The sequence below is a fragment of the Methanomassiliicoccus sp. genome, assembly GCA_033485155.1.
Taxonomy (GTDB): Archaea; Thermoplasmatota; Thermoplasmata; order Methanomassiliicoccales; family Methanomassiliicoccaceae; genus UBA6.
This window is the reverse complement of record JAWQJJ010000001.1, coordinates 113,962-171,632: the sequence shown is the minus strand read 5'-3', so window position 1 is coordinate 171,632 and position 57,671 is coordinate 113,962. Positions and strand designations below refer to the sequence as shown.

Annotated in this window: 53 protein-coding genes and 1 tRNA gene (2 of these 54 only partly in view); 22 read left to right on the top strand and 32 right to left on the bottom strand. The window is 60.9% G+C overall.

Translation table 11 applies throughout. From position 1 onward, the window contains the following. The 3 genes from SA339_00835 to SA339_00825 form a co-directional block, all read right to left on the bottom strand. Positions 1–299 carry the 5' portion of a mechanosensitive ion channel gene (locus tag SA339_00835; protein MDW5561743.1) on the bottom strand. Its footprint begins 580 nt before the window's first position, so 299 of the gene's 879 nt are visible here — the first part of the coding sequence; it begins with the start codon at positions 297–299; the stop codon falls past the left edge of the window. After that, positions 296–793, bottom strand: a complete 498-nt coding sequence (locus SA339_00830) for a CBS domain-containing protein (protein MDW5561742.1) — start codon at positions 791–793, stop codon at positions 296–298. The genes SA339_00835 and SA339_00830 overlap by 4 nt, the downstream gene beginning before the upstream one ends. Positions 794–858: 65 nt before the next feature. Then, positions 859–1,518: a DUF116 domain-containing protein gene (locus SA339_00825; protein MDW5561741.1), complete on the bottom strand. Its 660-nt coding sequence runs from the start codon at positions 1,516–1,518 to the stop codon at positions 859–861. 243 nt (positions 1,519–1,761) lie between these two features. Between SA339_00825 and SA339_00820 the strand changes: the two genes are divergently transcribed. The 7 genes from SA339_00820 (at position 1,762) to SA339_00790 (ending at position 8,154) form a co-directional block, all read left to right on the top strand. Further along, positions 1,762–2,718, top strand: a complete 957-nt coding sequence (locus SA339_00820; GenBank protein ID MDW5561740.1) for a hypothetical protein — start codon at positions 1,762–1,764, stop codon at positions 2,716–2,718. Between the two features lie 216 nt (positions 2,719–2,934). Continuing rightward, the gene (locus SA339_00815) at positions 2,935–3,975 is read left to right on the top strand and encodes a hypothetical protein (protein MDW5561739.1); all 1,041 of its coding nucleotides are present in this window, start codon (positions 2,935–2,937) and stop codon (positions 3,973–3,975) included. A gap of 66 nt (positions 3,976–4,041) precedes the next feature. Beyond that, on the top strand, positions 4,042–4,866 hold the full coding sequence (locus SA339_00810) for an aldo/keto reductase (GenBank protein MDW5561738.1): 825 nt from the start codon (positions 4,042–4,044) through the stop codon (positions 4,864–4,866). Between the two features lie 98 nt (positions 4,867–4,964). Then, positions 4,965–5,363 (top strand): hypothetical protein, encoded by a 399-nt coding sequence (locus SA339_00805; GenBank protein ID MDW5561737.1) that lies wholly within the window; start codon positions 4,965–4,967, stop codon positions 5,361–5,363. A 13-nt stretch (positions 5,364–5,376) separates the two neighbouring features. Further along, positions 5,377–6,363, top strand: coding sequence for a tetratricopeptide repeat protein (locus SA339_00800; GenBank protein MDW5561736.1), 987 nt, complete (start codon positions 5,377–5,379; stop codon positions 6,361–6,363). A 57-nt stretch (positions 6,364–6,420) separates the two neighbouring features. Continuing rightward, positions 6,421–7,659, top strand: a complete 1,239-nt coding sequence (locus SA339_00795; protein ID MDW5561735.1) for an MFS transporter — start codon at positions 6,421–6,423, stop codon at positions 7,657–7,659. A gap of 51 nt (positions 7,660–7,710) precedes the next feature. Beyond that, positions 7,711–8,154 (top strand): hypothetical protein, encoded by a 444-nt coding sequence (locus tag SA339_00790; protein ID MDW5561734.1) that lies wholly within the window; start codon positions 7,711–7,713, stop codon positions 8,152–8,154. A 117-nt stretch (positions 8,155–8,271) separates the two neighbouring features. Here the strand turns inward: SA339_00790 and SA339_00785 are convergent, their stop codons facing one another. Next, the gene (locus SA339_00785) at positions 8,272–9,699 is read right to left on the bottom strand and encodes an NYN domain-containing protein (GenBank protein ID MDW5561733.1); all 1,428 of its coding nucleotides are present in this window, start codon (positions 9,697–9,699) and stop codon (positions 8,272–8,274) included. Positions 9,700–10,025: 326 nt separating this feature from the next. On the opposite strand from SA339_00785, the gene SA339_00780 reads away from it, so the two are divergent. From SA339_00780 to SA339_00770, 3 genes are all read left to right on the top strand, one after another. Next, positions 10,026–10,919: an AAA family ATPase gene (locus SA339_00780; protein ID MDW5561732.1), complete on the top strand. Its 894-nt coding sequence runs from the start codon at positions 10,026–10,028 to the stop codon at positions 10,917–10,919. Between the two features lie 40 nt (positions 10,920–10,959). Next, positions 10,960–11,295: a rhodanese-like domain-containing protein gene (locus SA339_00775; GenBank protein ID MDW5561731.1), complete on the top strand. Its 336-nt coding sequence runs from the start codon at positions 10,960–10,962 to the stop codon at positions 11,293–11,295. Positions 11,296–11,382: 87 nt separating this feature from the next. Then, positions 11,383–11,640 (top strand): hypothetical protein, encoded by a 258-nt coding sequence (locus tag SA339_00770; protein MDW5561730.1) that lies wholly within the window; start codon positions 11,383–11,385, stop codon positions 11,638–11,640. Here SA339_00770 and SA339_00765 read toward each other — a convergent pair. The 9 genes from SA339_00765 to SA339_00725 all read right to left on the bottom strand — a co-directional run bounded on the left by SA339_00765 (position 11,612) and on the right by SA339_00725 (position 19,691). After that, entirely contained in the window at positions 11,612–12,952 is a 1,341-nt protein-coding gene (locus SA339_00765; GenBank protein MDW5561729.1) for an FAD-binding oxidoreductase, read from the bottom strand. The two genes, SA339_00770 and SA339_00765, sit on opposite strands and share 29 nt — an antisense overlap. 2 nt (positions 12,953–12,954) lie before the next feature. Next, on the bottom strand, positions 12,955–14,040 hold the full coding sequence (locus SA339_00760) for a site-specific DNA-methyltransferase (protein ID MDW5561728.1): 1,086 nt from the start codon (positions 14,038–14,040) through the stop codon (positions 12,955–12,957). A 150-nt stretch (positions 14,041–14,190) separates the two neighbouring features. Then, positions 14,191–14,586 carry a thioredoxin domain-containing protein gene (locus SA339_00755; GenBank protein MDW5561727.1) on the bottom strand — a complete coding sequence of 132 codons (396 nt, stop codon included), beginning with the start codon at positions 14,584–14,586 and terminating at the stop codon, positions 14,191–14,193. A gap of 69 nt (positions 14,587–14,655) precedes the next feature. Next, complete coding sequence (locus tag SA339_00750; GenBank protein ID MDW5561726.1) at positions 14,656–15,045, bottom strand: 4Fe-4S binding protein; 390 nt, start codon at positions 15,043–15,045, stop codon at positions 14,656–14,658. A 4-nt stretch (positions 15,046–15,049) separates the two neighbouring features. Continuing rightward, positions 15,050–16,126, bottom strand: coding sequence for a nickel-dependent hydrogenase large subunit (locus SA339_00745; GenBank protein ID MDW5561725.1), 1,077 nt, complete (start codon positions 16,124–16,126; stop codon positions 15,050–15,052). Continuing rightward, positions 16,119–16,502: an NADH-quinone oxidoreductase subunit C gene (locus SA339_00740; protein ID MDW5561724.1), complete on the bottom strand. Its 384-nt coding sequence runs from the start codon at positions 16,500–16,502 to the stop codon at positions 16,119–16,121. The genes SA339_00745 and SA339_00740 overlap by 8 nt, the downstream gene beginning before the upstream one ends. Beyond that, positions 16,499–16,951 carry an NADH-quinone oxidoreductase subunit B family protein gene (locus tag SA339_00735; protein MDW5561723.1) on the bottom strand — a complete coding sequence of 151 codons (453 nt, stop codon included), beginning with the start codon at positions 16,949–16,951 and terminating at the stop codon, positions 16,499–16,501. Before SA339_00735 ends, SA339_00740 begins: the two co-directional genes overlap by 4 nt. Next, positions 16,951–17,814 (bottom strand): NADH-quinone oxidoreductase subunit H, encoded by an 864-nt coding sequence (locus SA339_00730; GenBank protein MDW5561722.1) that lies wholly within the window; start codon positions 17,812–17,814, stop codon positions 16,951–16,953. Before SA339_00730 ends, SA339_00735 begins: the two co-directional genes overlap by 1 nt. Further along, the gene (locus SA339_00725) at positions 17,814–19,691 is read right to left on the bottom strand and encodes a proton-conducting transporter membrane subunit (GenBank protein ID MDW5561721.1); all 1,878 of its coding nucleotides are present in this window, start codon (positions 19,689–19,691) and stop codon (positions 17,814–17,816) included. Before SA339_00725 ends, SA339_00730 begins: the two co-directional genes overlap by 1 nt. Before the next feature lie 122 nt (positions 19,692–19,813). On the opposite strand from SA339_00725, the gene SA339_00720 reads away from it, so the two are divergent. Continuing rightward, positions 19,814–20,242, top strand: coding sequence for a universal stress protein (locus SA339_00720; protein ID MDW5561720.1), 429 nt, complete (start codon positions 19,814–19,816; stop codon positions 20,240–20,242). Here the strand turns inward: SA339_00720 and SA339_00715 are convergent, their stop codons facing one another. The 7 genes from SA339_00715 to hyfB all read right to left on the bottom strand — a co-directional run bounded on the left by SA339_00715 (position 20,243) and on the right by hyfB (position 27,740). After that, positions 20,243–20,704 carry an NADH-quinone oxidoreductase subunit B family protein gene (locus SA339_00715; protein MDW5561719.1) on the bottom strand — a complete coding sequence of 154 codons (462 nt, stop codon included), beginning with the start codon at positions 20,702–20,704 and terminating at the stop codon, positions 20,243–20,245. Then, a complete protein-coding gene (locus tag SA339_00710; protein ID MDW5561718.1) occupies positions 20,697–21,017 on the bottom strand; it encodes a 4Fe-4S binding protein in 321 nt (106 codons plus the stop codon). The genes SA339_00715 and SA339_00710 overlap by 8 nt, the downstream gene beginning before the upstream one ends. A 9-nt stretch (positions 21,018–21,026) precedes the next feature. Continuing rightward, on the bottom strand, positions 21,027–22,613 hold the full coding sequence (locus tag SA339_00705) for an NADH-quinone oxidoreductase subunit C (GenBank protein MDW5561717.1): 1,587 nt from the start codon (positions 22,611–22,613) through the stop codon (positions 21,027–21,029). Further along, positions 22,610–24,079: a hydrogenase 4 subunit F gene (locus tag SA339_00700; GenBank protein ID MDW5561716.1), complete on the bottom strand. Its 1,470-nt coding sequence runs from the start codon at positions 24,077–24,079 to the stop codon at positions 22,610–22,612. The genes SA339_00705 and SA339_00700 overlap by 4 nt, the downstream gene beginning before the upstream one ends. Next, positions 24,076–24,657 (bottom strand): hydrogenase, encoded by a 582-nt coding sequence (locus SA339_00695; protein MDW5561715.1) that lies wholly within the window; start codon positions 24,655–24,657, stop codon positions 24,076–24,078. The genes SA339_00700 and SA339_00695 overlap by 4 nt, the downstream gene beginning before the upstream one ends. Positions 24,658–24,741: 84 nt before the next feature. Beyond that, positions 24,742–25,677, bottom strand: a complete 936-nt coding sequence (locus SA339_00690) for an NADH-quinone oxidoreductase subunit H (GenBank protein ID MDW5561714.1) — start codon at positions 25,675–25,677, stop codon at positions 24,742–24,744. After that, a complete protein-coding gene (gene hyfB, locus SA339_00685) occupies positions 25,674–27,740 on the bottom strand; it encodes a hydrogenase 4 subunit B (protein ID MDW5561713.1) in 2,067 nt (688 codons plus the stop codon). The genes SA339_00690 and hyfB overlap by 4 nt, the downstream gene beginning before the upstream one ends. A gap of 220 nt (positions 27,741–27,960) precedes the next feature. Here hyfB and SA339_00680 point away from each other — a divergent pair, with 220 nt between their 5' ends. The 4 genes from SA339_00680 to SA339_00665 all read left to right on the top strand — a co-directional run bounded on the left by SA339_00680 (position 27,961) and on the right by SA339_00665 (position 34,599). Next, complete coding sequence (locus tag SA339_00680; protein ID MDW5561712.1) at positions 27,961–28,506, top strand: ferritin family protein; 546 nt, start codon at positions 27,961–27,963, stop codon at positions 28,504–28,506. A 149-nt stretch (positions 28,507–28,655) separates the two neighbouring features. Further along, a complete protein-coding gene (locus SA339_00675; GenBank protein ID MDW5561711.1) occupies positions 28,656–29,939 on the top strand; it encodes a (Fe-S)-binding protein in 1,284 nt (427 codons plus the stop codon). Positions 29,940–30,071: 132 nt separating this feature from the next. Further along, complete coding sequence (locus SA339_00670) at positions 30,072–31,829, top strand: chloride channel protein (GenBank protein MDW5561710.1); 1,758 nt, start codon at positions 30,072–30,074, stop codon at positions 31,827–31,829. 31 nt (positions 31,830–31,860) lie between these two features. Beyond that, a complete protein-coding gene (locus SA339_00665; GenBank protein MDW5561709.1) occupies positions 31,861–34,599 on the top strand; it encodes a DEAD/DEAH box helicase in 2,739 nt (912 codons plus the stop codon). Here the strand turns inward: SA339_00665 and SA339_00660 are convergent. The 3 genes from SA339_00660 to SA339_00650 form a co-directional block, all read right to left on the bottom strand. Then, positions 34,596–35,219 carry a fumarylacetoacetate hydrolase family protein gene (locus tag SA339_00660; protein ID MDW5561708.1) on the bottom strand — a complete coding sequence of 208 codons (624 nt, stop codon included), beginning with the start codon at positions 35,217–35,219 and terminating at the stop codon, positions 34,596–34,598. The genes SA339_00665 and SA339_00660 overlap by 4 nt on opposite strands. 9 nt (positions 35,220–35,228) lie before the next feature. After that, positions 35,229–35,462, bottom strand: a complete 234-nt coding sequence (locus tag SA339_00655) for a hypothetical protein (GenBank protein MDW5561707.1) — start codon at positions 35,460–35,462, stop codon at positions 35,229–35,231. A 227-nt stretch (positions 35,463–35,689) separates the two neighbouring features. After that, positions 35,690–36,328, bottom strand: coding sequence for an RlmE family RNA methyltransferase (locus SA339_00650; protein ID MDW5561706.1), 639 nt, complete (start codon positions 36,326–36,328; stop codon positions 35,690–35,692). A gap of 93 nt (positions 36,329–36,421) precedes the next feature. Here SA339_00650 and purM point away from each other — a divergent pair, with 93 nt between their 5' ends. Further along, positions 36,422–37,453, top strand: coding sequence for a phosphoribosylformylglycinamidine cyclo-ligase (gene purM, locus SA339_00645; GenBank protein ID MDW5561705.1), 1,032 nt, complete (start codon positions 36,422–36,424; stop codon positions 37,451–37,453). Positions 37,454–37,591: 138 nt separating this feature from the next. Here purM and SA339_00640 read toward each other — a convergent pair whose 3' ends face one another. The 3 genes from SA339_00640 to SA339_00630 all read right to left on the bottom strand — a co-directional run bounded on the left by SA339_00640 (position 37,592) and on the right by SA339_00630 (position 39,656). Continuing rightward, positions 37,592–38,143, bottom strand: coding sequence for a DUF531 domain-containing protein (locus SA339_00640; GenBank protein MDW5561704.1), 552 nt, complete (start codon positions 38,141–38,143; stop codon positions 37,592–37,594). A 122-nt stretch (positions 38,144–38,265) separates the two neighbouring features. Then, on the bottom strand, positions 38,266–39,288 hold the full coding sequence (locus SA339_00635) for a deoxyhypusine synthase (GenBank protein ID MDW5561703.1): 1,023 nt from the start codon (positions 39,286–39,288) through the stop codon (positions 38,266–38,268). 197 nt (positions 39,289–39,485) lie between these two features. After that, entirely contained in the window at positions 39,486–39,656 is a 171-nt protein-coding gene (locus SA339_00630; protein MDW5561702.1) for a hypothetical protein, read from the bottom strand. Positions 39,657–39,883: 227 nt separating this feature from the next. Here SA339_00630 and SA339_00625 point away from each other — a divergent pair, with 227 nt between their 5' ends. Then, complete coding sequence (locus tag SA339_00625; GenBank protein MDW5561701.1) at positions 39,884–41,716, top strand: ATPase domain-containing protein; 1,833 nt, start codon at positions 39,884–39,886, stop codon at positions 41,714–41,716. 98 nt (positions 41,717–41,814) lie between these two features. On the opposite strand, the gene SA339_00620 is transcribed toward SA339_00625, so the two are convergent. After that, positions 41,815–42,249, bottom strand: coding sequence for a hypothetical protein (locus SA339_00620; GenBank protein MDW5561700.1), 435 nt, complete (start codon positions 42,247–42,249; stop codon positions 41,815–41,817). An 88-nt stretch (positions 42,250–42,337) separates the two neighbouring features. After that, positions 42,338–42,410: transfer RNA gene (locus SA339_00615), tRNA-Phe, on the bottom strand. A 167-nt stretch (positions 42,411–42,577) separates the two neighbouring features. Here SA339_00615 and SA339_00610 point away from each other — a divergent pair. From SA339_00610 to SA339_00590, 5 genes are read left to right on the top strand one after another with little or no spacing between them, the layout of a single operon-like run. Then, positions 42,578–43,534, top strand: a complete 957-nt coding sequence (locus SA339_00610; protein ID MDW5561699.1) for a hypothetical protein — start codon at positions 42,578–42,580, stop codon at positions 43,532–43,534. Positions 43,535–43,543: 9 nt separating this feature from the next. Continuing rightward, entirely contained in the window at positions 43,544–45,292 is a 1,749-nt protein-coding gene (locus tag SA339_00605) for a type II/IV secretion system ATPase subunit (protein MDW5561698.1), read from the top strand. Then, positions 45,285–46,325, top strand: a complete 1,041-nt coding sequence (locus tag SA339_00600) for a type II secretion system F family protein (GenBank protein ID MDW5561697.1) — start codon at positions 45,285–45,287, stop codon at positions 46,323–46,325. The genes SA339_00605 and SA339_00600 overlap by 8 nt, the downstream gene beginning before the upstream one ends. A 9-nt stretch (positions 46,326–46,334) precedes the next feature. Then, positions 46,335–47,237: a type II secretion system F family protein gene (locus tag SA339_00595; GenBank protein ID MDW5561696.1), complete on the top strand. Its 903-nt coding sequence runs from the start codon at positions 46,335–46,337 to the stop codon at positions 47,235–47,237. 1 nt (position 47,238) lies between these two features. After that, positions 47,239–48,921, top strand: coding sequence for a type II/IV secretion system ATPase subunit (locus SA339_00590; GenBank protein MDW5561695.1), 1,683 nt, complete (start codon positions 47,239–47,241; stop codon positions 48,919–48,921). Between the two features lie 22 nt (positions 48,922–48,943). Here the strand turns inward: SA339_00590 and SA339_00585 are convergent, their stop codons facing one another. The 4 genes from SA339_00585 to SA339_00570 all read right to left on the bottom strand — a co-directional run. Continuing rightward, a complete protein-coding gene (locus tag SA339_00585; protein MDW5561694.1) occupies positions 48,944–49,528 on the bottom strand; it encodes a zinc ribbon domain-containing protein in 585 nt (194 codons plus the stop codon). A 92-nt stretch (positions 49,529–49,620) separates the two neighbouring features. Further along, entirely contained in the window at positions 49,621–55,824 is a 6,204-nt protein-coding gene (locus tag SA339_00580) for a CARDB domain-containing protein (protein MDW5561693.1), read from the bottom strand. Positions 55,825–56,005: 181 nt separating this feature from the next. Then, positions 56,006–57,052 carry a hypothetical protein gene (locus SA339_00575; GenBank protein MDW5561692.1) on the bottom strand — a complete coding sequence of 349 codons (1,047 nt, stop codon included), beginning with the start codon at positions 57,050–57,052 and terminating at the stop codon, positions 56,006–56,008. 52 nt (positions 57,053–57,104) lie between these two features. Beyond that, positions 57,105–57,671, bottom strand: partial view of an ATPase domain-containing protein gene (locus SA339_00570; GenBank protein ID MDW5561691.1) — the 3' portion only. 162 nt of this gene lie beyond the right edge of the window; 567 of the gene's 729 nt are visible here — the last part of the coding sequence; its start codon lies beyond the right edge, outside the window; it ends in the stop codon at positions 57,105–57,107.

Genomic DNA, 57,671 nt, shown 5'->3' with positions numbered 1-57,671 from the left:
ATCTGCTGGGAGGCGAAGGCGATAGCCACCCCCACCAGCCCCAGGGATATTATCAGCCCGCTGAAATCCATCCTCAGCACTTGGCTGAAGCCGATGAGCACGGCGGCGCCCATGATGACATAGAAGGAGAATCGGGCCACCTTTTTGGAGGTCCTGCGGCCCATCCGCCCGTCTAGCCTGTTACGGATAAGATTGCTGATCAGTTTCCCGATCACAGTAGCTGCCACCAGCAATATGGTGAAGGCCAGCAACTTACCTAACGTGATGCCGTCCCAGATCGGGTAATCCAGCCAGCTCATGAAACGACGTCCTGGGCCTTGCCGTCATTGACGAACAGTTCCCTTCCCTTGAGGAACAGTTCGAGGCTGATCAGCTCGCCGATGATGCGACCCTCTGCGTCGATCACCGGGAGGTCGTTGACGTGCTCCTTGAGCATGAGGTCCAGCGCCTTTTTCAGGTTGTCCTCCTTGGTCACCGAGAGGGTCGGCGCCATGAACGAGGATACCTTCTCCTTGAACATGTCCCGCAGGAAGCGATAGAACGACATGGCTCCCAGCTCTCGCACCCCCGTGCGATAGCCGATAAGCCTGAGCACGGTGTCGGTGGTGACCATACCCAGGAGCTTTTCCTGCTCGTCCACGACATAGACCTTTCTGGAGACGGGATTGCCAAGCATACCCTCGATCACATCGCTGATCGTGCTATCCCCGATCACCGTGGTCGGTCTCTTGACGATCAGATCGAACACATCGCCGACGAGGGTCTCGCTGAACCGCTTATCGGTATCGCCCATGTGTTCCCCATGCGCGGCTGGCTACTTCAATTGAACGATGCCGGCGGCCAACGGACTTCGGTCGGTCACTGTCCCGGGCGGATGGTGGCCACCTCCAGGAGGGTGGGCCAGTCCACCGCGGTCTCGACACACCCATCCCTCAAGGTGACCACTCCCATCGCCGGGAGGTCCATCTGGTCGGTCATCTCCAGCCCCTCCTTGACTTCCATAAGGCAACCGACCCCCACTATGCCTTTGGGTCGGTACTTCTTGACTAGGCGCTTCACGAAGGTGGAACCAGGCACGATGGACACCCGGCAACCGGCGCTCTCCAGCTCGTCGATCCCCTTGCCGATCTCGCAACGCATGCAGCGCTTACAGACCAAGCCTTCGATGGAAAGGCTGGAAGGACAATCGATGGACCTCAGGCACTGAGGGAGAAAGATCATGCGGTCCTCCATCGGCAACTTGCTGAACCTCTCCCGGTTGAGCTGATTGTGCAGCCGTATGGAGAATGAAAGAATCTCCCGGTCATCGACCTTGCTGACACTCCAGAGGATTTTAGCCAGCCCCTCCATGATGATGAGCCCTGGCCTCAGGAGCGTGGGCAGATAGAACCGTCCCCGGCGCATAGATATGACCGTCACGACCAGCATGATCAGGGCCAGGGTCGCCAATGCCAATACGACGATGAGGACCGCATACCCCAGAATGGCCATAACCTGGTCGAAAGAGACGGATAACATGCATCTCAGATGTTATCTTAGGTATATTTTTAGTTACTGACATAGCTATCGTGCCCCCTGCAACCCCGCGCCCTGGCACCTCTGGCCGGGCATTCTATGGCTGTCCAGAGGTCGGTCCGCCCTCGGGCTTCCGTTCGTTAAGACGGCTCCCCCTTCTGGTTCCAGATGTCGATGTTGGAGCCCTAACTCTTAATATGTCCGCCTCCAAATACACACTGTCGAATCACATAGGGGATCGGGAAAATGAACAAAATGACAATCGCGGCGGTTGCGGTGGCAGCCGTACTATTGGTAGCTGGAGCATATGTTGTTGTGAGCATGGGTAATGGGTCCGACAACCAGAGCGGCAAGGGAGGTGACAATAACACTCAGACCGATGCCGTGGACTCTGCGAACAAGACCCTGGCGGTGTCCTTCCCCGTTGAGATCTCAGCGGATAACAGGAAGATGGCGTTGTCCATGGACTATCCCGGCAAGGGTGAAAGCGGGTACTCCTACAACTGGAGCAAGAACTATCAGTTCAACATCACCGCCTCACCCGCCAGTGGATACACGGGGAACGTCCTGATCAAGATGTTCGCCGAGAAATCCGGGGAGATCGGGACCAGCAACCTCGTGGTCAAAGATTTCAAGGGCAACCAGGTCCAGTGGAGCTTCGCCACCAAGAACGGTGCGCACACACTGTACAATGAGATAAGCGGCGACATCGTCTCCTGGAAGACCAACGGAACTACCTCGTATCGTACCATCGACGTGATGTTCAACGGCACCGGTAACTTCACCCTGTTCATCCAGGCTTTTGACCTGAACACTGGGAAGGCCATCTCGGACGCCGTATCGGCAACGCCGCTGTATGTGCCGGTGACCGGTCACCTGGTCGTCAAGGCTCTCAATGTCGGCGAGTGGAAAACGACCGTGAACGGGACCTACTATGTCATTCTAATGAACATCACCAACAACTGGAACATCCGTTATGATGTGGATGCCACCTACTTGGTCCTGAGCAATTCCACCACGGAGAACGCGGCTAACACCACCGCCATGGTCTTCAGGTCCCAGAGCCTGGCGCCATCGCAGTCCACCCAATTCCAGGCGTTCTTCGACTTCACCAACCAGGACCGCACGAGTTTCGTCCTCCAGTATCGGGACGGTAACACCGGAGAGGTGATGTCGGTCCCCCTGGGGAACAACACCACATAAGGCAGTGAAACTCCCTTTCAAACCTTTCTTTATTTTATATTATCTATTGCGATATTGAGAATCTCCTGCTGAGCCTTGGTTCGGCGGTCAATTCGGAAATTCCAGCATTCAATTTCCATAATAGTTACCATATATATTTTTCATTTTCCGATGTTTGATTCCCAGCTACTACATCTTTATATTCCAGCTCAAAATTAATCATTCTAAATCTAAACAATGGCGAGTGATGTCATGAAGAAGACTGTGATCGCTGCGATCGCCGTAGTCATTGTACTTTTGGTCGCTGGAGCCTTCGTGGTTCTCAGCATGAACACCCCCAGCTCGAGCGGGAAGGACGACGGCAAAGATGATGACAATAACAATAACAATAATAACAACAATAATAACACAAATAACAACACCAATCCTACCAACAACACGACCCCGAACACCATCGACCTCGGGGCTAGGACCCTGAATATCACCTTCCCAGCGAGCCTAGGCTCTGCCGAGCCCAAGGTATCCCTGGCTGTGACCTACCCCGGCAAGGGCGTGGCAGACTACACCTACAACCGTAGCCAGAGCTATCACTTCCAGATAGCCAGCACCCCCGCCAACGGGTATAGTGGGGACGTGCTCATCCGGATGTTTGCCGAGCTCACTGACCCCGTTGACGAGATCGACCCCCAGAACCTGATGGTGACCAATGAGACTGGGAGAGTGCTCGACTGGACCACCGCCACCAGGGTCGGACAGTACACGAACTACATCGTCATCAGCGGTGATCTTGGAGCCTTCAGGACCAACGGCAACGCCACCGACGTCAGGACCTTCGATGTTACTCTCAACTATATCGGTAACTTCACCCTGACCTTCCAGGCGTTCGACCTTAACAACAACGCGACTCTCTCCGAGCCCACTGTAGCCGGTCCGATGTACGTGCCGATCAAGGGTTCGCTGTCGATCCATGCTAACAGCATCGAGCAGTACAGCAACGGGACCGGCGAATGGTACCGTGTCCTGATCAACGTCACCAACAACTGGAACATCCGTTATACGGTCTATGCCAGCGGCTTCGTGATCAACAACACGGTCGATGAGTTTGCCGTGAACGATACCGCCACCGCCTTCAACAGCCAGCAACTGACCCCGCTGGGCGGAACCACCCAGTTCCTGGCATACTTCGATGCGACCGGCGATCGGGCGAACTTCACCATGACGTATACGGATCCGGTCTCCGGCGAGGTAATCAACGTACCATTACCAGTGCCTGCCTAAACCCCTTAACCCCTTCCTTTTTTCTTGCCGATGTTCTTTTATGCCGTGGTGCGCCATCTCCCATTCATGGCGGAGCTGTCGTTCTCCAGCACGATACCCTTGAATAATGGCGTCGAGATGCCGGCCCTTGGCCTCGGAGTCTTCAAAGTTACCAATAAGGAAGCGTACAATGTCGTGTCCCAGGCCCTGGAAGTCGGCTACCGGCACATAGACACGGCAGCTTACTATCAAAATGAGGCGGGGGTGGGTCGAGCCATACGTGACAGCAAGTTGCCCCGGGAAGAGGTCTTCGTCACCACCAAACTGTGGCACACCGACAACGGGTACAAGGAGGCACTGGCCGCCTGCGACCGGAGCCTGAAGGCCCTTGGCATGGATTACGTGGACCTGTACCTCGTGCACTGGCCAAAGGGCGATCGGGAGGAGGCCTGGAGGGCGATGGAAAGGCTGCTGGACGAGGGAAAGGCCCGAGCTATAGGGGTCAGCAACTATCTTTCCCGGCACCTGGACGGAACGATCGCCCGCTCGTCAACCGTGCCTGCGGTCGATCAGGTGGAGTTCTCCCCCTTCCTGTATCAGGAGGAGCTGCTGTCCTACTGTCGCTCCAAGGGCATCGTGCTGGAAGCCTACAGTCCGCTGACCAGGGGGAAGAGGCTCGACGACCCCCGGCTAGTGGCGTTGGCCCGCGAATATGGAAGAACGCCGGCCCAGATGCTCATACGCTGGGTCCTCCAGAAGGACATGGTGGTCATCCCGAAAAGCGCCAAAGTGGAACGCATGAGGGAGAATGCCGCGGTCTTCGACTTCGAGATATCGGCCGAAGACGAGGCCCGGATGGATTCCTTCAACGAGGACTATCACACCACCTGGAACCCCGCGGACATACCGTGACAGCTGTCTGTCCTGCACGAAGTCCCCCGGTCCGCGTTCAATGGACCTGACGCCTGGGAGACAGGAAACCCTTTTGACCGGTGCACCGATAAGGTTTCATGAAGCAGGAGGTCAAGGCGTTCCTGGACACCGTGGCCGGCCGGAGAGCCCAACAGGTCCAGAGGCAGGATTCCGCGGTCAAGGCTAACTACGCGCTCGATGATCAGTCCCCTCGGGCGGTGGTCAAGGCGGAGAGGGATGGTAAGGTCACCGCCTTCGAGTTCATCGAGACCTCCCAGACCGCCGCGGTGCATGCCAACATGGAGGACTACGTGTTCGCGGCCAACGAGTTCGGCACGGTCAGCATCGCGCTGCCGGAGAGCGACTACACCCCAGCTATCGCTGTCACCATCCTCGGCGACCTGAGGGGAAGGATCGTAAAAGGCGGGGCGACCCGGGAATTCACCTTCGCCGGTTACCTGTACGATGGCATGGGTAACTTCCGAAAGCTATTATGAGGGAAGCGGGGCTGTGGGGACCGTGGACCAGGGAACGGCATGGTGGCGGTGCGCGTACTTCGCCTATCTTGACAGCGAACAGGCCCTTGACCGAATGGACGAAGATGAGGCCAGAAGGACCGCCGTGCGCTCCCTCCAGGATACCGTGGAAGGCTTCCTGGGGGGCAGGTGGAACTTCGGGACCTTGAAGTATCGGATGGACGGGGCGTCGGCGGAGAGCGGCCTGGTCTTCCCGCCCCGCTCGGTCACCTCAACGCTCAGCGATCTGGCGCTCGGTGTTCCCCTCGACGACCTGGAGCCGGCCCTGCGTCGGGCTGCCGCCCTGCCCGACGACCCGGGAGCGGCCAAAGGGTCGCTTATGGACCTGGAGGAGGCGATGGAGAGAGCGGTGTCAGGCGGGAGCCTGGAGAGATCAAAGGCCCGGCCGGAGCGGTGGCCCGAGCTGGCGGCTTGTCTCTGGCACATCCAGGACCCCCTTTCCTGGCCGCTGGCCAATCGCCAGGCGATGGTTTTCCTGCGTTCCCGGGGGGAGGTCTCGGACCTCGACCCTTCCCATGACTACGCCGAGTACGCCGCGGCCATGCTCCGCCTGTCTGAGACCACCGGGGGAAGCATGACCGAACTGGAGCATCTGCTGGAAGTGCTGGACGAGGGCGCCCTCCCCGTCCCCGACCCCGCCTCCTGCCTGGAGGCCAACCTCCGCCGGGCGGAGGAATGCGCCTCCCAGGGCAGGACGGACGAGGCGTTAACACGGTATGAGCGGGCCCTCGCCCTTGACCCTCGCCTCCCCCACGCCCTGCGGCGGAAGGCTGAACTGTACGAGTCGAAGGGGCTCATCATGGCGGCAATCGGGGAGCTGGAGATCTTGGTCGAGCAGACGCCCGAGGACCGGGACGCCCACCGCCGGCTCGTGACCTTATACCGTGCCCAGAACTTGGTGCATGAGCACAACCTTGAGGTCCGCCGGTGGAAGGCCCTACGGGAAGCGAGGGAACCGTAGGCTGTGGCCGCAGAGGTGTTATCGGCGGCGGGAGGAAGACACCACACCTTTTAATCGATGGTGGCCGATGCGCCGCCGGGTCGTGCCATGTTCGGTCGGGATGCGTCCAGCGTCTTCGGTTCGGTGCCGAGGAGGGTGGGATGGCTCATCCTGCTGATGTCCTTCTCCTCCCTGGCCACGGGCTATTTCTGGGTGGCAACCTCTGCGTACCTGCCCCAGATCGGGGTGTCCTCCGGATCAGTCGGGCTTCTCCTCGCCATCAACGGGGTGGTTTTCATACTGGTAGCCATTCCGCTGGGGGTGCTGGCCGACCGGGTGGGCCGCAAGCAGATCCTGATACTGGGGGTCATGGGGATGCCTCCAGCCCTCCTCATATATGCCATGACCTCCGAGGTCGCCTTCCTCATGCTAGCCTCGGTCATTGCCGGCGCCGCGGAGGGAGCTTTCATGACCACCTGGAACGCCCTCATCGCCGACATGGCGTCGGGGGAGGGCAGAAAGGAGGCGTTCACCCTCTCGTTCATCGTTACCGCGGCCGGCGCCGGCGCCGGTTACGCCCTGCCCTATACATTCCCCTTCATCGCTGGACTGGGGGGCTGGACCGTCACGAGAGTGCACGAAGTTTTCTTCGTCATCATCGCCCTGGTCGCGCTCATCACCCCGCTCAGCCTCGCCCGTCTCCTGAGGGAGTACCGGGAGTCCCCGGGAGAGCGGATGGCCCTGAGGAAGGGGCGGAACCTGGGGCCCATGCTGAAGTTCTCCGCCCTGAATTCGATCATCGGCCTGGGGGCGGGTTTCATCATCCCCCTAATCCCCACCTGGCTGTTCCTGAGGTACGGAGTGGCCGACAACCTCAGCGGCCCCCTCTTGGCTCTGGCCAGCCTGACCATGGGCTTCGCCTCCATCGCCAGCACCGGCCTCGCTCGGCGTTTCGGGACGGTGAAGGCGATAGCCCTCTGTCAAGGATCGTCCACCGTCTTCATGCTGGCCCTGGCCTTCGCCCCCGACCCGGCCACCGCCGGCGGATTGTATGTCGTCCGAGCCATGCTAATGAACATGTCGAACCCGCTCTCCGACTCCTTCCTCATGGGCATCGTCACCAAGGAGGAGAGGGGGCTGGCCAGCGCCATCAATTCGATCGTGTGGAGGCTTCCCAACAGCGTGACTACGGTGGTCGGGGGCTTCCTGCTGGGCATGGGGCTGTATGCCGAGCCCTTCTACCTCGCCACCCTGTTCTACGCGATCTCCGTCGCATTGTTTTTTCTGATCTTCCGGGGAATGGAGCCCGGCGATTGACCATCCAAAGTCTAATAAGCTCAAATTCGGTCATATTGTCAAGGCGATCAGATGACGAACCATTGGGAGACCAGGGAAGGAGGGCTGATGTGGAGGGCCGTTCTGTCCATAGTGACGATCTTCGGGTGGCTGGTGTTCCTGGTCCTGTGGCTGTTCTTCCTCACCTCCCAGCTGGGATTCGCTCAGAACGTGGCGGTGTTCCTCACGTCTCTCCTGGTCCTGATGGCCATTCTACTGGTCACCTGGGTCACCTGGGCCCTGAAATTCCCCCACCCCATGCCCCAGCAAGGTCCCGGATACATACCGTATCCCCGGTACGCCCGCCTGAAGTCGGGTGTCGGGGGCCTCTCAGTCATCATCTGGCTCACCTTCCTGGTAATCTGGCTATTCTTCTACGCCGGCGACTTCAGCTTCTACGAGAACATGGGGATCTTCCTGGCCTCCGTGCTGGTGGTAGCGGGGGTCAATTGGGCAGTGAATCTATTCATACGGTGAGCGGGTCGACCCGCTCCCCGGTCGATACTGCGGCCCGAGCGTGGTGCAAAACAGAGCGGCCGGGTGGGACCCCGGCCGATGGCAAGGTCCTCCCCGGGAGGGAGGTTGCAGTCCTCGCTACTTCACCAGCTCGCTGATGTGCTGTGACGGCCGCTTTCCCTTCCTCTTGCTTACATAGACATTGCGGCCCTTTTTGTGGAGGGTGAAGACGTCATCGAACTCCTCCAGGTACTCCCTGAGGCCGGCCTTTCCGTAAGTCTTGAAGTCCAGATCGGGGTCTTCGCGCTTAACCTCCTTGCTTAGCTGGGGAAGGTAGGCCAGACCGTCATCCTTAACCACCCTGTCGAACGCCGCGGTGACCACCTTGAGCAGGTCAATGGAACTGCGGGGCGGCAACAGGTCCGCCGCTTCCGGTACCTCGGGCTCGGCCGGGGCCTTATCCTCGGTCTTCTCCTCCACGGGAGCCTCGGCCTCGATCTCTTCCTCCGCCCGCTCCACCCGGCGGACCAGCATGCTCTTACCACGGCGCACCAGGGCGAAGTGGTCCGGGAGGGCCTCCAATAGGTGGGAGATTTTCTCCTTACCATAGTTGGCGCTGTCGAAGGTGGGGTCCACCTTCTTGGCCGCCTTGAACATCCTGAAGGTGTCTGCCGTCCCATCGCTGTTCTTGTCTACGATGCGGTATGCCTCCATCAGGAGAGGCAGGGCGTCGTTCACCGTGCGGCTGCAGGGGGCCTCCTTCTTCTCCTGCTCAGGTGCCCTCTGCTCTTCCGCCGGGGGAATTGTGCGATTCTCGCTCTTGCGGCGCACATAGATCGCTCCATGGTTCGCCCGCTCCACCTCGAAAACGTCATCCAGCTCGTCGATGAGGTTCAGCAGCGAGGCTTTTCCGTAGGTCCTGGTATCGAACGCCGGGTCCAGCCGACGCAGGGCCGCCCCGATATCCCCGTTGAGGGCGCGACCGTCATCATTGACCGCGTAGTCGAACGCCCGGTTCAGTATGTCCATGGCATCGCGCGGTGTCTTCCGCGGCCGGGTCTGTCCCTTGGGAGCCTTGGGGGCCTCCTTCTCCTCTTCATCCTCCTTCCCGAGGTTCTCGGTGGAGACGAACACGTCGCACGCTCGCCGGAAGGAATCGTGGGTCTCCTTCTTCCCGATACCGATTACGAAGAGACCATGCTCACGTATCTTGATCGCCAACGAGGTGTAGTCCGAATCGCTGGAAACGATGACGAACCCCTTGACGATGCCATCGTGGAGTATGTCCATAGCATCGATGATCAGGGCGATGTCGGTGGCATTCTTGGTTACGTACCGATTTGATATGTTGGGGAACTGCTGGTAAGGGGAGAGAGCGTACTCCTTCAGCTTGGTCTTCCAAGAGTTGACCTGCCCTCCGGCGGTCCAGTTGCCGTAGACCCTTCTTATGATGACCGAGCCGTACTTGGAGGCTTCCGCCAACATCTCCTCGATCATGGTTGCCTGGGCATTGTCTCCATCGACCAGGAAGGCGAGTTGCCTATCCTCGATGCGCTTCTCGTCCATGTCAAAATCTCCGCTATCCTGATATCGCCAGAACCTTCTGATTATTTAAATCAGAGTGTTTGGACTACGTCCGCCCTCGCAATAGCTATGAATGACCCGCCATCCAGTAGCGGAGAGGATCTCCGCCCCTGCCATTTCGAGACCGTGGACGAAGCGTTTGGATTATCCTGTGCAGCCCGGGGCGGCGGTAACTCACCCCTACCGTTTCGGTGCGGATAGAATACCGCCCGATCAGCGACAGCGGAGGATGCTCTCAGGAAGATCGTGGAGAATGCATTGCTCTTCCGAACTGAACCTATTAATCACAGTCGAGCATAGTACGGGCAATGGCCAAGCTCCGCTCCCTTGCCCTCACCAACTACCGACGTTACGCCGGCGAGATCGAATTGCCTCTAGACCCCGGGGTCAACCTGGTCCACATGCCTCCGGGGATGGGCAAGACCACCATCCTCGAGGCCATCTCCTGGTGCCTCCTAGGTACCGAGCTGGTGGCTGAACCGGGGCAGGTTCCCAACGCCGAAGCCCTGGGCATGGGGATGGCCGAGGTCAGGGTGGCAATGACCTTCATCAACGGGGAGCGACTGGAGCGCTTCGCCCTCTATTCCATGGTTGAGGATGAGGTGAAGCGGCAGGGATGGGGATGGAGACTGACCGGCGCCGGCGGAAAGGTGGCCGGGGAAGGCGATGACGCCGAGGAGTTCGCAGATGAGGCAGAGCGGCTGTTTCCCGAGGCTTGCGTCCATTCCAACCTAATCAGCGGGGCTTCCCTGGCCCGCGTGGTGGCAGGAGGCGCCAGCGGGCCGGAGAGAGCCATCCAATGCAGCGACACGTGGTGCACCAGCGACCTCAGCATAAGATGCTCCATGGAGGCCACCGGTCTATTCTTGGAGCTGTGCCCGGACGCGCCGGTGAGAGCCCTTGGCTACGATGCAGGGGGGCGACCGGAAGTCTCAGTAGAGGGGGGCTTGTCCCCTGATGAAGTTCGGCTGGCCGTGCTCAGCCATGCCTTGGCCTTCGCCAGGGAGAGCGCTGGGATCTGCCCCATCTTCCTCGACGACCCCCTTCAGGGAGTCAGCGGCGGGGACCGGGGACGTATTTTCGCCAATCTCCTGGATTCCCTACCGAAGAAGCAGGTGGTCCTCCTACTATCCGACCCTCAGGACATCGAGGCGCTCCGAGCTACGGGCAGGGTGGACAAAGAGCTGGAGATCAGAGGTTGAGGCCGTGAGATAGGGAGAAAGTACATGTGCTTCGCCGCTCGTGAGCATCCTTATGAGCACGGTGACCTTTCTTTCCCAGGGCCAGCTTAAGGGCCTCGAGGCGGCTATCCGGGACGGCTGCTGCTCCCTCCTGGACGTGAGGGAGAAGCATGAGTTCGAGGCTGGGCACATTCCTCTGGCCACCAACCGCCCGTTGTCCGAGGTGACCCGATGGCAGGCTGGGTTGGACAAGGTCCGCCCGGTGGTCCTGTACTGTCGGACGACGAACCGCAGCCGGCGCTGTGCTGAGGTCCTGTGCGCCCAGGGGTTCCGCGAGATCTATGTCCTGGACGGAGGGTATGCCGCATGGGCATCGCACGACCCCTCCAGGTCCTGAGGCCTTGCCATCGGGAGAGGCCGGGTACATTCCATCGATGAGAACCAGGTGGCCACGTTCTTATATCATGGAATGATGGAGGGGGCGTTGAACCCCCGAATTTTCAACACTGTCTGCATTCTCGCCATCATCGCTGTGGGAGCCGCAGCCATGTTCATGATGAGCTCAAACCCCGACCACGCGGTCATGAAGGAGCAAGCAGGGACCAATGCCATGTCTCCTACCGGTACGGTCGTGCTCCAGCCCCTCAGCCTAGGCCTGTCACTAGCAGTCGTGGCGGATCTCGGCATAATGACGGTAGGGCTTGTGATCCTCTTCAAGGACGATGCCCCTGGACGGGACTGATCTCCCTGAACCTGGGATCCAGTGAGGACAGTATCTCGGGATCGAACAGGCTGGGCTCCACATCCTCGCCTTCCATCAGATCAGCGAGCCGGCGGGCCCCGGCCACCGCCGAAAGTATGCCTATTCCGTTGCACCCTAGATTATAGTATAAGGGGGACAGTCGCGGGTCCTGCCCTACCACCCTGGCTCCGGTGGGGGTATAGCCCATAAGCCCCTGCCACCGCCTGCTCGAAGGACCGGCGTAGCCGTCCATCGTCAACGAGAGGAATTCTTCCAACCGTTCGTATGCTCCCCTATGATACACGATGCCCGGGTCGTACGTCCCGGTGATGGGGCCCTCCGGCCCTCCCGCCGCTGTCAGCCACCCCTCCCGGAACCGCCGACGGGCCAGATAGTAATACTCATTTCCGCCGGGAAAATAAGCCCTGGCCCCCTCGGGACCGGACCCGCCCTCGCTACCTACCATGTACCCAACTACCCCCCGGACCCGGCCACCCAGGATGCTGGGCGAGCAAGCCTCGATCTGCGGCATAGCATATCCGTTGGTGCACATGACCACCGCGTCGGCAAGGATTATGTGCCCGTTGCACCTGAGGGTGGCATCCTCCTCGCTCAGGCGGACCAGGTCGACGGGGGAGGCCTCGAAGATCCTGAACCGATCGGGCTGGGACAGGAGGTGGGAGGTCAGGACCTCTACCAAGGCGCAGGTATTGACCAGGCCGACCTTCACCTCCACCGATGCGAGGTACCGACGATCCCTGGACCACATCTGCCGGGCCAACATGGCTCGGGGCGTCCGAGGGGCGTCTCCCAGGAGGCCTACCGGGGCATCCTCGGCCACGTGCACCTTGCCCACATCCAGTCCCGTCCGCCTACGTTCCTCGAGTTCCGATGCCCACCATTCGACATCATCCGTCTCCGCGAGGCCCAAGCGGCCCACCACCTCGGTGAGCAGAGAGTTGGCGCCGATCGTACTCAGCACGGAGTCTAGGGCCCCCCGTGCGGCGGTCATTTCCCGGAAACCCCGGACCGCCCGTTCCTCGCCCACTCTCAAGGCGCTCTCCCGCAGCCCCGTCTCCGAGCCCTCCACCGCCTGACCGCCGTTATTGCCGGACGCCCCATGGCCCACAAGTCCGGACTCTAGCACAACCACTCGCAGGTCGGTGCGCGCCACCAGGTAGAACGCGGTGGCCAGGCCTGATATTCCCCCGCCCACGATGGCCACGTCAGCCTCCAGGCCCTCAGACAGGGCTACCGGAAGCCGGGACCGGGGATATTCCTCCGGCCAGGGCGAGCCCTTATGTCCAGGCATGCTTAGGCTCCTCCCGGGGGGACGGCCCCATTAGGCGGTCCTTGTTCCGTGGCCAGGGAGCGCAGGGATGCCAGAGCCTCGGCGGCGATTGAGGGGTTAATCTCGAAGCCGATCCCATGGCGGGAGGCCAGCGCCGCGGCCCGCAGAGTGGTCCCTGATCCCAGGAAGGGGTCGAGGACCCTTTCCCCGTAATAACTATAGGCTTTGATGAGCCGGGTCGGGAGCTCCACCGGGAAGGGAGCCACATGCGCCCTTCGGTCCCCGCTACCCTGCGGTGCGATCAGCCACACGTCGCTGTTCTTGATCGACAGCCAGAATTCCTTGTCCAGCCGGGACCGCTCGCGGTCCTCTGGGGAAACGTGGGCATACTTGCGCGCCCGCTCCACCCGCGAACTGGGCTTCTCCAGTTCCAGGATGAACTCGTGCATATTGTTGATGAGTATCCCTCCGGGGAAGGGGTATGTGCCGAAGGGGGCCCTCACTCCGTTGGTCTTCTGCCAGACTATGTCCCGTTTGAAGATGAACCCGAGGTCTTCGCACACCTGCACGGTGCGCCCGACAAGATTGAGGGTCCGGAAACTCCCATCCTCCAGGCGGACCGGGAGGTTCATGATGTTGATGAATAGCTTCCGCCCCGGCTGCAGGACACGCAGGACCTCGGCCCACACCTTCCCGATCAGGGTGAACCACTCGTCGACCGAGTGGACATCCCCCAGGTCTCCCGGCAGGGGGTCACGGGAATACATCTTGGTGTTGAAGTAAGGGGGGGAGGTGATCGCCAGGTTGATGCTGCCGTCCTCTACCTCCTTCATGTCCATCGCGGTCGAGCACATCACCTCCTGGCAGGTCCCGCGGACCCCCACCCTTACCGGCCCGAACGGCTCCGTAGTGGTCACCGTACCTCCGGCGAGCTCACCCAGCGAAGCTAGGTCGAACCTCTGTTGGCCGCTGCCCGAGATTGTCACCGGGACCTTGTCCTCACGCACCAAGCGGTGGAGCTGCCGGACAGTGGTACCCAGGTACCGGGCGGCCTCGCCGGCGGAGAGATACCGCCTATTGCTGTAGTCCGAACTGACGTTCGATCCCACTTAAGACCTCGTGGCCTATACATTGGAAGTGAGCCCAAGTTAAGCCTTTTGGGCCGAAGCCAGGTAATAAATATAAAGATAGTATAATATTATTTATCATTTTATTATAATCATGGTGGGAAATCATTGGCCGGGTGGTGCCGCGACCGCTCAGCGGTAACCGTCGGTCTCGAAAGGGGGGACCATCGGGCCGCCGGCGCATTCCGAGCGGTGCCTGAGCATGTCCCCGATGACCTTCCGCAGACCGTCCAGGTCCATGATCCCGACGACGTCCGCCAGGAACAGACCCCGGCAGAACAGCAAGAAGGTCGGCGTGGCTACCACCCCGTACTGTAGCGCGGTGTCCAGATTGGGGCGGGCGTCGACCCTCACGAAGACCGCCCCCTCGGAAAGCTCCCTGGCCAGGTCGTCGAAGACCGGAGCCATGGACCGGCAGGCGCTACATCCATCCATGTAGAACTCCGCGACCACGAGCTTGTCGGTGCTGGCCAATAGCTCCTGGAGCGACCGGCCGTCCAGCTCTCGGACCGCTATGTCCTCTGCCATCAAGCTTGCTCCGATGGTTATCCCCACTCATTCATGGGAGGGGAGGGAAGATAATCCTTTTTGCCACGCCTACTCCTTCTTGTGACCCTCGTAGCGTGGAAGGTGTTCAACCCGGTACTCGTGCCGGGGGAGGTCGACCGAGAACACGTTGACGGTGGGTGCGGTGTCCGGCTTGGAGTACTCCTCGGCCATGGAGATGGTCTGCGTAGGGCAGACCTCCACGCAGGTGTTGCAAGAGATGCACCGGTGCCGTATCACAGTCTGAGTCTTGGCGTCCTTGTTGGTGATGATGGCGTTGGTGGGACAGCTCCTCTCGCACTTACGGCAGAAGATGCACTTGGACATATCATAGAGTACCCGCCCCCGGTTGCCCGGGGGGATCGACGCCGGCTCGTTGGGGTACCGCGTGGTGAACGGCCGGCGGAACAAGTTCTTGAGCGAAGAGGACAGCATGGACATGGGATCACCGATCCGTACAACAGATACAGGGGTCCACCGACACCGTGATCGTGGGCACGTCCGCAAGTTGGCATCCGGGCAGCATGGCCAGCAACGACGCCACGTTCATCAGCGCGGGGGTCCTGAGCTTGATGCGCTCTAGCGCCAGCGTACCCTTGGCATTGATGTAGTACATCAGCTCGCCCCGGGGAGCCTCCACCCGGGAGAAGGACTCACCCTTGGGGTGACCCTTGACCTGGACCGCCACCGGCCCATCCTCCAGCAGGGGGAGGCTCTGCTCGATTATATCCACCGCCCGCAGGCACTCGTCCATGCGCACCATCATTCGGGCGTAGCAGTCCCCCTCTTCCCGGACTACCGGGGCGAACCTGAGTAGAGAGTACGCGGCGAACCCGTCCTGACGGATGTCCCGGTCGATACCCGAGGCCCGTGCCACTGGGCCGACGGTACCCCATTCATTGGCCTCTCGCTTCGACAGTTTGCCCACTCCCCGGGTGCGCTTGGACAGAGTGCCATCCCGTCCGAACACCCGCTGTAGCTCCTCCAGGCGGGGACGCAGCTCCCGCATTGTCGCCTGAATATCCCTGACCCTCTCCCCATCCAAATCCCTCTTGACCCCACCTACCACGTTCATGGAGTAATGGACGCGGTTACCCGAGATGCGATTGACCAGCATCATCACGTACTCCCGTTCCCGGAAGCACTGCATGAACAGGTTCTCGTACCCCACGGCTTCGGCGATATGGCCAAGCGCCAGGAGGTGGGAGGTCAGGCGCTGGCACTCCATCATGATGGTGCGGATGAGCTTGGCCCGTGCCGGGACGTCTAGGCCGTAGATCGCTTCCACGCCCTGACAATACGCCGAGGAATGATGGTAGGAGCAAATCCCACACACCCTCTCGGCCAGATACTGGGACTTCTTGTAATCGAGGGAGAGGGCGTACTCCATCCCCCGGTGATTGTATCCCTGGTTCAGCTCCGCCCCCACCACTGTCTCCTCGTCCAACGTGAGCTTGACGTTGAGCGGCTCGAGGAAAGCGGCGTGCTGCGGCCCGAACGGGATCGTTGTCGCCTTACCCATCGGCATCCCCTCCGGGCGCCGGGGCCTTCCTCTTGCGCAGGGGGGCCACCGGGCTCTTGCCCTCCACCAGGAACAGGCCAGGGCGGACCCCCTTGATCCTGAGGCCGAAGAGATCGACGATCTCCCTCTCCAGGGTCAAGGCGCCCTTGTACAGGTCTGCCACCGAGTCGATCTCCCACTCCGGGAGGATGAGGAAGCGGAGATCGGCCAGTCTCCTGTCCCGGTCGAACACGTAGATAAGCTCCATGACTCCATCATCCCTCTCCCTGGCCACGATGGCGATCATCCGAGCCCCGGAATCTATCATCTGGCCGACCATCTTCCGCAGCCCCCGGTAGGCCTCACGGTCAAAGTCCGGCGGGGCAGCCTCGGTCATCGCCCCTCCTCCCCGACCATCTTCTGAACTTTCTCCCTCCACATCGACAGTCCCAACACTAGGGCGTCGATGAGAGCCTCCGGCCGGCAGGCGCACCCCGGCACATAGACGTCCACTGGAATCACCTTGTCCACGCCTCCGTTGACGTTGTAGCAGTTGTGGAAAGGCGCGCCAGTGGATGCGCAGTCCCCGCAGGCGATGACCAGCTTGGGCTCGGGCGTCTGCTCGTACAGGTTCCTCAGCCGGTCCTCGCACCGCTTGGTCACGGGACCGGTGACGAGGAGGACATCGGCCTGCTTGGGGTTGGCCCGGTTGACCGCCCCGAACCTTTCCACGTCATAGCGCGGCGTGAGCAGAGCCCAAACCTCCAGGTCGCACCCGTTGCACGAACCGGTATCGAAATGCATGATCCACGGCGATCTCATCCGCATCTTTTCTTCCAACGTCATCATATCGCCCCCTGTCCGATCACGAAGAGGACCAGTAGGTTGATCGCCACCAGACCTACGCCCACCGTCAGCATGAACCGGACCATCCTCCCGCGGGTCAGCCGGGCTGTGATGTTGTCGATGATGATGGTGACGAACAACACCGCGAAGGCCAGGGCCAGCTTTCCTCCGGCCGACACAACCGGGTCGGCGCTCCAGAAGAACAGGGTCACCAGGCCGAAGACGAATGCCAGCTGGAACCACCTTGCCACCTCCATTATCGCCAGGTAGGGGCCTGAGTACTCCACGTACGGCCCGGACATTATCTCCTGGTGAGCGGTGGGCACGTCGAAGGGCGATTTCTCCAGCAGGATGACCAGCACCGGTATCAGGGCGAGGAGGACCAGTGGTAGCGCGATGAGCAACCCGCCTCCTATCCCGCTGACCAGGAAGGAGGTCTCCAGGCCGATGGCCAGCACCACGAGGAAGAGTACCGGCTCATAGGCCAGGATCGCCAGCAGCTCCCTCTGCCCCCCGATGTAGGAATAGGGGGAGCGGGCGGAGAACGCCCCCATCACCAGACAGATCGACCCCGTCCCGGAGACGAAGAAGGCCACGATAAGATCGCCTCCCGCCACGAACAGTGCCAGGGCGGCGGCGTGGAACAGCAGGGCGGCCCCGGCGAATACCACCTGGAGGCGGCTAAGCAACATTGGGCGCTTGGCCAGCAGTTTCCCGATGTCGTAGAACGGCTGCACCACCGGCGGCCCCAGGCGATTCTGCATACGGGCCGTGATCTTCCTATCGATACCGGCCCCTAGGCCTACCGCCAGGGGGGCGAGGATGATGATCAGCAACTGCAGGATGTAGGTGATCACCTCCATCACGCCACCTCCAGCAACAACGGAATAGCCAGGAGGAGGGCGACCAGCAGGATGCCTGTGCCCTCGGATAGGGCGATGCCTTGGCGCACCGAGGCTTCGCCGAAGAAGTAACTGCCCCGCGACTCGAACACGAAATCCTCTCCGCTAGCGTAGGGCTTGGAGATCTCCTCGGCCCCGGGATGGATAAGGAGACTGAGGCCTACGAAGATGATGCCGGTGAGCAACAGGAAGATGAACACCGGGAACTCACCAGAGGCGGTGAACAGGTTCAGATCATTGGTCCCCACCGGCAGGGTAAAATAGCGCTCGATGAACGGCTCCACCAGGAACCGCACCACCGGGCCGATGAGGGCCGACAAGCCCACCGCCCCGACCATGAGAGCCCCCAGAGTCCACTTGTAATTCGGGGCCAGGGGGTCCCGTCGGAGCCCCGTCTGCCGGGCCGGTACCGCAGAGAGGATGTTGCCGATCCACTTGAAGTAATAGACCACTATGCTCGCGAAGCCCACCCCCAGCAGGAAGATGAGAAGCGGGAACGCGGTGGCCGCGGAGCTGATAATCCACTTGGAGGCGAACATCCCAAAGGGGGGCAGCACGATGGTCACGACCCCGATGAAGATGGCGGCGGAGACGAAGGGCATGGTTACCCACATCCCCTGCATGTCCTCGATGTCCTCGCTCCCCAGGCTCTCCTTGGCCGCCCCCACGGACAGGAACATGAGGGCCTTGGAGATGGAGTGGTAGAACAGCAAGATGACCCCCGCGGTGATGGCCAGGGGAGTCGATACCCCCACGCACATGGTGATCAGTCCGAGGTTGCCAACAGTGGACCAGGCCAGCACCCGCTTGGCATTGCTCTGGGTCATGGCCAATATCGAGGAGGCGAGGAAACTGGCCCCGCCGACCAGCGCCACCAGCCAGTTTATGGCGGTGGCCTCCACGATGCTGGGCGATAATCTGAGGAGGAGATATACTCCCAGGTTGACCATGGTGGCGCTGTGTAGCAGCGCGGAAACCGGGGTGGGGGCGACCATAGCTCCCAGAAGCCAAGACTGGAAGGGGAGCTGAGCGGACTTGGTGAACGCCGCCACCGCCATGAGGGCGAGGGGCATCAGGGCCAAGCCGTCGAGGCCAGCCAGGGGGACCTCCTGCACCGACTGGGTACCGTAGTAGTAGAATGCCAGCATCGCTCCGACGATCAGCGCGGTGGCTCCCGCCAGGGTGATCCCCAACGCTCTCCTGGCCGCCTTCTGGGCCTCCTCCGTGCCGGTATGGCCTATGAGCAGGAATGAGCACAGGGTGGTGACGTCCCAGAACAGGACCAACCACAGCATGTCGTTGCACAGAACCGCCCCGTTCATGCTTCCCAGGAAGAGCAGGGTGACGGCGAAGAACCGGGGCTGGTGAGTATCGTCCCTCATGTAGCGAAGGGCATAGATGGCGATGATCGATCCTACCACAGAGGTGATGAGGATCAGGATGAGCGCCAGGTTGTCGATCAGCACTGCCGGAGCCGCCTCCCGGAAGTCCGTCCAGGACTCCAATCCCAGGTCCAGCACCAGATTTATGGTGGCCACAGTGACAATGAAGGGGCTCCTGATCCTCCAGCCGATGACGATGAACAGCCCCGCGAGCGCCACACCGATGATTATCATCGCCGGACCCATGGGATAAAGGTCCTCCGATCCGATGGCCAGTACCTCGAACGAGGTGGACGCCATGTATGCCAGGAGGCCGATGGACGCCAAGACCAGGATAGCGGACACAAAGACCACAGTCCAGACGATGGCTCCCCGGCGCCGGACGATGAGGACGACCGCCGCGCCTATGACTGGGATAAGGAAAAGAAGGACCGCAAGCAGCTCTCCCGTGCTCATCCGGCCACTCTATCCCATTCTTATGTAATTATACCCTATGATGTCCGTCCGCGGCCTGGGTGTTCTTTGGGCCCTAGGTTGCTGAACGATGGCTTTTTACCCAGTTCACCTATGTCGCCGCCATGGAGGAGCCCTCAACCTCGGAGGGGCAGGTGCAGGGAAGGAACCTGCTCTTGGCCACGGACGGGAAACCTCACTCGGCCAAGGCCATCGCCTTCGCCATGGAGATGGCCAAGCTGACCTCGTCGAAGCTCTTCATCTTGTATGTGGTCAGCACCAAGAACGATGAGGACCGGTCGAACCTCATCAAGGAAGGGATGAGGGTCCTGTCGGACCTCAAGCGCCAGGCGGGGGACAGGGACCTGGACGTGACTACCTTGCTGGAGGGGGGTTCGCCATACCAGAACATCGTCTCCACCGCGGAGCGGGTCAAGGCTGGGGCCATCATCGTGGGCACTTCGGGGAAAACGGTGCTGGATCGGGTCCTTATCGGCTCGGTTTCCGAGTACGTGGTGCGCAACTCCGGCTGCACCGTCATCGTCGTGAAGTGATCACGCCTTAGCTTCCCACCGTTCCACTGCCAGTAATATTCCCTGGATGATCGCCTGGGGGCGAGGGGGACAACCTGGTATGTACACGTCCACCGGCAATATCTTGTCCACGCCGTCGAGGGTGGCGTAGGTGCCGCAGAAGATGCCTCCGGATATGGCGCAGGAGCCCATGGCTACCACCATCTTAGGGGAAGGCGTCGCCTTGTAGGTTTGCAGCAGGGCGGGCAACATGCCACGGGTCACCGGCCCGGTGACCAACAGCATGTCCGCGTGGCGGGGGGAGGCCACGATGTGCAGACCGAAGCGCTCCACGTCGTGGATGGCGTTGGTGAGGGCGTTGACCTCGACCTCACAGCCGTTGCAGGAGCCAGCGTCGACCTCCCGAATGGAGAGGGAGCGGCCGAAGGCCTTCATGATCCTGGCCTTCAATTCCTCTCCTAGCCTCTCGGTCGCCTCATCCATGACGGTACACCACCTTCAGGCCCTCCCGGGAGCGGGAGGCCAGCTCGAACCGTTTGCTCATGGTGATGGCTTCGCAGGCCTCGGCGCACGCCGCGCAGAAGATACACCGCTCCGCCGATATCTCGATGCCAGTCGGAAGCACGGTTATGGCCTGGGTGGGGCAGGTGTGGACGCAGTCGGAGCATCGGTCGCACGCTTCCGCATCCACCGCCGGCAGACCGAGAAAGGCGTCGAAAGGAGGATTCCGCTCCTGCGGATAGTTGCGGGTCTGCACCCCGTTCTTGAGCACCCCGAGCTTTAGGAACTTGAACATCGTGACACCTCACAGGTCATTGCCCGAATAGGACAGGTTGAAGCTCTTATTGATGAGCGGGAAATCGGGGACGATATTGCCCAGTACTGCCTGCTCCATCGCCAGCCAATTGCAGAAGGAGGCGTCCCTCACCTTGTGACGTGCCGGCGAGCCTCGGCCGGCCATCATCCAGTGGACGATCTCCCCCCTCGGCGATTCGACCAGGGAATAGGCGATCTGTCCCAGGGATCCTGTCCCTAGCTTCCCCCTTATCGGGCCAGGGGGCATGCGGTCGAGGGCCTGGTCGATAAGTGAGAACGACTCCCGGACCTCACCCATCTTCACCCTCATGCGGGCGTTGACATCGCCCGAGGAATGAGTAGGCACAAGGAAGTCGAGCCTATCGTAGGCGGCGTAGGGATGATCCCGCCGCACGTCTCGGTCCACCCCACTGGCCCGGGCCGCCGGGCCTACCACATTGAGATCCATGGCCATCTCCCTGGTTAGCACACCGGTGGTCTCAACCCGGTCCATCATCGAGGGGGAGGTTGTCATGAGGGTCACCAGGTCCTCGAACTCCAGCTTCAGCTTGACCATGGTAGCAAGGACCTTCTCCCGATCGTTGGAGGTAAGGTCTCTGCGCACCCCGCCCAGCACGTTCACCGAGCGCAGGAGGCGGGAGCCGGTGAGGCACTCGTTGAGGTTCATGGCCTTCTCCCTCAGCACGTACCCGTTGGCCGCGGCGACGGTCAGGGCGGTGTCCAGGGCGATTCCCGCGATGTCTCCCAACAGGTTGTATAACCGCTCCAGCTCCAGCATGACCGTTCTGATGTACTCCGCCCGCTCCGGCACCGGGCAGGAGGCGAGGGATTCCACCGCCTGGCAGTACGCGGTGGAGTGGGCCATGGAGTTGTCCCCGGAGATGCGCTCCGCCAGGTACACTCCCTTGGTGTAGGGAGTGGACTCAGATAGCTTCTCGATCCCTCTGTGCACATACCCTAGGCGAACTTCCAGATTGATTATGGGCTCGCCGGCGACGGAGAAGCGGAAGTGTCCTGGTTCAATGACCCCGGCGTGCACCGGCCCTACCGGAATCTCGTACACCCCCTCGCCTTCCACCTTGGTGAAATGGTACTCACCGTTCACCCGTGGAGGACGTTCCTCCAGCGGGAAGTCCTTGCGCAGCGGGTACCGGCCCTCCGGCCAGTCCTCATGGAGCGCCAGCGGCCGGGGGTCAGGGTGGCCGATAGCCATCAGACCGAACATGTCCTGGATCTCCCGCTCATACCAGTCCGCGTCGTTGATGGACGGGGTCAGGGACTCGTACCTCCATTCCCCCAGCCCGAGAGAGGTGGTCGCCGAGACGAACGCGTCCATGCCCAGGGGAACCATGAGCAGGTGGAGCTTGAAGACCCCCTCAAGAGCCCGGTCGTCGGTGGCGTGCAGAGTCACCAGCCTCGCCTTGTGCTCCTGGCGCAGGTGAAGGGCAAGAGGGACCATAGCATCAGGTCTCACGACCATTCGCAGCTCCTTTCCCTTCACTTCGTACTGGTCGACCCGCACCATCACCGAGGCGGGCATCCTGCGGAGCACCTCCCGCACCTGGTCCTCACTCATGAGCTACCTCCCGGGAACAGCTGGATGATCTGTTGCAGCGCGTCATTGAGGAACGCCGGGAGATAGAGTCCCATCGCCAGGATGGATAGGAGGAGCGCGGTCATGAGAGCGGTGTCCACCCAGCTCCTCTCCCCCTCCTCTCCGCCAACATCGGCCGGCTCACCGAACACCATGCGCCCCACATGGTACATGAAGGCCGCGAAGACGATGACCAACAGCAGAAGGTATAGCACCACGCCGACGCTCTGGCCCGCACTGATGCCTCCCACCAGCACCATGAACTCGCTCAGGAAGAGGGAGAAAGGCGGGCATCCGGTGATCGCCAACGCGCCGCCGATGAACAGGACCCCGGTAGCTGGAAGGATCTTTAGGACCCCCCGGACCTGATCGATGTCCTTGGTCCTCAGCCGGTGGAGGATGTTGCCCGCGCCGAAGAACATCAGCGTCTTGGCCAGCGCGTGGTTGAGCATGTGGAACAGGGCCCCGAAGATGCCCCAGTAACCGCCGAAACCGAAGCCGACGGCGATGATCCCCATGTGTTCGATCGAGGAATACGCCAGCATGCGCTTGTAATCCTTGGACATGACGATGTACGCCGCGGCGATGCCCAGCGAGATGAGGCCAAAGAGCAGGAGGAGCCCACCCGAGAAGCCGGGACCCAGGGAGGAGGCGGACACGATCATGTGGAACCTCAGGATCCCGTACATGGCGCAGTTCAGCAGCACGCCGGACAGCAGAGCGGACACGGGGGTGGGGGCCTGCGAGTGTGCATCCGGCAACCAGGTGTGCATCGGCGCCAGACCGACCTTGGTCCCGTAGCCCACCAGAACGAAGATGAACGCGATCTTCAGCAGGGTGGGGTCAAGCGAGCCGGCCACCGACATCAGGGTGGACCAATCTAGGCCCGACGACGATTCTCCCAGCCACTGGATGGAAGAGGCGTAGACCATGATGATACCCAGGAGGGCGAGGGTGATGCCCACCGAGCAGATGACCAGGTACTTCCACGCTGCCTCTACGGAGGTCTCCCGGTCGTACAGTCCGACCAGGTAGGCCGAGGCCAGGGTGGTGCCCTCAATGGCGATCCACATGATCCCCAGATTATTGGATACGCACACCAGGAGCATGGTGAAGACGAACAGCTGGAAGAACAGGTAGTAGTTCCTGAGCTTCAGGGTGGTGATTATCCCCTCATCGTTCTCCCTGCCGATGTAAGATAGTGAGTAAATCACCGCCAGCAGGCCGACGAAGGAGACCAACATCAGGGTGTAGGCCGAGAAAGGGTCCATGTACAGCAGGCCCTCGTCGATGGTGCCCAATGCGAACACCTGATAGGAGAGATACGATGCCACCGCCAGGGTGACCGCTGAGCCGGCCACCGCCGCCGTCTCGATGAATCGCCGCTTCTTGAGGGGATAACATAACGCCGCGGCGATCAGCGGCATCAGGAGCAGGAACTCGATCAATCCCGCAGCCTCCTCAGGATGGTCGTGTCAACGCTGGCGAAGGTACGGTTGATGCGGAAGGCGAAGAGGCCCATGATAAGCACCGCCACCAGGATATCGAAGAATATGCCAAGCTCCACGATCAAGGGCATACCGTAGGTCACCGAGATGGCGGCCAGGAACAGCCCGTTCTCCATAGTCAGCAGGCCCATGATCTGGGTGATGGCTTTCTTGCGCGAGATCATGGTGAAGAAACCGATGAACACGACCGCGATGGAGATCGCCAGGCAGTTCTTGGTGATCGTGTCGATGGCCCCGCCGGTGAAGATGATGGGTTGGGTGATGTAGAAGGCCACCACCGTCAGACCGCCACATAGTAGCAGGGAGAGGGGGATGCTGACCACTGGCTCGACCTCCCGCTCAACCTTGATCTGCCTCATGACGTATATCAACATCCAGGGTATGAGCGCTCCCTTGATGGCCACCGTCAGCACCGCCACCAGGTAGATGTGGCCGGAGCCGGTGACCCACGCCACGGTGAAGGCCAGGGACCCCAGGGCAATCGACTGCAGCGCGAACAGGCGGATCAGCGGGAGCATGCGGTTGCTGGCGATGCCGATAAAGGTAGTGAGCAGGATGGCAGCGGCGAGGCCGTCGATGATGGTGACCGCGGAGAAAGCCGTTCAGAGCACCCCCAAGATGTAGAACGAGATGACGGCCAGGAGGGCCAGGATGAATGCCACGGTCAATAGGTTGGGCAGGCGGAACAGGCGCATCTTGGAGAAGGAGGACTCGATGAGGGCGATGATGAGCGCGAGGAGGATGAGCTTGCCCAGGAAAACCGCTAGCCCGACGGCGATGGCCATGGGGTCGTCGGTGGTGGCGATGCCCCACGGGAAGAAAACGTTGGACATGATGGCCAGGAAGATGACCAGCTTGGTCATGGAGGCCATCTCCATGAGGGCCAGCTGCTTGCCAGAGTACTCCAGGAGCATGGCCTCGTGGATCATTGTGAGCTCAAGATGAGTAGATGGGTTGTCGAAGGGAACTCGGGCGTTCTCCGCCAGGGTGGCGATGAAGAACGCCGCCGCGGCCAGGAACAATGCCGGGGAGATCAAGTCGAGGCCGCTGGAGGCGATACGCTCGGCGATGCTAGCCAGGGAGGTCGTTCCGGCCACCAAGGCCATGGCGAAGATGGATAGCAGCATGGTCGGCTCGACCACCGAGGAGATGTACATTTCCCGGCTGGAGCCCATCCCTCCGAACGCCGAGCCGGTATCCAGGGCGGCCAGGGCCATGAAGAACCGCATCATCGCCAGCAGATATATGAGCACGATTAGGTCGCCGAGGAAGCCGAAGGTACCGGCATAGACCACCGGGACCAACAAGGCGGCAACGGTGACCGCAGCGATGCATGCGTAAGGGGTGATTGTGAACACCCAGGAGGCATCGTTGGAGACCACCGAGCCCTTGCACAGCAGCTTCCACAGATCGCGATAGGGCTGGAGTACGCTGGGGCCCCGGCGGCTCTGCATCAGCGCCTTGGCCTTGCGGATGATTCCGGTGACCAGGGGGGCGATGGCAAGCACCAGGAGGAACTGGGCGACCTCGAGGATCATCGGAACACCACCAGCAGGGCGAGGAGGATGACGAAGATGTACGCCAGGTACGCTTGGATGCTACCCTTCTGTATTATTCCAACGCGCCGGGCGATGGCGATCACCAGGGCGGCGACTGGAGCGTAAAGGTAGCGTTCGAACACCGGTTCGATGGTGCTGGAGAACGATATCTTTCTCTTGATGAGGGTCGAGGAGGTGTACTCGGTGCGTACCTCGGTGTGGGGGCGGTAGATGGAGCGGAAGATGCGGTTGATGGGGTTGGAGAAGCCGGCGGCGGAGTACTCCGTCCTCGAGCTGAGGGGCGTCCCGCAGTCCCAGGTATCACCCCTCTCCACCGGGTGGCGGCCTCCCAGATAGCGGGTAACGATGAGAGCGAAGGGCACGGCGAACAACAGCAGCACACCGATCACCAAGGGGCTCATGCTGGAGAACTCCCCGGCGGGAGGCATAAGCACCAGGCCGTTGACGAGCTTGGATGCGATGCTCACTCCCAGCACCGAGGAGGTCACGCTGTCGATCGTTGGGATGATTAACACGGACAGGACGCCCAGCAGGACCGATGCCCCGGCGGCAATGCCCATCCCCGCCAGCATGGTCCGGGGGACCTCCTGGGCCTCCGCGGCGTGCTTGCTCCTGGGCCTGGCGAGGAAGGTCGCACCGAATATTCGCACGAAGCAAGCGGCGGCCAAGGCGCCGGTCAGGGCGAGGATCGCGACCGCCACCGGCAGCAGCACGTTGACCATGGGGTCGCTGATGCTCTGCGTGAGGAGAAGTGACTGGAACATGAGCCACTCGCCCACGAAGCCACTGAACGGAGGGATAGCGGAGATCGACAGCGCCCCCACGAAGAACAGGATGCCCGTCCATGGCATCCGCTTGGCCAGCCCGCCCATCTCCTCCAGGTCCCGAGTGTGGGTAGCGTACATGACCGACCCGGCCCCCATGAACAGCAGGCCCTTGAACAGGGAGTGGGCAAGGGTGTGGAACAGCACGGCGATCAGCGCCAACGCGGCCAGGTCGGCCAGGTGGGCGTTGGCCACCGGATCGGCGAGATAGTAGGACTGGAACACCATGGCCGCCCCCAGACCGATGAAGATGAGGCCGATGTTCTCCACCGTGGAGTAGGCGAGGGCGCGCTTGATGTCCTCCTCCATCAGAGCATAGAGGACGCCAACCAGGGCGGAGATGGAGGCGACCAGGAGAACGACCAGCCCCCACCATGAGTTAGTGACGCCCAGGAAGTCGAAGTAACAGCGGATGAGCATGTAGACCGCCGTCTTCACCATCACTCCGGACATCATCGCAGACACGTTAGAGGGGGCGGCAGGGTGAGCCTGCGGCAGCCAGACATGCAGCGGAACAAGGCCGGCCTTAGTACCGAAGCCGATGAGCAGGAGGAGGAAGGCCAGGGTTCGGGCGGCCTCGGGGAGCAGCCCGCCGGCCCCCAGCTCGCGGAATGCCTCGAAGTCGAAGGAATGCTCTCCCGGAGTGTACAGCCACATGACGATGAACGCCACGGTGATGAGGGCGGTGCCCAGGTGGGTCATTACCAAGTATAGAAGGCCGGAGGACTCGCTCTCCCGGTTCCGGTTCTCGTACACCACCAGGAGGTAGGAGGTGAGGGACATGGTCTCCCACATGATGAGGAACAGCACGGCATTGGAGGCGGTAACCACGAGGTACAGGCTGAGAAGGAATAGATTGAACAAGGCACCCATGGTCTCCGGGCGGTAACGGCCGGAGTACTCCTGGGTGTAGCCGATGGAATATATGCTGACGCACAGCGCCAGGGCGGAGATGGCCAGGATGAAGTATGCGGACAGGCGGTCCACGGAGAAGGTGAAGTGCCCCAGAGCGGCCACAGCGGTGGGAATGGTAAAGGTCACCTCCCCGCTACCGAGAAGGACGTCGATGGCGATGAGCAGCCCGATCAGGGAGGCCCCGGCCGCAGCGATAAGGGGGGCGGTCCGGCAGACCCTCTCCCATCTCCCAGTCCCGATGGCCAGCAGCGCCCCGAACAGGGACACGCCGATGAGCAAAGGAAAGAGCTCCTGACCGTACATCAGATCAGCACCTGGACGTACAGCATCCCATCATCCCGTATCGGCCTCTATGATAAAGCCGCCCTTTGGCCGGCAAACCTATTGCATTTATTAAACGTTTCCTCATTGGCTCACCCCGCTGGGACAACCTCTGGCAAGGGTCGCTCCCCTCCCACCGCGGCACGATCATCGGTAAGCTATTTATCGGCCGATGGCGGTTCGATGATAGTGAGAGACGGGCATGCGCTTTGAACGGAGCGATTGGAAGAGCGATGAGGCGAGCCTCAACAAGCAGTTGGGCCTGCTGGCCGCGGCAATCAGGGTGGAGACGTTCGGCAAGGAGTTCTACCAGCGGATGAGCGAGTGCATCAAGGACAGGGAGGGCAAGCTCATCCTGCGCAGCCTGTCCCGGGACGAAAAGGAGCACCGGGCATGGCTGACCAGGCAGATCGACCGCATCTTCCCCGGGAAGGATGTAACGACCATCCGCCCGGACCCCGAGTATGCCAATGTCGTCCCTGGAAAGGTGTTCCCAGACCTGCCCGAGGGGGCGTGCCTCTCGGCCAAGGACGAGATGAAGGCGGTGGAAATGGCCATCGGAGTGGAGAAGGCCTCGGTGCGGATGTACGAGCAGGTGGCCAGCCTGACCCAGGACCTCGAGCTGAAGATACTGATGCAGAGGCTGGCCCAATGGGAGAGGGAGCACCAACGGACCCTGGAGGAGAACCTCGAATACCTGAAGCGGGGAGGCAGCTGGTATGGCTACAACCCCATCCTGGACGGTTAGGAGCCAGGCGCATGGCGGGAAACGCTGGACACCTTTCGGGAGGCGCTCCCGCCCCAACGATAGTTATAAGAAGTTTTCTTCCATTCACTCGTTCCAAAGCCTCCCTTAACAGGAGATAAAGGCTCTCTTCATTTCACTGAGGTGCACCCATGGTAAAGATGCCGGAGATCAACAGGGAACTTCTCGCTTGTCTACAGTGCGGATATTGCGTACGCGTCTGCCCCACCTATGAGCAGACCCCTTGGGAATCGATCACCCCCCGGGGCAAGGTATTCTACCTGAGCCAGATCTCCAAGCGATCACCCATGGACACTTTGTTGGGCCGTAAAGTCAAGGTCGACGATGAGTTCGTGGAGGCGCTGTTCCGATGCACCGGCTGCGCGCAATGCGAGACCGTCTGCCACGTCAACATCGAGTTCGGTGACTTCTGGGAGAAGGTCCGCGAGTGGGTCGTGGACCAGGGCAAGGGGCCGCTCCCGGTACACTCCAAGCTGGCCAAGGCCATCAAGGAGAACCGCAACCCCTACAACGAGCCGACTGAGAAGCGGGGCGACTGGTGGCCCGCGGAGATACCCCACCAGGCCCGTCCGGATATCATCTTCTTCGCCGGGTGCACCGGTTCCTACAGGATGCAGAAGATCGCCAAGGCCGGAGCCGTCGTGCTGAACCGGGCCGGGGTGAAGCTCGACATCCTCGGAGGCGACGAGTGGTGCTGCACCTCTCCCGCCCTCAGGACCGGACAGACGGGGTTGACCGCAGAGTTCGCCCAGCATAACATCCAGGAAGTGGAGAACAGGGGGGCCAAGGCTATGGTCACCACCTGCGCAGGTTGCTACAAGACCACCTCTACCGACTACGGCCGGTACTTCGCCAACCCCACCTTCCCGGTATATCACTTCTCGCAGTACGTGAACAGGCTGATCAAGGAGAAGAAGCTCAAGTTCACCAAGGAGATCAAGGCCAAGGTCACTTACCACGATCCTTGCCACCTTGGCCGCCACAGCGGAGTGTACGAGGATCCCCGTGAGGTCATCAAGAAGATCCCCGGGATCGAGCTGGTGGAGATGCCCCGCAACCGCAAGGGTTCCCGCTGCTGCGGCGCCGGAGGCGGCTTCAAGAGCGCCTTCAATGACATGGCCGTCAACATCGCCGCGGAGAGGGTCAAGGAGGCCGTCGCTACTGGGGCCGAGATCCTGGTGACCACCTGCCCATTCTGCGTGGTCAACCTGCAGGCTGGGGCCAAGCAGATCGGGGCCAAGATCAAGGTCGTTGACATCTCCGAGCTCCTGCTGGAGGCCACCGATCCCAACGCCGCTCCGGCCGCTACCGAGGGCGCCAAGGTCGAGGGCAAGGCCGCGGCGGCCAAGGCCCCCCGGGCCGAGGGCGCGGCCAAGGCTCCGGTAAAGGCCAAGGCCGAAGCTCAGAAGGCCTGAGCAAACCCCTCAACCTCTTCCGTTTTTTCATTTATTTGCGGCCGCTAGCTCCTCTTTTCGCCCGACCTAGCGGTCAACGATACAAACCGGACGCTCTGCTGATGTATCGGGCCGAGGGCCAAGCGCATTCCCATGCCTGGCCGGGCCCATCAGGTGAGCGGGATCCCTCCGGTCCACCAGCGGCATACCCACTATTCCCTGGACCTCAACAAGTACCTGCGGAAATGGATCCCTCTGAGCGTCCTCATCGGAGTGGCGGGGGGGTTCGGAGGCCTATTGCTGCAGCTCGGGCTGCAATTGGTAAAAAGCATCTCCTATGGCGTACCCGGGCTGCCCTGGTATCTTGTGCTCTTATCCCCGGCCATCGGTGCCCTCCTCGCCGGACTGATAATGGAACGGTACACCCCGGAAACGGCCGGTCAGGGGATGAGCTGCGTCATCGACGCCCTCAACTACCGCGGGGGTGAGATACGCCCGCTGACCTCGCCGATCAAGCTTATCGTGACCACCCTCACCGTCGGTTCGGGCGGGAGCGGGGGGCGGGAAGGACCCATAGCTCAGATCTGCGGCGGCCTCGCCACCTATCTGGCCAACCGCTTGAATCTGAGGCATGAGGATCTCAAGATCTTCGTTATATGCTCCATCTCTGCCGGCACCTCGGCCGTGTTCCATGCCCCCATCGGGGGCGCCATATTCGCTCTCGAACTTCCATACAAGAACGATCTTGAGGGGCGGGCCATCATTCCCGCCTCCCTGTCCAGCGTGGCCGCCTATATCGTTTACCTGCCCATCATCGGCACGGCGCCAGTGTTCGTCCTGCCCACAGCCATGACCACCTTCGTCCTCGAGGACATTCCCGTCTTCCTGCTCATCGGACTTCTAGCCGGGATTGTAGGCATTGCGTTCGTGGTCCTCCAGCGATTCATCCGGTCCAGGTTCCGGGTGGCGAAGATAGCGCTGCACTGGAAGACCACCATCGGGGGGATCATGATTGGCACGGTCGGGGTGTTCCTCCCCCAGGTCATGGGACTTGGATTGACCACGATCCAGACCATCCTGCTTGGCGGGTTCACGGTTACCTTCTTGCTCATCCTGCTGCCCATGAAGATCGTAGCCACCTCGATCACCGTGGGGTCCTACGGCTCAGGAGGAGTTTTTACTTCCTCATTGCTTTGCGGGGCCTGTCTGGGCGGCCTGGTGGCCTCCCTGCTCAGCCTGCAGCCGGTCCCTCTGTTCATGGTGGTGGGGATGGGGGCGATGGCGGCGGGGGTGACCAAGACCCCAATCGGCGCCGCCATCATCGTGTCCGAGATGTCGGGTGGCTACCACCTGTTCATTCCTTTGGTGATTGCATCCATCGTCGGTTACATTGCCACCGGCAACTACGCCATGTATGAGAACCAAACCACCCGGGGGTGGATCCCGGTGAACATGGACGATCTCAGCGTCATCAAGGTCAAGGACCTCATGGCCACCAATACCGTCTCACTCAGGGCCTCAGACGCCGTCCAGCGGGCCTACACCATCGCCGAGGTGGAGCCCCAGGAGTACTACCCAGTGATGGATGAGCATAATGTTGTGGGCATCGTCGACCGAGGGCTGCTGGAGACAGAACCCCGGACGGGGGTGAGGCTCGGGGACCGCATGAGCCGGGACTTCCTTATCGTGGATCAGGAGACCACAGCCCGGGCAGCCTTGGACGAGATGACCGATCGAGGCATCCCCCAGGCAGTGGTGACCGGCCCTCCCGGAATCGTGGGCATCCTCAGTTTCGAGGAGATCCTCGGCGTGCTGGGCAACATCTGCTCACCCCTGGATATCGCCCGCCGGCCGATGGGCGAGGGAGGAAAGGAAGAGGCAGTCGGAGCACCAAGCGACAGGTTGAAATAGACATATCCGTTCGATAAAGCAGCATCTGGATATGGTATTCGAACTTCTTGATAAAAGGATCCAGCAGGTCCTACAGGACAAGGACATCCACGAGCCGACAGGTCCCCAGCGGGAGGCCATTCCCCTCATCCTCGATGGCAATCATCTTCTCCTGGTCGCGCACACCGGCATCGGCAAGACCGAGGCGGCCATGCTCCCTATCTTCCACCGCCTCCTGGGCACGCCGGGAAAGGGGATCAAGTGCATCTACATCACCCCCTTGCGGGCTTTGAACCGGGACATGCTCAAGCGCCTCACCGAGTTCGGGGAGGCCCTCGACCTCGACGTGGCGGTGCGGCACGGCGACACTTCGCAGTCGGAGCGTCAGAGCCAGTCGAAGAGCCCGCCGGACGTGCTGATCACGACTCCGGAGACGGTGCAGGTGCTGTTCACCGGGAAACGGCTGCGGGAGCACCTGTCCCGGGTCAAGTGGGTGGTGGTGGACGAGATCCATGAGCTGGCGAATAATGAGCGGGGGGCCCAGCTCGCGGTGGCGCTGGAACGCCTGGCCGAGGTCGCCGGGGATTTCCAGAGAGTGGGGCTGTCGGCCACCGTGGGGTCGGTCGACGAGGTCGCCCGATATCTAGGAGGGGCTAGGGAGGTGCGGGTCGTCCGGGCGCAGGTGTCCAAGGAGCTGGAGGTGACCGTTCAGGCTCCTCCCGTCACCGATGCCGATCGAGACATGGCCGGCCGACTGCAGAGCGATCCCCATCTGGTGGCGGGGATGCGCCGGTGCAAGGGTCTCATCGAGGAACATCGCTCCACCCTGCTGTTCGTCAACACCCGGGACACCGCCGAGGCACTGACAGCCAGGTATCACATCTGGGACGAGAACTTCAAGGTCGGAGTGCACCACGGCTCGCTGTCCAAGGAGATCCGGGTAGAGATGGAGGAGGAGTTCAAGCAGGAGAAGCTGAAAGGACTCATCTGCACCTCCTCCCTGGAGCTAGGCATCGACATCGGCTCGGTGGACTTTGCCATCCAGTACAACTCCCCCCGGCAGGTGGCCCGCCTGATCCAGCGGATGGGGAGGGCCGGCCATGCGGTGGGCGAGAGGACCGAAGGGGCCATCGTGGCGTCGAACCCCGACGAGATCGCCGAGAGCATGGTCATCGCCCGCAAGGCCACCGTAGGAGAGCTGGAGGATCTCCGGGTGAGGGAGAGGCCCATGGCCGTGCTGGCGAACCAGCTGGTGGCGATGACCATGGTCGGGCCGGTGGAGAAAGAGCTGGCGTTCCAGGTTATCAAGCGCGCGTACCCCTTCCGCAACCTGACCCGGGAGGAGTTCCATGGCGTGCTGGAGCAGCTGGTGCGCATAGGGCTGCTGTTCGACAACGAGTCCAAGTATCGTCGGACCGCCAGGGGCATGCGCTACTTCTTCGACAACCTGTCGATGATCCCGGACGAGCGGACCTTCCTCATCCGGGACATTGCCACCCGACGGATCGTGGGAACGCTGGATGAGTCGTTTGTGCTATCCTTCGCTGAGCCTTACGCCGCGTTCATCACCCATGGGAAGACATGGAGGATCGTCGAGGTGCGGGAGGACGAGCTGCTGGTGGAGCAGGTGAGGGATATCGGGTCTATCCCCTCGTGGACGGGGGAGGACCTTCCGGTGCCGTTCGACATCGCCCAGGAGGTCGGGAGGCTGAGGAGGGAAAGGCAGTACGGCCGATACGCCGCGGACCGCGACGCCGTACGCGAGCTGGACCACTACCTCAGGGAACAGGACAAGGACGGCGCGGTACCGTCCGATGAACTCGTCACCTTGGAGATGGGCAAGCGCATGGCGGTGCTCAACATGTGCTTCGGGACCAAAGTCAACGAGACCGTTTCCAAGGTACTGTCGGTCCTCCTGTCTGCCCGCCTGGGGGAGAGCGTGGGAGTGCACACCGATCCCTATCGAATCGTCATCGAGCTGCCCCGGGACATCAGCCCCCAGATCATCATCGACACGTTGCGTTCGATCAGATCGGACGGCGTCGAGCCCTTGGTCCGCCTTGTGCTGAAGTCCTCGTCTTACCTTCGCTACCGCTTCGTCTTCGTGGCCAAGAAGTTCGGAGCCATAGAGAAGGATGCGGACTACCGGCAGGTCAACTTCACCCGGCTGGCGGAGGCGTTCGAGGAAACGCCTCTTTTCGAGGAGGCGGTGCGGCGTGTCCTGTGGGAGGATTTCGATATCGACGGCACGGTGCGGGCGATGAAGCGGATCGAGTCCGGGGAGGTTGGCCTCAAGGTCATGGGCCTGACTGCCATCGGCCGGGCGGGACTACAGCACTCCCGCGAGCTCATAATGCCCCAACGGGCCGACCACAGCATCCTCATGGCCCTAAAGAAGAGGCTGGAGTCCGAGGTCATGAGCATGTCCTGCCTTAGTTGCCAGGCGCAGTGGAGGCTCAAGCCGCAGGATGCCCAAGAGCGCATCGTGTGCCCGCGCTGCGGCGGGCAGATGATTGCCGCCCTGCTGCCATACAACAAGGAGGACATCGGACTGCTCAAGAAGAGCCGGCCCACCGAGGAGGAGACCAAGGAGATCAGGCGCATGTACAAGAATGCCAGCCTGGTCAAGGAGCACGGGCGGAGGGCCATGGTCACCCTGGCTGGCCGAGGCATCGGCCCGGATACCGCGGCTCGAGTGCTCTCATCGTTCTACGATGATGAGGACGAGTTCCTCAGGGACATCCTCAGCGCCGAGCTCACCTACGCCCGCACCAAGAGGTTCTGGGATTAGAGCCGCCGGAAGGTGTTCCTCACCGTGCCGACGCCAGGTATAGACGCTTCCACCCTGTCCCTGTCATTGAGGGGGCTCACGCCCTCCGGGGTCCCGGTGGCGATGATGTCCCCCGGCTCCAGGGTCATGAACGACGAGATGTAAGCCACCAGCCGCTCCGGCCCGAAGATGAGGTCCTTGGTATTCCCCCTCTGCCTCACCTCTCCGTTGACCTTCAGCTCAAGGTCCAGGTCATGCACGTCCCTGACTCTGGATGTTGGCACCGGGCGGGACATGGGTGCGAAAGTGTCCATGCCCTTGGACAGCGTCCAGGGGTTTCCGGCCCTGCGCGCCTCGCTCTGCAAGTCCCGGGCGGTGACATCGTTGAACACCGACAAGTGGGAGATGTATGAAAGGGCGTCCTCCTCTGCCACCCGCCGGGCGGTGCGGCCGATGATCAACGCCAGCTCGACCTCGTGGTCCACCCTCCCCACCGCCCCGGCCTCGATGACCTCGCCGTCACCAATGATGGCCGACGACGGCTTCAGGAAAAGCATGGGCTCCTTCGGCGGGACGGAGTCCATTTCCTTGGCATGGGCGCGGTAGTTCTGACCGATGCAGACGATCTTGCCATGCTGCATGCTGCGGCCTCAGAGGTAATCGCTGACCGTTTGCAGCTTGAAAAGGACCTGGCGGCCCTTCAGGGTCTGATGCACCTTGTCCGCCAGGTATATGGCGTCCTCGACCGTCGCCTTGCTGCCCCATCGATAGATGAAGTCATAGCTGCCGGTGGTCGGCTCGAACCCCAGGCCGTGAAGCGCATCCATGACCTCGGAAGGACGGGACCCCTCAGTGCTGAAGGTGACTGTGAGATAGGTGATCATCGACGTGTAAATGGAGACGATGAATTTAAAGAATATCTCAAATCGCTCCAGCGTGCCGTGACGGAGAGGATGGAAAAAGGAAGTTATGGGAGCGGCGAAGAATATATCGCGGATTCGTTGGGGGGCAATTGATACGGGGGGTTCTCCCGCTCCCTAATACCTTGAGCGCCCTGGGGGTTCTTAAAGGAGCGACCCCTGGTAATCAATTATGATTACTACGTCGGATATTAATCGGTCAGCCCAGGCCCACTGGTCGGTCCCGGGCCTCCCTTGAATCCCTTGGCGACGATGTAGATCTCGGAACTACTGGAGCGCGAGGCCTTGGGAGCGTGCAGGCGGACCGAGGCGAAGCTCTTACGGACCTCCCTAAGGAACTCATTGATCAGGTCCCCCTCGAAGATCTTCATGACCAGCGAGCCTCCTGGATGGAGGGTGAGGCGGGCAAACTGCAGAGCGTGGGTGCACAGGTCAACCGACCGGGCATGGTCGATCGAGTAGTTGCCGCTGATGTTGGGGGACATATCGGAGATGACCACGTCGGCGCTGCCGTTCAGCAGGGAGCGGAGCTCGTCCACGGTCTCCGGCTTGGTCAGGTCCCCCTTGATGGTGGAGACCCCCTCGAGGGGGGCGATGTGCTGGAGGTCCACCCCCACCACCTTGCCCTGGGGGCCGACCCGCTCCTTGGCGATCTGCAGCCACCCGCCCGGAGCCGCCCCGAGGTCGACCACTGACATCCCTGGCTTGAATATACTGAAGCGCTCATCGATCTGGTGGAGTTTGAACGATGCCCGCGAGCGATAGTTAAGCTGCTTGGCCTTGCGGTAGTAGAAGTCATGCCGCCTCTCGTTCAGCCAGCGCTTGCTCATGGTTCGCTCAATTCTCCGCCCGGCCTTAAAGTTTATGCTCCGTCGGTCCCGGGAAAGGTTTGAAGCCAAGGAGCGGATACAGTAGCGGTCAGCATGTCCTGCAGCAGAAAGCCCATGACCTACGCCCAGGCGGGCGTGAACATCGACGCCAAGTCCCAGGCCATCGAGGCCTTGGTGAAGCAGCTGACCTTCCGCCGCTCGGGGAAGGTCAAGATGATCGATCTTCCCGGCCAGTTCACCGGGCTCATCGACTTCGGGGACGTGGCGCTCACGCTGTGCACCGATGGAGTGGGGACCAAGCTGCTCCTCGCCAAGGCCCTCGACAAATGGGACACGGTGGGCATCGACTGCGTGGCCATGAACGTCAACGACACCATATGCGTGGGCGCGGAGCCCATCTCCTTCGTTGACTACCTGGCCATCGATGAACCGAACCCCCCGCTCATGGAGCAGATCGGCATCGGATTGAACAAGGGGTGCGAGCTGGCCAACTGCGACCTGGTGGGCGGCGAGGTGGCCGTGCTGCCGGAAATCATGAAGGAGATCGACCTCTCCGGCAGCTGCCTGGGTATGGTGCCCAAGGACCGCATCATCGACGGCTCCAAGGTCTCCGCGGGCGACGTTGTGGTCGGCCTCCCGTCCTCGGGCGTGCACTCCAACGGCCTTACCCTCGCCCGAAGGGTGCTGGAGCGCGGCGAGGTGGACCTCGACGAGAAGTTCCCCAAGCTCGGGGGGACCATCGGTATGACGCTCCTCACCCCGACCGAGATCTATGTCCGAAAGGTGCTGGAGATCGTGCGGGAGTGCAAGGTGCATGGAATGATCGACGTGACCGGGGGCGGCTTGCGCAACTTCCTGCGGCTGCGTCACGGGGTGGGTATCTCGATCCACGATCCCATGCCCGTGCCTCCCGTATTCTCGGTCCTTGGGGAACTTGGCTCGGTGGAGCCGGCGGAGATGTACCAGACCTTCAACATGGGCATGGGCTTCGCCCTGGTGTGCCCGCCCGAGGATGCCCGTCGGGCGGTGTCCATCTACGGCGAGGGCGCCAGGGTGGTGGGTTCGGTGGTCGAGGGCGGCGGGGTGACGGTACCCTCTCTGGGCCTGCGGTACGAGAAATATTGACTTCGGCCTACGGTGTCCGTGCCGGCGGCCCTTCATCAATGCCATAGCTGTCCATCGGACCTTAGACCAACGATGGGGGGCGGGACTCGATGGAAGGGTCGGCGCCCCCAGTAGCGGACGGGAAGGTATGACTGGCGCTTATCTTCCTTCGTTCAATCGATAAGCTATGGCCCCCACGACCACGCCCATGGCCGTGCATGTCTCCAGCGAGAACCCTCCAGGGGTGATATCCAGATGCTGCCTGGTCATCTCGAAGACCTCCTTAGGAGCGCCCTTGGGGCCGAGCCCGAACACGACCATCACGCTCTGCCCTCGCCTGAGCGTGTTTACCACGTCGTCGAGGGTCACCCTCTTGCCCGGTTCCGGCTTCCTGGTAGTGAGCACCACCTCTCCCAGCTGAGGGGGAAAGCCCCGGTTAGGATATTCAAAGGTCTGGAACCGACCTCTAGAGGTCAGCTCCTTGAGGAAGCCGCCATGCTCCCCGATGGAGGTGGTGGTGGCTACCCAGTCGGCGATCTCCTGAGGAGTGGTGAGCTCCTGAGGAAAGGGGAACCCGAAGGTAGCAAGGTTGAAGTCGAAGGCCAGGGCCAGGGGCCCCGCCCTCGCCAGGGCCCGGCGGTGCGCCTCCCGGAAGCTCTTGGGGTCGTAGGAGTTATACAGCGCGATGGTCGGACGGCCGAGTCTTGACATGGTGCATCGATAGGGGTCCGAAGAGAGAGGCCCTCCTTAAACCTTGAGGCTTCAGTGAAGGGATGCAATTGCATATAATACGATTAAAATAATAATGGCCGGGGCCAGGGGCCCGAGCGGTTTTACTCCTGGTCGAGCATCTTGGCCCACGCGTACCGCTTGCGCGACTTGAGATCGGCGTTGTGATACACGTAGCTGAAGATGAGCGGGACCACGGTAGTGGCCTCGGCGTACACCATCTGCTCGTAGGTCGTCTGCACCTTGCCCCAGGAGGATGCTTCCTTGAGAGTAGAGGACGAGCAGGCACCGTCGCGGACGTCGGCCACGGTGATCTGGACGGCGTACTGGTGCATCGGCACATCCCGGCCCAGGCACTCTGCGCAGACCACGGTGTCTTGGGCAAAGTTCTTGGGAACGCCTCCCCCCACCATGAGCAGACCGGAGGTCTTGGCCGCCATCTTGACCTTGGTCAGCTCGTAGAAGTCCTTCACCGAATCGATGGACACGTGCTCCTTGGGATTGGCGTGCTGGTGCATCACCAGGCCGAAACCTGCGCTGGAGTCGGAGAACGCCGGGCAGAATACCGGAACATCATGCTTGTAGGCCAGCTCGACAAGGGAGTTCTTCTTCTTGGCGTTCTTGGTAAGCCACCGGCCCATCTCCCGGATGAACTCCCGGGAGGAGTAGGGGCGGGGGTCCAATCCATCGGCGATCTTCTTCACCGTGGAATCGCACTTCTGGAGCTGCTCCTCGTCGATGTAGGTGTCGTAGATGCGGTCGATGTAGTTATCCCTGAGCATGTGATCATCGGTGAACGGGGTGCCATGGTAGTGCTTGAACCCAAGGGCCTCGAAGAAGTCCATGTCCACGATCGAGGCTCCGGTGGCCACCACCGCGTCCACCATGTTGTACTTGATCATGTCGGCGTAGACGTTCATGCATCCACCCGCGCTGGTGCTGCCTGCTAGGGTCAGGATGGTGGTGCAATCGTGGTCCTCCAGCATCAGCTTGAAGATATCGGCCGCCCGGGCGGTGTCACGGGATGTGAACGACATCTCGCGCATGCTGTCGATTATAGGTGTGGAATCGAACTTGGTCGCGTCTACCTGCTTGACGACTTTCTTCAGGAGGTCCTTCTTGTTCATGGGTGTCCACTCGTCGTTACGACGGGAACGTCGACGGGCCGTCCAGCGGCCCCGTCGAGGTCATAGACCCCCGCCGTGATTGATGTGATGATATCGCCCATATTAAGCTTAGCCATCTGCATTCGGAGAATGCGTGATGTAAGGCCGATGGATGGATATGCTGGCTCGCGGAGCGCCTGAAAAAAGGTCCGCCGTCGCTACTGCATTTCGGGGTTCTTGCGGGGACGGCTGCAGATAGCATAAATGTCCCCGTCGAAAAAGACGTCTAACTCGGGGTGCTCGGCCTGAATCTCCTCGATTTTACGGAGCACCTCACGCAATGTCAAGTCGCTCTTCTTGTCGATCTTGACGTGTATCTGCTTTTCCATTGAAGAACACCTGGTCGAACGACCCTTCAATTTGAATGCCCCCTTCGGTATATATCTCTTTTTCCCTGATAATCGAAAAACGAAGCAATCTGGCTAGTGTCCAAGTACCATTCAATCATATCCAATAAAAATGCCCTTCTGACATTTTCGTACTTGATTTTACCGGGCGAAATTGTTAATAGTCTAACGATAGGTTCCAACGCCAATTATTATAAATGGTGTCGAATTTGGCTCGCAGAAAGAAGGCCAAGGAAGCGGATCCTCCGCAGGGCGAGGACGATCTCCCCGCGACGTCCGCCGCTCAAGAGGCCGTCGGTACGGAGGCCGAGGAGCTGCGCCGATGGATGGCCGGCGAGTCCACACTCATGGCCTGGCTGGAGGAGGACCCCTCCCAGCAGACCACCTTCTACAGCGACACCCCTGACCTCCTGGACCTCGACCCCGATCTCAAGGAACGCATAGCCCAGTATGAAGCGGAAATCGCCCAACTCCGCCAGCTCACCACGTCGGGAGGCGCGACGGAGGGATCGGCGGTCAGTGAGGAGGTCGTTCGGCTGAAGGCCGAGGTGAACCGGCTGTCCAAGGCCAACAGTGAGCTGAGGGACCGGGCCGTGGCCAGCGCCCCCGAGTCGCTGAAGGACCGTGAGGCCACCCTCCGGGACAAGGAGAACGACTTGGAGATGAGGGAGCGGGCCCTGGGCATGAACGGGGCGGAGAGCGGCATCATCGTGGAGCGGTACCGGGCCGAGCTGAGCGAGAAAGAGGCTGAGGCCAAAGCCCGGGAGGAAGAGATGAGGAACCGCATCCAGCAGCTGGAGGCCGACCTCCGGACCCGGGAAATCGAGATCAAGCTCCGCGATGATGAGCTTAAATTGGCCAAGATGTCCAAGCCTGAGGCCAACAAGGAGATCAGTGAGAAACTTAAAGGATTCCAGGAGAAGGAGAAGCGGATCCTGGAGCTGCAGGAGACGGTCGGCCGCATGAAGGATCTCCTCACCGAGAGAGAGGACGAACTCAAGGGCCTCAAGGAGATTATCGGTTACAAGGAGCAGGAGCTTTCCCGCAGGGAGGAGGACCTGCTCTTCCGGGAGAAGAAGGCGACGGAGGAGAAGCGCCGCCTGGAGGAGGCCAAGAAGAGTGCTGGCGGACTGGAGGAAGCGGAGCTCAAGAAGCGGCTGGAGGAGCTACGTGGAGAGGTCGAGAAGAAGGAGCGGGACCTCAAGGCCAAGGAGGAGTTCATCCGCGGCAAGGAAGCCGAACTCCGCAAGCGGGAGATGGGGGCCATCGAGGAGGAGCTCAAGCACAAGGATGAGGACATCGCCCTCGAGACCGAGACGGCCAAGGCCAAGACCGGCAACCCCCGCCTGGACGACCTGCTGCTGGGCGGCGTTCCCTTCGGCTCCAATGTTCTGGTGCACGGCCCGCCGTTCGTGGGAAAGGAAACGATGGTCGACCAATTCATAGCCGAGGGTCTGAAGAAGGGGATACCGGCCATCTGGGTGACGACCGACAAGACCCCCGCCGATCTTCGCGAGGAGATGAAGCTGGTGCTGCCGGCGTACGAGGACTACGAGGCCCTGGGCCTGGTCAAGTACATCGACTCGTACTCAAGGGGCATGGGAGACACCACCGTCGACAAGTACACCACCTACATCGACGAGCCCACCGCCCACGACCGGATCATGGACGCGGTGGAGGACGCATCCAAGACATTCAAGGAGAAGAGCGAGTACTATCGCCTCGCCTTCCGTACACTGTCCACGCTCATCGCCTACTCCGACCCCGCCTCGACCTTCCGCTTCCTCACTCCGTTCTGCGGACGACGCAAGAGGGATCACGCTGTGTCGTTCTACACCATCGAGAAGGGCATGCACGGCGAGCAGGAGATCCAGATGCTTGGGTCGATCATGGACGGCATGATCGATTTCAAGATCGATCAGCTGCGGACCCTGTTCATGGTCCGCGGCATCACCGATGTGCAGTCGCGGTCGTACATCCGCTACAACGCCACCCGGCACGGGTTGAGCATAGGGTCGTTCGCCCTCGACCATATTAAATAGGAATGCACATTATAAAAACATGAATGACGGGTCCAAGGACAATGGACCACGTCGGACCGGCGGCTGGTGGTGGGGCCGCCGAGAGCTTCGCTCCGGTTTCAGGCGAACTCGGGTCCTTGAGAGGATCGGGAGGGCGCCGGAGCGGCCTTCTTCTCCACATTGATCCGGGGCAGCGGGAAGGGCGGGGGCAGCCGGATGTCCCTGGCGATCAGGAGGGCGATGGGGATGCAATTGGACACCACGACGTTGTGGACGATGTTGGCGTCCTCGTTGGGCATGGAGGAGGTGGTGGTCCATTCCTTGACCAATGCGTCGACCTCCCCCTCGAGGACCACGTTCCCCTCGATCTTGATGAAGCCCATTCCCACATAGTTGACGGTGAACCGGAACTCCACCGACGCGGTCCGGTCGGAGGCGCGGTTGATCTGGGTAACGGTGCTGTTGTGATCGATCCTTATGTTGGCCACATGCTCCCCCGGCTTGGAGAAGCGCTTAGCCTCGATGGTGTTGGTCTCGAAACCCACTAGGTTCATGTCATTGCCCTCCGAGCTATGTCCTGTCCCGATAATAGAACTTGCCCATTCTATGAACGGCCGACCGTTCAGGATTTGAGAAATGGAGTGCCGCAGGCCGGACTTGAACCAGCGACTTCAAGATCTTCAGTCTTGCACTCTCCCAGCTGAGTTACTGCGGCGTCGCCGAAGAGTAAACGACCCATATATTATAAAGTTATCCAATCAACGGGGTAACCCTCAGCCAAACCATAATTTGATAATTATTATTATTTATAATAGTAAGCCAGCTCGAAGCCTTTAAGATGCCTCGGATGCTTGCAACGCCGAATCGAGGTGCAATTTCCTTATGGCGGTACCAGTGCGTAGCAGGGCTCTGAACAGATCGAGCAGGGCAGCCCTTATCCGGAAGGACCGCCAGGGCGTAGCGTCCACCATCGGGACGATCATGGCGCTGCTCGTTTTCCTGGCGTTCATGGCTCTAATCGTCAACTCGTACGTTCCGGCGTGGATGCTCGACAACGAGCGCTCGCACATGAACGTCTCGGTCGACCAGTTCGGAGAGCTGAAGGGTAAAGTCGACAGCATGGTGTCGCAGCAGCTGGTGACAGGGGATTCTTCCATCAACATGTACGCTCCCATGACCATGGGCGCGTCCGGCGTGCCGGTCTTTGCCTCCCCCACCGCAGGCCTGCTCACCTACAATCCCCAGGGCAGCTCGTCCGGCATAAATGTCCAGTTCAATTACAGCGCCTCCGGTACAGGGTCCACCTTCACCGTGCCGGTGGTCGTCGACGGTGGCGGCAAGGTCGAGCTGTACGCTCCCAACCGCTACTACGTCCAGCAGTGGCTCGCGTACGAGAACGGTGCCATCATCCTTAAGCAGCAGGACGGGCAATCCATCCGGGCGTACCCTAACCTGGACATCACCAAGAGCAACAACACCCTGAACATCGCGTTCACCCAGATCGACCTCATAGGCAACAGCCAGTCCCTGACCGGTTCCGACACCGTAGGGTTCAGCATCAACCTGGTGTACATCGATTCCGAAAAGTATTCCATCGGCACCGGGGCCAAGACCTTCAGCCTGAGGTTCAACACCACTTACGGTGACGCCTGGTATGCATACTTCGACCAGCTGTGCAAGACCAAGGGCCTGACCAACAACACCGACTACGTGCTCACCAAGCCCGTGGCGGTGAGCGGGTCCACCAACGGGTTGACCACCTTCACCTTCACTCTGAAGAACTGCAATGAACTGTACTACAACCGCGCCTACGTCAGTATGACCATGCTGACGTCCTGAGGTGAGACGATGCAAGAGGCCGAACCCAAGGAGACCAACGCCGAGAGCCTGATGCCTGCTGAGGCCGACTCCCCTAAGGACAGCAACACCAAGGACAAGGTGCGCGACGGGTACCTGAAGTTCCTGCGACGTATGCTTCCCGGACGGGCCTCCCGGGTGAGGATGTCCACCGCCGAGGTGGAGCAGCGCATCGAGTGGTCCAAGGGCCGCGGGTCGGTGGTCACCGAGATCCCCAAGCTCGACAACCCGGCGCTGGAGACCACCGAGATCTACCCTATCGTGGAACCGTACAGCTACTCCCGCATCACTTACAACAACGAGACCAGCGAGTACTTCCTGGAGGCGCTCGAGCCCAGGCTCACCTCCGACGACGAGAAGCTCCTGCTGCTGATCAAGGACACCCTCGGCCGCACCCTGGGCTACGAGTGGGACAAACTCACCGTGCTGGACAAGAGGGAGTACCTGGTGGAGAGCGTGGAATCGTTCATCCGCAGCCGAGGGGTCAAGGTCAGCCCCCTTCTGAAGAAGAAGCTAAACTACTACATCCTGAGGGACTTCGTCGGCTACGGAAAGATGGACATCCTGATGCGGGACAATCACATCGAGGACATTTCCTGCGACGGCGTGGGCATCCCGCTGTTCGTATACCACCGTAAGTACGGAAGCATCAAGACCGGCCTGGTGTTCGACGACGAGGATGCCCTTAACTCCTACGTGGTCGCGCTGGGGCAGAGATCTGGAAAGCAGATCTCGGTGTCCTCGCCGATCCTTGACGGCACGTCCCCCGAGGGCCACCGTATCCAGGCGACCTACGCCCGAGAGGTCACCACCAGGGGCTCGACCTTCACCATCCGGCGGTTCAAGGACACTCCCTGGACTCCCGTGGACCTGGTGAGGACCAAGACCGCCAGCCCGGAGATGGTGGCCTACTTCTGGCTGGGCGTGGAGAACGGGGAGTCGATGATCATCTGCGGCGGAACCGCCTCCGGAAAGACGTCCACCCTCAACTCCATCGCCCTGTTCATCCCCCCGGGGGCGAAGATCGTCACGATGGAGGATACCAGGGAGATCAACCTCCCGCACATGAACTGGATCCCGGGCACGACGCGTTCGGGCGTCGGCGAGCGCGGACCAGACGGCAAAGCGCCGGGCGAGATCGACATGTACGACCTCATGCGCGCGTCCCTGCGTCAGAGGCCGAACTACATCATCGTCGGTGAGGTCCGAGGCAAGGAGACCTATACGATGTTTCAAGCCATGGCCACCGGCCATACCACTTACTCCACCATGCACGCCGACTCGGTGCAGTCGATGGTCAACAGGCTGGAGAACCAGCCCATCAACTGCCCCCGTATCCTGCTGACCGCCCTGAGGAACGTCATCATCCAATCTCAGGTCCGGGTGGGGCAGGATCTCTGCCGGCGCATGAAGCAGGTCATCGAAATCGTCGGCTTCGAGCCAGACACCAATGAGCTGATATCCAACACGGTGTACGAGTGGGACCAAGCCGCCGACCGCTTCGTGTTCAAGGGCCACAGCTTCCTGTTCGACAAGATCATGGAAATGAAGAATTTGACGCATGAGGAAATGATGAACGAGTTCGACCGCCGGGTCGACCTCATCAAATACATGGTGTTCCGCGAGTTCTCCGATCACCACAAGATCTGGGAGCTCATCAACCAATACTACAAGGACCCGGAGAAGACCATCAAGCGGGTCCGCCGGGAGCTGCAGGAGGGGGGTGCGCCCAATGCCTGAGATCTCCGATTCCTTCACCCAGTTCGACGCCAAGAAGAACAAGAACTACATGAAGACAAAGAAGACCCAGGAGCCGACCGAGAAGGTAGGGCCCCACCTGATAAAGCTCCAGGAGGGCGCCCTCCCCGATTACATCGCCCTGACCCCCTTCCAGATGTTTGCCTGGAGGATCATGGGCAAGGCGGTCAAGCTCCGGTCCAAACCCAACCCCAAGCTGGAGCTGCAGCTGCAACAGGCCCACATGCGCATGCGGCCCGAGGAGTACGTCGCCTATACCTGGATGAGCGCCGTCCTGGTGCTCATCGTGTGCGGGGCGGTGGCCGCCCTGTTCGGCGGCGTCCTGCTGGCCCTCCTCCATGTCTCGGCCGCACTGGTGCTTGTATTCTTCATGCTGTTAGTGGCGATCCCGCCGGTAATGGCGTACGTCGTGCTGATGTCCGTCCCCGGTTCCAAGGCCAAGACTCGGGCCAGGGACATCAACAAGCGTATCGGCCCGGCTATGAGCTTCATCTCCGCCATGGCCTCCGCCGACGTCAACGTCGATGTCATCTTCAAGGAACTGGCCAAGCAGGACATCTATGGTGAGATCAAGAACGAGGCCGCATGGATCACCAGAGACACCGAGCTGCTGGGCATCGATATCCTCACCGCGATCAACCGGGCCGCCCAGCGCACCCCGTCCATCAAGTTCCAGGAGTTCCTCCAGGGCGTGGTCACCAGCTCGACCTCGGGCGGCCAGCTGAAGCCGTACTTCCTGCAGAAGGCCGAGCAGTTCGAGAAGGAGGGCAAGCTGGAGATGCGCTCCCAGCTGGAGACCTTGGGCCTGATGGCAGAGACCTTCGTCACCGTCGTGGTGGCGTTCCCCCTTTTCCTCGTGGTCATCATGGCGATCATGGCCATCGTACCGGGCGGAGGCAATGATTCGTCCATGACCGTCCTCCTGCTGGAGGTCGTGGTCGGGCTCATGATCCCCATCTCCCAGTTCGGGTTCACGTTCTTCATCTGGAACATGACCAAGGAGTCGTCGATTTGAGGTGATGGAATGGCCGAGGACATCATAGATCTGGAACAACTTGACCTTAAGAAGCTGGACTACAGCCATACCATCCTCATCATCTGCTGCGCGTCGGCTGCCCTCCTCTTCGTCCTGGCCTTCCTGGACGGCATTGGAGGCCTCGATACGCCCCTCCAGTGGATCGACTATGTCTTCCTAGGCCTCATGGCCTTCAGCGGCCCCTACGGGTTCTACAAGAGCGCCCAGAGGAAGAAGATCCGGGACATTGAGGCCCGCCTTCCGGAGTTCCTCAGGGATGTCGCGGAGGCCGGTCGGTTCGGCATGACCCTGGCCCAGGCCATCAAGGTCTCCTCTCGGGGACGATACGGCAAGCTCACCCCGGAGATCCGACGGATGGCTGCCCAGATCGATTGGGGAGTTCCGGCGTCGGAGGCCATGCGGCTGTTCTCGGAGAGAGTGGATACCCCCCTAGTGAGGAGGATGACCTCTATCATCATCAAGGCCAACGACGCCGGAGGCTCGGTCTCCGACGTGCTGACCATGGTCGCCCACGATGCCAGGGAGACCATGCTCAACCAGGCCGAGCGCAAGTTGTCAATGTCCACCTATGTCGTCGTCATCTACGTGGCGTTCGCGGTGTTCATCGCCACCATCTTCATCCTTAACTCGACCTTCCTGCCCAAGATGACCGAGGCCGGCCAGCAGGTGGCCTCGGGGGCGGAGAAGGCGGGAGTGGACACCTCCGGCCTGGCGACGATCAAGGTCAACGTCATTCCCACCATCCAGATGGTGTTCGTTATATCGGTGCTGATCCACGCCTTCGGCGACGGGATATTGGCCGGGGTGCTGGGGGACGGCCAGATCTCGTCCGGCCTTAAGCACGCCTTCATCATGCTGCTCATCGGGCTCGTGGGAACGAGGGTGATCTGACATGGACGAGGCGATGAAGCAGGATGATCTCGAGCCCCTGTTCGAGGACGAGCAGGCGGAGCAGAAACCGAAGCTGTCGGTAACCTCCCGTTACCTTTCCTTCCTGCAGAAGGTTCGTAAGAAGCCGGTCCGGGTCAGGCTGCCCAGCAAGGTGGCCACCGATTCGACGGTCATCACTGAAATCCCCAAGCTGTCCGATCCGGAGGTCGAGGAGGTGGAGGTGATCCCCATCGAGGAGCCCTACTCCTTTGTGCGCATCAAGTACGATGGCACCGCCGGGGAGTATCTCTTCGAGGTCATCGAGCCCAAGCTCACCTCGGACGAGAATGCTCTGCTGGATGGTCTGAAGAGCGCTCTCATCGTGTCCATCAACCTCGCCGAGACCAAGGACATCGGGGAGAAGCGGGAGATCCTCAACAAAGCCACCGACAAGCTCCTGGAAAAGCTCGCGGTGGAGATCAATCCGATCTCCAAGGAGCGCATCATGTACTACCTGCGCCGCGACTTCACCGGCTACGGCGTCATCAACGTGATGATGATCGACCCCAACATCGAGGACTGTTCCTGCGATGGGGTCGACATCCCACTGTACATCTACCACCGCAAGTATGGCAGCATCAAGAGCAACATCCGGTTCGAGAAGGAGGATGAGCTGGACGCCTACGTAGTGTGGCTGGCCCAGAAGTGCGGGAAGCATATCTCGGTCGCCAACCCGCTGTTGGACGCCACCATCCCCGACGGCTCGAGGCTCAACGCCACCCTGGGCAAGCATGTGACCAAGAGGGGTTCCTCGTTCACCATTAGACGGTTCAAGGACAACCCGTTCACCCCGGTGGATCTATTGAAGTTCAAGACCCTGTCCACCGAAATGATGGCATACCTGTGGATATCGGTGGAGTTCGGCTCCTCCATGCTGGTCTGCGGCGGAACCGCCTCCGGCAAGACGACCACTCTCAACGCCATCTTGCTGTTCATTCCACCGCAGATGAAGATCGTCAGCATCGAGGACACCAGGGAGCTGAACCTTCCCCATGAGAACTGGATCCCCGGCCTGACCAGAGAGGGCTTCGGAGGAAAGGGCGGGGCCATGAGCGGGAACATCAACATGTTCGACCTGCTCACTGCCGCACTGAGGCAGAGGCCCCAGTACTTGATGGTCGGTGAGGTTCGAGGCAAGGAGGCGTACGTCGTCTTCCAAGCCATGGCCACCGGGCACATCTCCTACTCGACCTTCCACGCCGAGGACGTGCAGGCCATGGTCCACCGGTTGGAGAACGATCCCATCGATCTGCCGAGAGCGCTGCTGACCGCCCTCAACCTGGTGCTGCTGCAGGGCCAGGTGAAGGTGGGGACCAAGATGACCCGTCGGGTGAAGGGCCTCACCGAGATCGTGGGCATGGACCCCGAGACCGGGGAGCTTATCACCAACTCGGTGTTCACCTGGAACCCCGCCGACGATACCTTCTCCTACTCTGGACACTCCTATACTTACGAGAAAGTCCGCGCGGTGCGCAACTGGTCTCCCCGGGAGATGGAGCGGGAGGTCAAGAGGCGCATCGATATCCTGGAGTACATGAAGAAGATCGGAGTGAACAACTACCGCCAGGTGGCGAAGATCGTATCGGCCTACTACAAGGACCCCGATAAGGTCATGAAAGAGGTCAAGGAGAAGATGACCGAGTGATCGGTCCCCTTCCCCCCATTTTTCAATCCCCGCCCGCTTCCCAGTAGGCGTCCATGGCCTGCAGTATCCACAGCGCCGCCCACAGCACCATGCCGATGATCGACAGCCCCGCCAAGTCCCCCTGGCCGTTGAGGGTCGCAAGCAGGGAGAAAGGGTCCACGATCGCCAGCACGATCCCCAGGGTAAAGAACAGCAACCCCTTGCGGATAGAGACCGAGAACATCTGCCCGAGGCCCCACACCGAGAACAGTCCGGGGACCAGACCGAGCAGCAGGGCGGCCACGGGGCGGGAGGTCGAGCGGTTCAGCTTCCCCGGCCGGACCAGGCGCCCGCACCCGGTGCAGTAGCGGTCCTCTAGCCCGATCCTTGTCCGGCAGTCCCGGCACTCGAACGGCGCGCTCACCAGGAAGCCGCACCGTCCGCAGAAGGTCTCCTTGCCCTCCAGGATGGCGCCGCAGCTCTGGCATCTGGTGGTTTGGTTCACCTCCGCGTCCGCTGCGGGAGGCACCTTAGCCATGGCCTCGCCGGTCACTGCGTTCCCGCATATCACGCATGCCTCGACCCCCTGGGGGACGTTGCCCCCGCATTGCGGGCATCTGTCGGTCATCGGGCCCTCAATGGGACCTAGTGGGATTAACGTTACGCATGGCTGTTGAGTGAACGAAGAAAAAATAAGAAGGAAAGGGGTTTGGTCGGCCCTCACTGGGGGGGCTTGGCGCCGTCATCGAGCTTGGGCTGCTCCTCCGGCTTGGGCTCTGCGGGCTTGACCGGCCTCTTCTCCACCGGCCGGCGCACGATGCGCCTCAGGGGCTTGGGGGCGGCCTCGCTCTTGGGCTGCTCCTCTGCCGCCGGGATCTCCGGCTTGCGCACCTCGATGTTGCTACCGCACTTGTGGCAGATGGGTGAGCCGCGGGGGTTCAGGGTGCCGCAGGTCGGGCAGGAGACGCCGGTGAACTTCCGCTTCTCCTCCTCCTGGGACAGCCAGCTCTCGAAGCTCACGTAGCTCGGCTGCTTCTTGAACCACTCCTGGAACTTGCTGTCGGAGTACTTCTTGCCCATGGCCTTCTTGGCTTCCTCGCGGAAGGTGTCGACGTACGCCTCGTACTGCTCCCTCATCTTCTTGAGGTAGGCGTCCTCTTCCTCCTCGATGGCGTCGCCGATGAACTTGGCGCCGCACTCCGGGCAGGTGGCGGAGTTCGACGGTATCCACGCGCTGCATTCGCTGCACTTGGCGGTGCCGACCTCGAACTCCACGCCGCACTTGGGGCAGCGCTTGGATGATTCGGGGATGAGCGCACCACACTCCCCGCACTCCACCATCTTCCCAAGCCCGTACTTGTACAGCCAGGCGGAGAAGAGGATGATGGCCGCGGCGATGACCGCCAGGATCATCAGGTAGACGTACCAGGGGATGCCGCCGCTGCCCGAGGCGGCGATTGTCACGTTCTTGGAGGTTGTGAAGACCTTGTCCCCCATGGACGACTCCCCATGGACCTGGTAGTTGCCGTCGGAGCCCTCAGGCACGTACAGCTGTATGGCGAATATACCTTCGGAGTTGGTGGTGCCGTTGAAGGGTTCGCCGATCCGAACGCCGTCGCGCTCCAGCCAGACGATGACCACCGCGCCGGGGATGGCCTCGGAGGTGTTCCGGTTGTACACCCTGCCGGTCACGAAGATATTAGAGCCGGGCGCATAGGAGGTGCTGTCCAGAGCATAGATCTCGACCTTGGCGTTGGGTGCATCGATGTTGAACACGGCGGAGACGTTGTTGTTGGTTGTGTCCTTATCGTCAACAATGCCATCAGCGTTGGCCACCACCAGCAGATGGTAGCTGCCCATGGTCAGGTTGATCTGCCAGGTGGTGTTGACGGTGACCTCCGCCCCGGCCGCCAGGTTCCTCATGGCCACGCCGATGAAGGTCTGCTTACCGTTCCCGTCCACGGCATAGAAGTAGAACGCGGCAGATATGGCCGCGGTGCTACCTCCGTTCTTGGCAGTGGCGGAGATGTCGACGGTCTCTCCCTGGCTGGCGTTGGTGATCTCCTGTCCGGACTGGGTGACCGTTACCCCGTCGGAGAACTGGAGGTCGGCCCTCAGGTCGTTGACCACCAGGCTCTGGGTGATGACATTGTTGTCAGTGTTCATCTCATTGACATAGTTCGTCGCCCCACTGGGGTTGACGACCACGTATATGTTAGTGCTCGAAGCGCCATTGGCAAGCAGAACGGCCGTCCACTGGCCAGTCACCGTGACCGTCTGGTCCGGATTGATCGAGGCGATCGTCTCCACGTCGAACGGATTGCCATTGGTGGAGTCTAGGTAGAAGTAGACAGACACGTTGATCGCGGCGACTTCGCCGATGTTCTTCACCGCCGCCTCGATATTGATGACGTCACCGACGTTCACCGGGCTGGCAGGGTTGAGCACCACATAGTTAGGCCTAAGGTCCGCGTAGTTGAGTACTTTCTGAGAGAACGAGACCGTATTGTTGGCCTCGGAGATCTCCTCTATGGCTCCGTTCCCGTCAACGACCACCTCTACGGTGTAGGTGCCGGGATTGCTGGGGGTCCAGGAAACGGTGGCTTCTCCGGACTCGCCCTGGTCGATGGTACCTATGACGGCATTGGTCAGGAGCGTTCGGGAGCTACCATAGGTAACGTAGAAGCTCACCATCACATCCTCGGCGGTGATATCACCGTAGTTCCAGACCTTTGCCGAGATGGTGGAGGTCTGCCCCCTCGCCGGGGAGTTCGGGCTGATGGTGACATCGCTCCTTTGGACGGACAGGTCTGCAATGCCCTGGACCGCCACCATGGTGTAATTCGCGTTGTTGGTGTTGTCCAGTTCGTTGATCCGGCCGTAGGGGTCGATGACCACGCTGATGTTGTGCTGGCCGAGGGTCCTGGCGGTCCAGATGGCGTTGATGGTTATCGACTCGCCTGGCTGGATCACCGGTATGGTGTACTGGTAGAACGTGCTACCGGTGTCGTTGAACATTACCAGGACATTGTGGGCGGCCACTACACCGACGTTGGAGACGGTGGTGGTCACGGTCACATTCTGGTAGTGTACCGGGGTGCTCGTGGACACGTGTATGGGCGGGTCCAGATCGGGCAGGGCGCCGGGGATGGATATCGTCACCGGAGCCATATTGGCCTGACTCAGGGGCTCAGAGTAGCCGACTATACCCACGTTCATGGCATATTGGCCGGCGAAGCTTTGGCCCTGGTAGGTGTAGGTCGTGTTAGCGAAGTAGTCGCCGATGAAGCCCTGGTAGACGGTCATGCCCGCGGTGCGGGCATCGGTCAGCACCCTGAAGGTGATGGTACCGTCAGACCCGGTCCGGCCGCTCGCGTACAGCCCGTTCACCGGGTGGGTGATGGCGACGTAGGCGTTGGGGAGCTTCTCCCCGGTGCCGTCAAGCACCACGACCTTGACCCAGCGATAGTGGTTGATGACCGCGGAACCCTGGGCGTTCAGCGAGGCGATGGATATGTTGGTCACATCGGCCACCGCATGGCCACCGAAGGAGGACCACGCGTGGCTGAAGATGGTGTCCTGGACGGCCACATGGGCGTAGGAGGTGTCAGGTGCTGCCAGGTCCGCTCCCATCTCCGAAGACGCGATGTAAACCTTGCTGCTATCATCGGCCCGGATGTGGACCGGAGTCATGACCTTCGAGCCGGTCACCGTCAGGTTGCTGTGGCCCATCAGGTACAGGTTCAGGTTGTAGTTGGAGTTCAGGATAGTGCCGCCGGAGAGGACCAGAGTACCGTTGTCCTGCACGACGATCCTGCTCTGGTAGGCGCTGGACTGGACCTCGGTGAAGGCGGTGTTCCTGATGGTGAGCACACCGTTGTTGATGACTACCACATTATAGGCCCAGTTGAAGGCGTTGGGACCGGTGATGGTTAAGGTCGGGTACTCGGACCCGCCGACCACCAGGTCATGACCATCTATGGTCATGGTGACGGTCATGGACTTGAACGCCGCGTTGTTATCATATCCGTACTCGGCGATGGAATGGTCGGCATTCACGTACACATAGACCGGGTATGTGCCGATCTGGGTGGGCTTCCAGCTGAGGGTGGTCTTCACGAAGCTGCCGGCGGAGACCGTCACCGTGGTCGAGCCGATGAACTGGCCGCCCTCGGTGGCGCTCCCGGCATACAGGGAGACGGTGGCATTGGTGGCAGCCGCCCGCCCGGTGTTGTTAACGTAGATGGTGGCGGTGACCAGGTCGCTGGAGCTGGCCGGCTGGGGGCTGAAGGTGATGTCCGTAGAGCTGACGGTCAGCTCAGCAAGGTTGGCGAGGACCGTGAACTGTACTGACATCACGTTGTTGTTTTTACTCTCCTCGGAGATCTTCCTCTCGGGGTCGATGGTTACGCTGATGGTGTGCACGCCCTTGGGGACGTCATGCCAGATCACAGCCGTCAGAGCTTGGTCGTTCTCGGTGCCGGGGGCGATGGTGTCCACGGTCTGGTTAGACCAGAACGCAGGGATCGATCCGTTGATGTATCCGATGATGGAGACCTCGACCTTGGTGGCGGTGGTCTTGCCGCGGTTGTGCACCACGGCGGAGACCTGTACGCTCTCACCGTCGTAGACGGTGGTCGGGGTCAGGGTCAGGGGCAGCACGACCAGGTCCGGCAGCTCGAGAGCGAGCGCGGGCATGGTGATGTTGACCATCTTCCAGGTGTTGCCTGCCGACATATCCGGGTAGGGGTTGAACGCCAGCCCGGTGGTGTTGGTGTAAACGGCGCCGGTGGAGTTCTCATAGGACACCGTCAGCACGTAGGCATAGGCCGCATACGGGTTGGGGTTGGCCTGGTCCAGAACCTCCGACAGGTAGGGCAGCTTGACCTTACCTTCGTTGTCGGTTATGGTGTAGTCGGTCATGTCCTTGCCCAGATAGTGCAGGACCTCATCCGACGGATACGATCTCAGCCCGTCAGGGGTATAGTACTCGGCCGATGCCCCGGAGTTCTGGAGCGTGGAGGTGACGGCCGCGCCGTTCACCGGCAGCGACTGCATGTCGGTCACCGTGACGTTGGCCCAGCGATAGATGTAGATGGTCGGGCTGACCGTCATCGCCACGGAGATTTTACTGACGTACACGCTGTTGGAGGGGTCAGAGTTGGAGAACCTCAGTTCCAGGTCCTTAACATCAGACACCTCGGTCACGCCTTTGTCGTAGAGGTTGAAGCTCACCGAGACTGCCGCAGGTGTCTGCTGCGGACGGATTGCGGTGTTGTGGAACGTTCCATCACTGGCCCTCCACTGCAGATAGTTACCTATTGCATAACTTCCTTCCGTTGAGTAAGTCAGGGTCAGCGTCGCACCAGATAGTGGTCCAATCAGGTCGCTAGTGTTGAACCCATTAAGCTCCATCACCCTTCCAGAGGCGATGTTGTAGTATGATGAATCGATTGATGTCAGGCTTCCAATGCTCTGGCCAGTCGTGTCGTTCGAGGACTTCGAGGTGACCAGCGCCTCGACGGTCCGGTCGTGGGCCACGAAGGCGGCCTGCCTGTTGGCGGGCGAGACTGTCTTCTCAGGGCTGGTGTCGACCGTGACACCATATAGGTAGGCCATGGAGTTGTCGCGCAGCACCATGGTGTTGTGATTCTCCTTGTTGGAGAAGTCCACTCCGAGATAGGAGTTGACCGCGGTGAACTGGGTGTTGCCAGCCAGGTTGATGCTGGTGTAGGCGGGTTCGACTATCCTGAAGGTTATCCACACTTTGTTGATGTGTATCGTCTGGCCGCCGTTGTTGGTGAACCCAAGGTTGAGGCCGGCCAGGTCCAGCGAGGACATCGCCGGCAGGGTCGCCGAGGCGATGACCTGATCAGCCGTGCCAGTGACGGGGTTCACCGGGGTGTTGGAGAAGGACAGGGTCGTCTGCCCGGCCGCCCCGTTGCGATACTGGTACTGAACGGTGGAAGCGCTGGAGTATCCGCTGTCGGTATAGTACTGGACATGCAGAGTTGCCAGGATGTTGTCCGAGGCACTGAACACCAGGCCGCCCGTGTCGAAGCCATCGAGCCACATCGTCTTTCCGCTGGCTACGTTGTAGTATTGTAGATCGGAGACCTTCAGGCCTTGGAGGGCCGAGCCGGTGTTGTCGGCCGCGCCCTTTGCGGAGGGCATCCTCGCCAGGTTGTAGGCCACGCTGTCCCTGGCGCCGGTGGTCGCATTGTTAATGTCGGACGCGAAGGAGTAGCTGTGATCATACATCGCCGAATAGAGCTGGGTGGTGTTGTAGGTGGTAGAGTTGGGGGTTTGGTAGATGTTGGGTAGCGATGAGTCGTACAGGTTGACGGTCGAGGACATGAACAGCAGAACCGGGGCGTACTGGAACACCGCTTCTGGGAAGTAGGTATCGTTGCAGTACACGCCCACCTCCTCGTTGCCGGTGATGTTGGACCTCCACAGGTTGAGGGTGGAATCGTCGACCACCATGTGGCCAGGGAATGAGAGGACGCTGTCATAGGCTTCCAGCACACCGCCGTTGCGGACGATTACTCCCAGGCTGGGGAAGGAGTTGAGCTGGTTGAGATTGGTGGTGAGGGTCGAGTTGTTCAGAATGAGCTTACCGCCGTCCTCGACGGTCAGGGTGTATACGCGGTCGTCAGCAGTTCCCGCGATTTTATCCGAACCGATATTCTCGGCGAAAACAAGTCCGCCGCCGTTAACCGTGACTACGCCCCCGGCCCTGATCGTCAGGTTGCCGTTCATCGTGTATAGGGATGTCACGCTCCAGGTATCGACCGCATAATCAGAACCGATGATGCGGTCGCCATTCGAGTAGTCCGACGGCAGGGGGCCGGTACCCTCTGTCGTACCCGTGAGGAACACTATGGTAGCGAGGGGTGTGAGAAGAAGACCTATCACTATCATGATGCTCGCAGCTCTACTGGCCAATATGCGACCTTTCATAAACCCACCTAGACAATTTTATTTCTAATTTAGGAAATTGGTCGTATCAGCAGATTTTCTTTATTTATATTTGAGCATACAATTAACAAAAAATGAACCATCCAATTAATAAAAATGAAGTAGAAAAAAAAGGTTTATGGCCTTACTTTTTGCGGATGATCTTACGGATGGAAACGGGCTTCTTCGAGGGATCGTCCTTAGCTCCGTTTTTCTCTGTTTTCTCCGTTTCCTCAACAGGCTTAGGGAGTTCCTTGAGCACGTGTCCGCAGTGAGCGCACTTCTCGTCCCCCTCGCTGATCGATGACGAGCATTTCGGGCAGGTTGGGGCCGTCGGCTTTTGCTCTGCCCGGAACACCGGGGTCGGCTCTTCGTCCTCGTCCGGCTTGGGCTCTTCGGTCTTGAGGATAGGGGCGGGGGCGTTATCCTCCTCATCGTCCAGCTCGCTCTCTGGTGCGGGGCCCTCGACGACCGCCGCCTTCGGCTCGCTACGCGGCTCGGCGACCGCCTCGATCTCGTCCTTCTCTCTGGCGGGCGGATCGGCGGGCGGCGGAGCGCCGCGGCGGGCCAGGCTCTCCTCCCGCTCGTTGAGGGACTTCTCCCAACCGACGAAACGCTTCTGCTCCTCCAGGACGAGCTTGCGGCCCTCGGCCAACAACGCCTCCTGGTCGGCCAATACCTTTCCCTTGGCCACCAATCCCTCCCTGGTAGTGGTAAGTTCCTCGAGGAGCTGACGGGCCCGTTCCTGGTCCTTCAGCAGCGTACCCTCCATCTCCTTGATGCGCTCGCTCATGGCCCTAATGTCGTTCTCGTACGCCGAGCTGCGCTCGGAAAGTGCTACGAGGCTCTCCTCACGGCGTTCCATATCCGCATGGCGTCGCTCGATCTCCACTCGGGAGCGCTGCACCTCCTCTTCCCGCTGGCGGAGGTCGTTCTCCCGGGCTTGGAGGGCCATCTCGGCCTCCCGAACCGCATTCTCCCGCGGGGCCAGCTCGGCCAAGCGACCCTGGATCTCCCGCTCCCGGGCATCCAGCTTGGCAGCCTGCTCGTCAAGCCCCTTCTGGGCCTTCCCCAGCTCCTCCTCGGTGCTCACCAGCTTATCCCGGCGCTTCTTGAGCTCATACTCCTGGGTCTTGACCTTCTCCTTGAACTCCTCGATGACCTCCCAGATGGGCGTCTCATCACCGGCCATATGCGAACCTCCTGAACGTTCTGCAGGCTACGTGGTACATGTGATCGTCATCCTATCCCAGGGTCGGCCCGAGGATGATCATGCCCTTGTCCCCGACTTCGACGGTGTGCTTCTCCATGCTATGCTTGCAGGACCTCATCTTCTCCACCCTGATGAACCGGGCCAGTTTGCCTCGGGAACGGTCAAGGCCAAGCTCGATGATGCCGTCTACCAGGAAGCCTTCGTTGCCCAGCAGATCGGACGGTCCGCCGCGGGACCTTTCCATGACGATGAAGGACACCAGGTTCTGGTCCCGCAGCGTTTTGAAGAAATAGAACATCCTCTTGCGCATGTTCTCGCTGTCATCCATCAAGGAGTACAGCGCTCCCAGGGAGTCCAGCGCGAAGACGGTGAACTTTTCACCGTGCTTCTTCTTGTAATACTCGATCGTCTGCTCTATGAACTGGATGTAGTCTGTGGGCTTCTCCTCGTCGACGACCTCGTCCAGCTCCCGGAGGTCGGTGACGTCCGAGATCTCCATGTTGGGGCTCGGCTCGATCCCCAGCCCGTGCATGTTGTTGAGGTGGCTGGGTGCGGTCTCCTCCAGGGTGACGTATAGGCCGATCTGGCCAGCCTTGTT

Coding starts and splice junctions, on each gene's coding strand:
- SA339_00830 (MDW5561742.1), bottom strand. CDS start 793: ATGGGCGATACCGATAAGCGGTTCAGCGAGACCCTCGTCGGCGATGTG.
- SA339_00825 (MDW5561741.1), bottom strand. CDS start 1,518: ATGTTATCCGTCTCTTTCGACCAGGTTATGGCCATTCTGGGGTATGCG.
- SA339_00820 (MDW5561740.1), top strand. CDS start 1,762: ATGAACAAAATGACAATCGCGGCGGTTGCGGTGGCAGCCGTACTATTG.
- SA339_00815 (MDW5561739.1), top strand. CDS start 2,935: ATGGCGAGTGATGTCATGAAGAAGACTGTGATCGCTGCGATCGCCGTA.
- SA339_00810 (MDW5561738.1), top strand. CDS start 4,042: ATGGCGGAGCTGTCGTTCTCCAGCACGATACCCTTGAATAATGGCGTC.
- SA339_00805 (MDW5561737.1), top strand. CDS start 4,965: ATGAAGCAGGAGGTCAAGGCGTTCCTGGACACCGTGGCCGGCCGGAGA.
- SA339_00795 (MDW5561735.1), top strand. CDS start 6,421: ATGGTGGCCGATGCGCCGCCGGGTCGTGCCATGTTCGGTCGGGATGCG.
- SA339_00790 (MDW5561734.1), top strand. CDS start 7,711: ATGACGAACCATTGGGAGACCAGGGAAGGAGGGCTGATGTGGAGGGCC.
- SA339_00785 (MDW5561733.1), bottom strand. CDS start 9,699: ATGGACGAGAAGCGCATCGAGGATAGGCAACTCGCCTTCCTGGTCGAT.
- SA339_00780 (MDW5561732.1), top strand. CDS start 10,026: ATGGCCAAGCTCCGCTCCCTTGCCCTCACCAACTACCGACGTTACGCC.
- SA339_00765 (MDW5561729.1), bottom strand. CDS start 12,952: ATGCCTGGACATAAGGGCTCGCCCTGGCCGGAGGAATATCCCCGGTCC.
- SA339_00755 (MDW5561727.1), bottom strand. CDS start 14,586: ATGGCAGAGGACATAGCGGTCCGAGAGCTGGACGGCCGGTCGCTCCAG.
- SA339_00750 (MDW5561726.1), bottom strand. CDS start 15,045: ATGTCCATGCTGTCCTCTTCGCTCAAGAACTTGTTCCGCCGGCCGTTC.
- SA339_00745 (MDW5561725.1), bottom strand. CDS start 16,126: ATGGGTAAGGCGACAACGATCCCGTTCGGGCCGCAGCACGCCGCTTTC.
- SA339_00740 (MDW5561724.1), bottom strand. CDS start 16,502: ATGACCGAGGCTGCCCCGCCGGACTTTGACCGTGAGGCCTACCGGGGG.
- SA339_00735 (MDW5561723.1), bottom strand. CDS start 16,951: ATGACGTTGGAAGAAAAGATGCGGATGAGATCGCCGTGGATCATGCAT.
- SA339_00730 (MDW5561722.1), bottom strand. CDS start 17,814: ATGGAGGTGATCACCTACATCCTGCAGTTGCTGATCATCATCCTCGCC.
- SA339_00725 (MDW5561721.1), bottom strand. CDS start 19,691: ATGAGCACGGGAGAGCTGCTTGCGGTCCTTCTTTTCCTTATCCCAGTC.
- SA339_00720 (MDW5561720.1), top strand. CDS start 19,814: ATGGAGGAGCCCTCAACCTCGGAGGGGCAGGTGCAGGGAAGGAACCTG.
- SA339_00715 (MDW5561719.1), bottom strand. CDS start 20,704: ATGGATGAGGCGACCGAGAGGCTAGGAGAGGAATTGAAGGCCAGGATC.
- SA339_00710 (MDW5561718.1), bottom strand. CDS start 21,017: ATGTTCAAGTTCCTAAAGCTCGGGGTGCTCAAGAACGGGGTGCAGACC.
- SA339_00705 (MDW5561717.1), bottom strand. CDS start 22,613: ATGAGTGAGGACCAGGTGCGGGAGGTGCTCCGCAGGATGCCCGCCTCG.
- SA339_00695 (MDW5561715.1), bottom strand. CDS start 24,657: ATGCTCCCGCTGATCCGCCTGTTCGCGCTGCAGTCGATTGCCCTGGGG.
- SA339_00690 (MDW5561714.1), bottom strand. CDS start 25,677: ATGATCCTCGAGGTCGCCCAGTTCCTCCTGGTGCTTGCCATCGCCCCC.
- hyfB (MDW5561713.1), bottom strand. CDS start 27,740: ATGTACGGTCAGGAGCTCTTTCCTTTGCTCATCGGCGTGTCCCTGTTC.
- SA339_00680 (MDW5561712.1), top strand. CDS start 27,961: ATGCGCTTTGAACGGAGCGATTGGAAGAGCGATGAGGCGAGCCTCAAC.
- SA339_00675 (MDW5561711.1), top strand. CDS start 28,656: ATGGTAAAGATGCCGGAGATCAACAGGGAACTTCTCGCTTGTCTACAG.
- SA339_00670 (MDW5561710.1), top strand. CDS start 30,072: ATGCCTGGCCGGGCCCATCAGGTGAGCGGGATCCCTCCGGTCCACCAG.
- SA339_00665 (MDW5561709.1), top strand. CDS start 31,861: ATGGTATTCGAACTTCTTGATAAAAGGATCCAGCAGGTCCTACAGGAC.
- SA339_00660 (MDW5561708.1), bottom strand. CDS start 35,219: ATGCAGCATGGCAAGATCGTCTGCATCGGTCAGAACTACCGCGCCCAT.
- SA339_00655 (MDW5561707.1), bottom strand. CDS start 35,462: ATGATCACCTATCTCACAGTCACCTTCAGCACTGAGGGGTCCCGTCCT.
- SA339_00650 (MDW5561706.1), bottom strand. CDS start 36,328: ATGAGCAAGCGCTGGCTGAACGAGAGGCGGCATGACTTCTACTACCGC.
- purM (MDW5561705.1), top strand. CDS start 36,422: ATGTCCTGCAGCAGAAAGCCCATGACCTACGCCCAGGCGGGCGTGAAC.
- SA339_00640 (MDW5561704.1), bottom strand. CDS start 38,143: ATGTCAAGACTCGGCCGTCCGACCATCGCGCTGTATAACTCCTACGAC.
- SA339_00635 (MDW5561703.1), bottom strand. CDS start 39,288: ATGAACAAGAAGGACCTCCTGAAGAAAGTCGTCAAGCAGGTAGACGCG.
- SA339_00630 (MDW5561702.1), bottom strand. CDS start 39,656: ATGGAAAAGCAGATACACGTCAAGATCGACAAGAAGAGCGACTTGACA.
- SA339_00620 (MDW5561700.1), bottom strand. CDS start 42,249: ATGAACCTAGTGGGTTTCGAGACCAACACCATCGAGGCTAAGCGCTTC.
- SA339_00610 (MDW5561699.1), top strand. CDS start 42,578: ATGGCGGTACCAGTGCGTAGCAGGGCTCTGAACAGATCGAGCAGGGCA.
- SA339_00605 (MDW5561698.1), top strand. CDS start 43,544: ATGCAAGAGGCCGAACCCAAGGAGACCAACGCCGAGAGCCTGATGCCT.
- SA339_00600 (MDW5561697.1), top strand. CDS start 45,285: ATGCCTGAGATCTCCGATTCCTTCACCCAGTTCGACGCCAAGAAGAAC.
- SA339_00595 (MDW5561696.1), top strand. CDS start 46,335: ATGGCCGAGGACATCATAGATCTGGAACAACTTGACCTTAAGAAGCTG.
- SA339_00590 (MDW5561695.1), top strand. CDS start 47,239: ATGGACGAGGCGATGAAGCAGGATGATCTCGAGCCCCTGTTCGAGGAC.
- SA339_00585 (MDW5561694.1), bottom strand. CDS start 49,528: ATGACCGACAGATGCCCGCAATGCGGGGGCAACGTCCCCCAGGGGGTC.
- SA339_00580 (MDW5561693.1), bottom strand. CDS start 55,824: ATGATAGTGATAGGTCTTCTTCTCACACCCCTCGCTACCATAGTGTTC.
- SA339_00575 (MDW5561692.1), bottom strand. CDS start 57,052: ATGGCCGGTGATGAGACGCCCATCTGGGAGGTCATCGAGGAGTTCAAG.